This is a genomic window from Streptomyces sp. AC555_RSS877, assembly GCF_019049245.1.
Lineage (GTDB): Bacteria > Actinomycetota > Actinomycetes > Streptomycetales > Streptomycetaceae > Streptomyces.
In genome coordinates this window covers 132,790-190,460 of the sequence record NZ_JAGMUK010000077.1, presented here as the reverse complement: position 1 = coordinate 190,460, position 57,671 = coordinate 132,790, and the positions used below count along the sequence as shown (strand labels likewise).

The window sequence follows — 57,671 nt, the reverse complement described above, 5'->3', positions numbered from 1 at the left end:
GTTCACCACCGCCGGCGTCGTGGCGGTCGACCACGTCTCCGCGTGCCTGGCCAACGCCGACTTCCCCGTCGAGGAGGAACAGTTGGCGGCCGCGCTGCACGCGCGCGCGTGGGGAGCGAGTACGGAGGTCCGCAACGACACGTTCGCCGTGCTGCGGGCGGGCGTCACCGAGCCGCGCGGGGTCGCCGTCGTCTGCGGCGCCGGCATCAACTGCGTCGGCATGCGCCCCGACGGCCGCACCGCCCGCTTCCCCGCGCTGGGCCGCGTCTCCGGCGACTGGGGCGGCGGCTGGGGCCTCGCCGAGGAGGCCCTGTGGCACGCCTCCCGCGCGGAGGACGGCCGGGGGCCCGCCACGGCCCTCGCGCACACCCTCCCGGCCCACTTCGGCCTGCCCTGCGTGTACGCCCTCGTCGAGGCGCTCCACCTGGAGCACATCGCCCCGGCCCGCCGCCACGAACTGACACCGGTCCTGTTCGCCACGGCCGCCTCCGGCGACGCCGCGGCCCGAGGCCTCGTCGACCGCCTGGCCGACGAGGTGGTGACCATGGCCACGGTGGCGCTGACCCGGCTCGACCTGCTGGAGGAGGAGACACCGGTGCTGCTCGGCGGCGGTGTCCTGGCCGCCCGCCATCCCCAACTGGACGACGGCGTACGTGACCTGCTGGCGGCCCGCGCCCCCAAGGCCGTACCCCAGGTGGTGACCGCGAGTCCGGTACTGGGCGCGGCCCTGCTGGGCCTGGACCGGGTGGGGGCGCCCCCGGAGGTGCCGGCCCGGGTGCGGGCCTACTTCGAGGCCTGAGCCCGGACGGCCGCGAGCAGGGCGCCGACCAGGTCGGCGACGGGCGTGCCGTCGCCGACGTCGAGGCGCGTCAGGCCCAGGTCGTCGACCGCCTCCACCATGAGCGTCTGATAGCGGACGGTCCGCGCCAGGAACGTGTCCATGAGCAGGCGTTCGCACTCGCTCGCCCGGTCGTGGTCACCGGACGCGTGCACGCGCGTGCGGAGGACGGCTTCGTCCGCGGTGAGCCACACGGCAGCCGTGTACGGGGCCTCCAGCCGCGCGACAAGGGCGGGCCAGAGGGCAGAGCCTTCCAGCACGAGGCCCGCGCCGGGGGTGCTGTCGGCGGCGCTGGTGCGGATCAGCTCCTCCACCCGCGGCCACAGCCGCTCGTAGTGGCCGAGAACCGACGCGATCAGCTCGTCGACCGTGAGGGAGGAGTAGTGGTCGGCGACGTGGGCCGGGACCTCCCTCTCCGGTGTCCGCCAGGGCCGTCCCGGATGCCGTGCCAGGCCGTCCGTCGGGACGTGCTCGAACCCGAGCCGGGCCGCCAGTGCCCGGGCGACGGTGGACTTGCCGACGTGCGACGTCCCGCCGACCAGTACCACCCGCGCACCACCCATGCCGCCGGCAGTACGCGGGCGCCCCACGAGGGAACCGAACCGATTCTGCCGGCGTATTCATGGGCAGGGGGTGGTGCGGCACGCGGCTGCACCGCCGGAGGCCCACGCTGCGATCCGATCAAGATCCAGCCAAGGCCGGTGCGGATGTCGGTCGCGGCAGCGATACTTGCCGCGACGGATGACCATGGGGGAGGTCAACAGTGACACACCCGCCGAAAAGCAGCACGGCGCCACCACCGGGTTCCGGTGTGCCCACACTGCCGGTGGTTCCGCCGCAGCCGGGCGGGCCGGTGCCGTCCGCGCAGCACGGCGTTCCCGCCCTGTACGGAAACACGGGCCGGCCCGTTCCTCCCTCCCCGCCCGAGCAGCCCCGGCGTACCGCCTTCGCGGAGGGCGTCGACCGGCTGCGGGCCGCCGCCACCACCGAGCCCGGCCGGCTGCGCATCATCGGCGCCGTCCTGGCCCTGCTCGTCGTCGCGTTCGGTGCCGTCACCGCAGGCCAGATGGCCGACCGGTCGACCGCCGCCGACGACGTGCTGAACAAGAGCCAGCCGCTGAGCTCGGCCGCGGCCGACATCTACCGCTCGCTCGCCGACGCCAACACCGCCGCCTCCAGCGGCTTCCTGGCCGGCGGCCAGGAGACGGCCGCCACCCGCGACACGTACGAGAAGGACATCGACGCCGCCGCCGAGGGCCTGGTGCAGGCCGCCGCGAACTCCGACCCCGACTCACCGGCCGCGGCGACCGTGACCAAGCTCAACCGGCTGCTGCCGGAGTACAAGGGCCTGGTCGAGCGGGCGCGGACGTACAACCGCCAGGGCTTCCCGGTCGGCGGCGCCTATCTGCGGTACGCCAACGAGAAGATGCAGCAGCAGATGCTCCCGGCGGCCGAGGATCTCTACAAGAAGGAGAACCAGCGGCTGCGCGCCGACTACGCGGACGCCACTCCCTACCCCTGGGCGGCGATCGGCCTCGGCGTCCTCGCGCTGGCCGCGCTCGCCTGGGCCCAGCACCGCAGCTACCGGCGTACGAACCGCGTCCTGAACCACGGCCTGGTCGCCGCCACCGCCACCGCCACCGTGGTCCTGCTCTGGCTGGTCGTCGGCCACAGCGTCGCCCGCGCGGCCCTCCACGACTCCTACGACCACGGCGTGCGCTCGCTGAACGTCCTGCACGACGCCCGCATCGCCTCCCTGAAGGCCCGCGGCAGCGAGAACCTGACCCTGGTGGCCCGCGGCGCCGAGACCGTCGAGGTCGGCGGCAAGACGTACGACGCCTACGACCACAACTTCGGCGAGGAGATGAACACCCTCGCTGAGCGCCTCACCGAGGCCGGGAAGCTCGCCGACGACAAGACGGGCGAGCAGCCGGTCACCACGGCCGTCGGCAACATGACCGAGTGGAAGAAGCGCCACACCGCGGCCCGCGCCCAGGACGAGAACGGCAACTACCAGGCGGCGCTGGAGCGGGTGATCGGCGCCAAGGGCGCGACCGGCGAGTGCTTCGACAGCGTCGACGCGAACCTGGCCAAGGCGATCGCCCACGAGAACGCCGAGTTCGAGCAGGCGGCCGGTGACGGCGTGGACGCGATGACCGGACTGACGGTGGGCGCGGCCGTCCTCGCGGTCCTGGGCGCGGCCGGCGCGGTGCTCGGCATCGGCCGCAGGCTGTCGGAGTACCGGTGAAAGGGGGCGTGACGATGCGGCGGTGGACGCGAGGGCGACGACTGAGGACCGGCCTGAAGGGCTGGGGCGGTGTGGGCGCGATGGCGGTCGTCTGCGCCCTGGCGGTGACGTTCGTGATGCTGCTGCCGCTGATCCGGTCGGACGGCGACGGCAGCACGGGCACGAGCGGCAGCCGCCTGACGTACGGCAGCCAGGTCCGTGCCGAGGAGGGCTGCCCCACGGCCGAGGTGGCGAAGGCCCCCGAGAAGCAGACGCTGTCCCCGTCGAACGCGGACGGCAGCACCATAGAGGAGATCAAGAACCGCACGGGCGAGAAGCGCAAGCTGATCGTCGGCGTCGACCAGAACAGCTACCGCTGGGGTTACCGCGACCCCAACAGCGGCCAGGACGCGGCCCTGGAGGGCTTCGACATCGACCTGGTCCACCGCATCGCCGCGGACATACTCGGCGACCCGAACGCGGTCCAGTTCAAGGCGATCCCCACCGACCAGCGCATCCCGGCGATCAAGGACGGCCGGGTCGACATGATCGTCCGTACGATGACGATCAACTGCAAACGCCTGTCCGACGTCGCCTTCTCCGCGCCCTACTTCAAGACCGGCCAGCAGGTGCTGGCCTCCAAGTCCTCGAAGATCACCGGGTACGACGGTTCGCTCGCCGGGCAGCGGATCTGCACGGCGAAGGGCTCCACGGCCAACACCAAGCTGGTCAACGACAAGCAGGCGGGCGACCTCGTCTCCTCCGCCGACCTGAGGACCACCGTTCCCAACCAGCTCGACTGCCTGGTGCGGCTCCAACTCGGCGAGGTGGACGCCGTGGTGACCGACGGCGCGCTCGCCGCGAGCCAGGCCGCCCAGGACCCGACGGTCATGCTGAAGGGCGAACCCTTCACCACCGAGTACTACGGCGTGGCGATGAAGAAGGACGCCGACGATCTGGTACGCCGGGTCAACCAGGTGCTGGTGGACTACCGCAAGGACACCGCGAACGGCTGGCAGGCGTCGTACGACAGGTGGCTTTCGGCGACACTGGGGGAGGACCCCTCGACGTCGGAACCGCCCGCACCGCAGTACCTGCGCACGAGCTGACGCACCATCGACCGCGGTCGTCAACAGCCCACCCCTACGGACCCTTTCAGACGATTGACACGAAACACGACGCAGCGAGAGGTGATCGATGGGCGTCACGGACCCCGCCGGGCCGGTGATGGACCGGGACGAGGTGGACCGTGCGCTGGTGCGGCTCGGCGCGGAGCACGAGGCCATCGAGACCTCGCTCCTCGCCCTGCAGGACCACGCGGGCCGCAGACTCCTCGAAGGTGCCGAGCTCACCGGTCTGACCAAGGAGCGCTGGCAGACCGCGGAGGCGTCGATCAGCCTTCTGTGGGCGTATTTCGACGCCTACAGCGACGCGTTGCGCTCCGCCCGTGACATCCGCGCCCGGCGCCGCTGGTCCAGCCGCGAGGACCTGCTGGAGCTGACCGAGCTGCTGCGCGGCGAGTCCGTCACGGTCGCCGGATCCGCCACGGCGACCGCCAACGCGCCGACCCTGCACGGCGGTCCGAGCAAGCTCAGCGAACGGTTCTCGCTGGTCACGCTCGTGGACCGGATGAACGAGCTGTACGCGAACTCGCTGGACATGGTCGTCGCCGCCGACGCCGTCTGGTCGGCGCTGCCCGCCCGTATCGATCTCCTGGCCGCGGAACTCCAGCGCACCCGGCGGCTCGCGCACTCCGTCGGGGTCCGCCCCGGCGAGCATCACGCGGGCGACGACCTGGAGCGCATCACGCGCACGCTGACGACGCTGCGCGAGCAGGTCGTCTCCGACCCGCTGGCGTTCTGGGTCCCGACGCCGGGCAGTTCGGCACCCGGCGGCGGCAAGCCCGACACCACGGTGTACGACCGTGAGGCGCGCGCCCTGGAGGACGTGCGCCGGGAGATCGACGCCGTGCTGACGGTCCGGCAGGACGCGGAGGCCCGGCTGGTCAGGCTGCGGGACGTCCTCTCGCGCGCGGACCGCACCCTCGCCGAGGCCCGCATCGCGCGCGGCGAGGTCCTCGCGAAGATCGCCGCGACGGAGGTGCCGGTGGTCGGCGGCCCGCCGACCGTGCTGCAGGAGCAGCTGGCGACGGCCGCCGAGTACCGCAGACATGCCCAGTGGCACCGCCTGTCCCCGCTCCTGGAGTCCCTGGAGCAGAAGGCGGAGGACGAACTGCTGCGGGCCCGGGAGTCGTTGAGCGCGGTCACCGCGCCCCTGGCGGTCCGCGCGGAGCTGCGCGGGCGCCTCGACGCGTACAAGGCGAAGGTCGCCCGGCACGGCCTCGCGGAGGACTCGCTCCTGGTGGAGCGGTACGACGCGGCCCGCCGCATGCTGTGGAGCGCACCCTGCGACCTGCGGGTCGCCGAACAGGCCGTCCTGCGCTACCAGCACGCGGCCGCCGAACTGCTCGCCGCCCCACGGGTTCCGGAGACGGGCGGGCCACAGGATCGTAGAGGGCCCGGAGCGTGAGCGACAGAAGGGGGACAGCGTCGTCATGAGTCAGGCACAACAGCCCTGCCAGCGGCCCGACTGCGAGGGGGCGTACGAGGACGTCGGCGGCGGCGAGCTGTACTGCGACACGTGCGGTCTCGCCCCGGTCGTCTCCAGGACCGGCATGGTCGGCTCGCCGCCCACCGGGATCACCGCCGGCGGCCGGGGCTCCAGGGGCTCCTCCGGCAGCGGCAGTTCCCGCTCCGGCACCCGCGGCAGTACGCGTACGTCGTCGCAGTCGGCGAAGTCACGGCGCTCGGTGTCGGGCCGGCTGTCGCGCTCGGTGTCCGGCCCGTCCACGGGCCGCTCGGTGTCGGTGCGCAGCTCCGGCTCCGGCACCGCGTCCTCCTCCCGGGGCCGGCTCGGCGCGGGCCTGGTCGAGGTGCCGGGCGTGCCCCGGCCCGACCTGCGCGCGATGGTCCTGGACAACCCCGAGGTGCCCGAGCGCAAGCGGTTCTGCTCGCGTTCCGACTGCGGGGCGCCGGTGGGGCGCTCGCGCGGCGAGACGCCGGGGCGCACGGAGGGGTTCTGCACGAAGTGCGGCCACCCGTACTCCTTCGTCCCGAAGCTGAAGGCCGCCGACGTCGTGCACGGCCAGTACGAGGTCGCGGGCTGTCTGGCGCACGGCGGGCTCGGCTGGGTCTACCTCGCCGTGGACCGCGCGGTCTCCGACCGCTGGGTCGTCCTCAAGGGCCTGCTCGACACCGGCGACCAGGACGCGATGGAGGCCGCGATCTCCGAGCGGCGCTTCCTCGCGGAGATCGAGCACGCCAACATCGTGCGGATCTACAACTTCGTCGAACACCTCGACCAGCGGACGGGTTCGCTGGACGGGTACATCGTCATGGAGTACGTCGGCGGCAAGTCCCTCAAGGAGATCGCCAACGCCCGCCGCACGCCCCAGGGCAAGCGGGACCCGCTGCCGGTGGAGCAGGCGTGCGCGTACGGCATCGAGGCCCTCGAGGCGCTCGGGCACCTGCACAGCCGCAACCTGCTGTACTGCGACTTCAAGGTCGACAACGCGATCCAGACCGAGGACCAGCTCAAGCTGATCGACATGGGCGCGGTGCGCAGGATGGACGACGACGAGTCGGCCATCTACGGCACGGTGGGCTACCAGGCGCCCGAGGTCGCGGAGGTCGGCCCGTCCGTGGCGTCCGACCTGTACACGGTCGCCCGCACCCTCGCCGTCCTCACCTTCGACTTCCAGGGCTACACGAACGTCTTCGTGGACTCCCTGCCCGACCCCGACAACATCGAGGTCTTCCGCCAGTACGAGTCCTTCTACCGGCTGCTGGTCCGCGCCACCGACCCGGATCCGGCCCGCCGGTTCGCCTCCGCGCAGGAGATGGCGGAACAGCTGACGGGCGTCCTGCGCGAGGTCGTCTCGCTGCAGTCGGGGCGGGCCCGGCCGGCCCTGTCGACGCTGTTCGGGCCCGAAGTGCGGGTCACCGACGCGGAGTTGTTCCCGAAGCTGGACGGCGAGGTGTCGCGGTTGGGGGCACGGCCCGTGCCCACCCGGCGGCGGCGTTCCTCCGCCACCGCCCTGCTGCCCGCCGCCGCCCCTCCCCTCCCCGCCGGCAACGGGGCGGCCGTCGCTCCCGGCCTGGTCAAGCCGGTCGACGCCGCCGTCGGCGCGCTCGCTCTGCCGGTGCCGCACGTCGATCCGTCCGACCCCAACGCCGGGTTCCTCGCCGGTCTGATGACCACCGCGCCGGCCGAGCTGCTGGGGGCGGTCGCCGCCGCTCCGGCCCGGTCGACCGAGACCCGGCTGCGGCAGATCCGGGCCTGGCTGGAGAACGGCGACGCGCACACCGCGCACCAGGCCCTGCTGGAACTGGAGACGGAGCGGCCCGACGACTGGCGGGTCGTCTGGTACCGGAGTGTCGCGGCGCTCGTCGCCGGCGACCGCGAGGCCGCCGCGCTGGGCTTCGACGCGATCTACGACGCCTTCCCCGGCGAGATCGCCCCCAAGCTGGCCCTCGGCCTGTGCGCGGAGGTGCTCGGGCAGCTCGACAACGCCGCCGAGTACTACCGCCTCGTCTGGTCGACCGACCCCAGCTATGTGAGCGCCGCCTTCGGCCTGGCCCGCGTCCAGCTCGCCACCGGCGACCGGCAGGGTGCCGTCAGGACGCTGGAGTCGGTGCCGGAGTCGTCCATCCACTACACGGCCGCGCGCGTGGCGGCCGTACGGGCACGGCTGCGGCAGCGCACCGCGGTCGCATCCGACGTACTCTTCCTGGACGATCTGACGGCTGCGGCCGGACAGGTCGAGGCCCTGGAGGCGTACGGCCTGGACCCCGCGCGGCGTGAGCAGTTGTCCGCGGAGGTCTTCGGCAGTGCGCTGGACTGGATACTCTCCGGTGGCCAGGGTTCCGCCCCTCCCCCTGCCGCCGGGGGGCGGGTACTGCTCGGCAGTGGCCTGGACGAACGGGGTCTGCGCTTCGGCCTGGAGCGTTCGTACCGCACGCTGGCCCGGCTGGCGTCGGGCGGCGAGGAGAGGATCGACCTGGTGGAACGTGCCAACCGTTACCGCCCCCGGACATGGGTGTAGTTGATGTCGCAGATGCCCCAGCAGACCGCCCTGTCGAGGTGTCCGAGCTGCGAGGAGCCCCTCGAGTCGGGTGACCGCTTCTGCGGTGCGTGCGGATACGACCTGTCCGCCGTGCCGGCGCCGCCGGGCGACCACCCGACCATCGCCATGAACGGTGGCACGCCGCCCCCGCCGGACGGCGCGCCCGCCGTGCCACCGCGGCCGCCGCTCGCGGGCTCACCGCAGCCGCCCTTCGCCGGTTCCCCCATGTCCCCCGCCTCGGGGGTACGGTTCGACCGGGCGCCGGAGCCCGACGAGTATCCGTTGCAGGCGCCGGACCCGCGCGTGACCGCCGACGTGCCCACCCCGCCCGAGGGCGTCAAGGTGTGCGTGGCGTGCCGGGCGGGCCGGGTCGACAGCGACGGCTACTGCGAGAACTGCGGGCATGCCCAGCCACGGGAGCGCGACCACATGGAACAGGACATCGGCCCGGTGGCCGCCGTGAGTGACCGCGGTCTGCGGCACCACCGCAACGAGGACGCGTTCGGCCTCGGCTGTGCCGCGCTGCCCGACGGCTCGGCCGCGGTCGTCGCGATCGTCTGCGACGGCGTGTCCTCGGCGACCCGCCCCGACGACGCCTCACTGGCCGCGTCCCGCGCTGCGACCGAGACCCTGCTGGCCGCACTGCCCCACGGCACGCACCCGCAGCAGGCCATGCACGACGCGATCATCGCCGCCTCGCAGGCGGTCAACGCGCTGGCCGAGGAGCCCGCCACGGCCCGCGAGCACGCCCCGCACCAGAACGCCCCCGCCTGCACCCTCGTCGGCGCGGTGGTGACGTCCGGGCTGCTGGTCGTCGGCTGGATCGGCGACAGCCGCGCCTACTGGGTGCCGGTGGACCGCAGCGCTCCCCCGGCCCGGCTCACCGAGGACGACTCGTGGGCCGCGCAGATGGTCGCCGCGGGCCTGATGAACGAGGCGGAGGCGTACGCCGACGAACGCGCCCACGCGATCACCGGCTGGCTCGGCGCGGACGCCTACGAACTGGAGCCGCACACCGCTTCCTTCAAGCCGGACCGGCCTGGGGTGGTGCTTGTGTGCACCGACGGTCTGTGGAACTACGCGGAGGCCGCCGAGGAGATGGCCGAGGTCCTGCCGCTGGACGCCGCCGTGCGGCCCCTGCACAGCGCCCGCGTGCTGGTCGGCCACGCCCTGGACGGCGGGGGCCACGACAACGTAACAGTGGCCGTCGTGCCGTTCCCGGCCCCGCCGCAGGGGGCAGGATCGGCCTGAGGGCCGCAGACGGGGAAGTTTCGGGCGGGCCGGAGGGGACCGGTCCCGTCCACGTCATCGCCCCGCCTCGGCGGGATTCGAGGGGGATGAGAGTAGGCATGGCCAATTTCTCGAAGTCGAACGTGCCGCAGTTCTCGGTGGACGTGTACCAGAACGAGTACCTGGCGGAGGGTGCCCGCGAGGTCAACGCGATCGTCACGGTGACCGCGAGCGGCGGCGGCACGATCGGAAGCGCCGTCGGGGCGCCCCACCTGTACTCGCCCGGCGAGGGCCCGTCCGCGGCCGTGGCGATCATGGTCGACTGTTCGGGCTCGATGGACTACCCGCCGACCAAGATGCGCAACGCCCGGGACGCCACGGCCGCCGCCATCGACACCCTGCGCGACGGCGTGCACTTCGCGGTGATCGGCGGCACGCACGTGGCCAAGGAGGTCTATCCCGGCGCCGGCCGGCTCGCGGTCGCCGACGCCACCACCCGCGACCAGGCCAAACAGGCGCTGCGCAGGCTCAGCGCCGGCGGCGGTACGGCCATCGGCACCTGGCTGCGTCTCGCGGACCGGCTGCTGTCCTCCGAGGACGTCGTCATCCGCCACGGGATCGTGCTCACCGACGGCCGCAACGAACACGAGTCGCACGAGGACCTGCAGGCCTCCCTGGACGCCTGCGCCGGCCGCTTCACCTGTGACGCGCGCGGAGTGGGCACCGACTGGGAAGTGAAAGAAGTCACAGCAATCGCCTCCGCGCTGCTCGGCACCGCCGACATCGTCGCCGACCCGGCGGGTCTGGCCGCCGACTTCACGCGGATGATGGAGACGGCGATGGGCAAGGAGGTCGCGGACGTCGCCCTGCGCCTGTGGACGCCGGTCGGCACCACCGTGAAGTTCGTCAAGCAGGTCGCCCCCACCGTCGAGCAACTGACCGACCGCCGCACCGAGTCCGGCCCCCGCGCCGGGGACTACCCCACCGGTTCCTGGGGGGACGAGTCCCGTGACTACCACGTGTGTGTCGAGGTCCCGGCCGCGAACATCGGCCAGGAAATGCTGGCCGCCCGCGTCTCCCTGGTCGTCCCGCAGCCCGACGGCAGCACCCAGGCGCTGGTGGGCGCGCAGGGTCTGGTGCGGGCCGTCTGGACCGACGACATGGTCGCGTCCACGTCGATCAACCCCCAGGTCGCCCACTACACCGGCCAGGCCGAACTGGCACAGGTCATCCAACAAGGCCTCGATCTGCGCAAATCGGGAGACTTCGACGGAGCAACGGCCAAACTGGGCCGGGCCGTTCAGCTCGCGAGTGCCTCCGGCAACGCCGATACTGCGAAACTGCTTGCGAAGGTGGTGGACGTCGTCGATGCCGCGACAGGTACTGTGCGACTGAAGACGAAGGTCGCCGAGGCCGACGAGATGACTCTCGAAACCCGGTCGACAAAGACCGTTCGTGTAAAGAAGTGACCCAGTACGACCCAGTACGACCCTAGTAGGACACAGAAGGAGAGGGGGACGCGCCGACATGCCGACCTGCCCGAACGGACACCAGTCGGGTTCCGACGACTGGTGCGAGGTCTGCGGTCACCGCATGGCGGGTGCCGTGCCTCCGCCCCCTCCGCCGCCGCCCCCGGGCGGGGGCTACGGCTTCCCACCGCCGCAGGGCCCGGGCACGCAGCCGGGTCCGCCCGGCGGCCGTGCGCCCGAGCCGGAGCTGTGCCCGCAGTGCCGCACGCCCCGTGAGGGCGGTGCGCCGTTCTGCGAGGAGTGCCGGTGGAACTTCCTGACCAACACCGCGACGTCGTACACCCCGGCCGCGCCGCAGTCGCCCGGCCCCAACCCGGCCGCGCGTTTCCAGCAGCCTCCGGGACCCTCGTACGGCGGCGGTGACGCGTACGACTACCAGGGCTCACGCCCCTCGCAGGTGAACCGGCCGGCCGAACCGATCCCGCCGGGCCCGCAGTACGGCCACGGTCAGCCGGGCCCGGGTGGCCCCGGTCAGGGCCCCGGTCCTGGTCAGGGTCAGGGTCAGGGCCCCGGCGGTCCGGGTGGTCCCGGCGGCTACGGCGGTCCTGGTGGCCCTGGCGGTCCCGGTGGCCCCGGTGGACAAGGCGGCTACGGCTATCCGCAGCACGGCGGACCCGATGGTCAGGGCGGCCCCGGCGGTCCCGGGCCTTTCGGTGCCGACCCGTCGCGGCCGGTTCCGCCGCCGCCCGGGCCGACCCGGCACGGCGGACCCCAGGCTCCCCAGGCGTTCCAGCAGCCCGGTCAGCAGGGCCGTCCCGGTCCCGGCTACCCGCAGGATCCGAACCGGCAGCAGCAGGGCGGCCCGCCCTTCGGCGGCGGTGGCGACGACTGGGTCCTCCCCCCGCCGGGCGGCCCCGGTCAGGGCGGTCCCGGTCAGGGCGGTGGCTACGGCTATCCGCAGCCCGGCGCGACCCAGGCGCCGCCCGCTCCCGGCCCCGGCTACCCGCAGCAGCCGTCGTCCTGGACGGCGACCGTCGGCCCGGACCGCGACTACTTCATGGCGATGATGCAGCGCTCGGGGCCCGAGGCCGCGGGCCTCAACCTGCCCGCGTACTCGCCCGAGCAGCAGCGCGCCCTGACCGGCAACCAGATCACCATCGGCCGTCGCCGGCACTCCACCGGCGACACCCCCGACATCGACCTGGCGGTGCCGCCGGAGGACCCCGGTGTCTCGCACCAGCACGCGGTGCTGGTCCAGCAGCCGGACGGCTCCTGGGCGGTCGTCGACCAGAACTCGACGAACGGCACGACGGTCAACGGCTCGGAGGAGCCGATCCAGCCCTTCGTGCCGGTGCCGTTGCAGGACGGGGACCGGGTGCACGTCGGCGCGTGGACGACGATCACGATCCGGCGCGGATAGGTTCCTGCACGTTCTCAGGACCGGAGGGGCCATGCGTAGGGCCCCTCCGGATCGTCCAGCCACGCCCACTCGCGGTCGCTGCTGACCGTGATGCCGTACCGCTCGCGGTGCGGCTGTCCCTCGCGCTCCCACAGCGCGTACGCCTCCTGCGGGTCGAGGCTGCCGCGGGTCAGGGCGAGCAGGAACCTGAACAGCTCGTGGTCCCTGGCCGGGCGCGGCACCCCGCCCAGCGGAGCCTGCTCCGGCTCGGGCCCGCCGCCGCGCAGCGGCACGAAGTAGGCGGGCGTGTGCAGGAAGCGCCCCTCTGCCTGCCCGGCGTCCGTCACCGTCAGCGCGACCAGGCCGGTCGCGAGCGGGGTGAGGATGCGGGCGCCGGGGCGACACTGGGGGAGCCAGGCGGGCGGGATCGACGGCAGTGTGCAGGTCGCGATGATCCGGTCGAAGGGGGCGCGTTCGGGCACCCCGCGCGCTCCGTCGCCGGTGACGACGACGGGGCGGTAGCCGGCGACGGCCAGGTGCTGCCGGGCCGCCTCGGTGATCTCCGGTTCCAGGTCGACGGTGGTGACGAGGTTGTCGTCGCCGAGGCGATGGGCGAGCAGGGCGGCGTTGTACCCCGTGCCCGCGCCGATCTCCAGGACCCGGTCGCCGTCCGCCACCCGCAGGTCGGCCAGCATCATCGCCATCAGCGAGGGCTGACTGCTGGAGGAGACCAGTTCGCCGTCGCGCAAGCGGGTGGCCAGCGGGGTGTCGGTGTAGACGCCGCGCAGCCAGCGTTCGCGAGTGCGCGGGTCGGGGCTCTCACCCCAGAGCCGCTCGTAGCCGCCCACGACGCCGACGTAGTAGTACGGCACGAACAGGTGCCGCGGCACCGCCTGGAACGCCTCTCTCCACACCGGGTCGGCGTCCCACGCCCCGCTCTCGTCGATCTCACGCACCAGCGCCGCTCGCGCGGCGGCGGCGAGGTCGTCCAGCTTCTTGTCCAGAGCGTGCGCTCCCATACGTCCACTGTGCACCCTCGGCCGGGGTGGACCTAAGCCTTGAGTCCTCGGTCCACCCGTCTGAGACCATGGACGGCGTGACAGAGATTCGGCGCGGCACACTGCAGGAGCAGACCTTCTACGAGCAGGTCGGCGGGGAGGAGACCTTCCGCCGCCTCGTCCACCGTTTCTACGAGGGAGTCGCCGAGGACCCGATCCTGCGGCCCATGTACCCCGAGGAGGACCTGGGCCCGGCCGAGGAGCGCCTGGTGCTGTTCCTGATGCAGTACTGGGGCGGCCCGACGACGTACAGCGACAACCGCGGCCATCCGCGGCTGCGGATGCGCCACGCCCCCTTCACCGTCGACCGGGCGGCGCACGACGCCTGGCTGAAGCACATGCGGGACGCCGTAGACGACCTCGGCCTGTCCGAGGAACACGAGCACACGCTGTGGAACTACCTGACGTACGCGGCGGCCTCGATGGTGAACACCGCCGACTGAACAAGGGCTACAAGGGCTACAAGGGCTACAACGACGGTTGAGGCCCGGATTCCGGTCGTACGGCCCCGGATTCCGGTCACGATCCGGTCAAGCCCGCCCCACAAGCGCTTACCCGCGGCCGGTCCCCTCTGACAGCATCGCCCGGAGATCGGGACAACGGGGGAACGACGGAACACGGCGGGGGGCCGGGTGACGGGGTGGGGCGGGGCCGCGAGATTCGTCCTCCTGCGCGCCCGGGCGCACCGGCTGCTGCTCGCCGCCGCGCTGCTGACCGTCCTGCTGACCACGGCCGTCCTGGCGACCCTGGCCGCCTACTCGGGCGCGATCGGTGACGCGGCCCTGCGCCATTCCTTACGGGACCCCCGCAGCGCCGTCGACACCGCGTTGATCGTCAAGGCCGACGTGCCGGCCGACCAGCGCACGGCCGCCGACGCCGCCGTACGGGACGCGGCCCGCAGGACCTTCGACGGACTGCCTGTGACGGTACGGACGCTGCAGCGGTCGGGACCGTACGCCCTGCCCCGTTCCCTGCGGCCGCCCGCCGAACGGTCCGGGGACCCGGATCTGACCTTCTTCGCCTCCCTGGACCCCACGCAGGTACGGCTCGTGGCCGGACGGCTGCCCGGCCCGCGTGCCGGTGCCGTCGAGGTGGCCCTCCCCCAGGCCGCGGCCCGGCGCCTCGGCCTCGGACCCGGCGCCCGCCTCACCGTCGCCGACCGGCTCGACGGCCCGGACGTACGTGTCACGGTCACCGGTCTCTACCGGCCCGCCCGGACGGACGCGCCGTACTGGAAACTGGACGACCTCGGCGGGCGCGGGATCAAGCAGGTCGACTTCACGACGTACGGTCCGCTGCTCGCCGATCCCGGTGTGCTGACCGGGGGGACGGTGAGCGCCGGGCCGTCGGCCTGGATGGCGTCGGCCGACTTCTCGACGCTGACGACCGGCCGGATCGACGCCCTGCGCGAGGCGGCCCGCGCCGAGAGCGCGGCGATGCGCAGGCAGCCGGTGCTCAGCGGCAGCACCGCCGCGTCCACCGGCCTGCCCGACGTCCTGGACCGCGTCGACCGCTCGCTGCTCGTGTCCCGCTCGACGCTCCTGATCGTGGCCCTTCAGCTGGTGCTGCTCGCGGCCTGCGCCCTGCTGCTGGTGGCCCGGCTGCTGAGCACCGAACGCGCGGGCGAGACCCGGCTGTTGCTGGCCCGCGGCGCCTCCCGCCGCCGGATCGCGGGCCTCACCGCCCTGGAGGCGCTGCTGCTGGCCGTCCCCGCGGTGGTCTGCGCGCCGCTGCTCGCCGGGCCGCTGACCCGGTTGCTGGCCGGGCGGGGGCCGCTGGCCCGGATCGGGCTGCACCTGGACGTGCCGGCCGGCGGGCGCGCCGGGGTGTGGCTGGTGGCGGCGGGCGTGGCGCTGGGCTGCGCGCTCGCGGTGACGCTGCCCGCGCTGACCTCGTCCCTCGCCGTCGGGCGGGCGCGCGCTCTGCCCCCCGCGATCCGCGCGGGCGCCGACCTCGGGCTGCTGGCGGTGGCCGCGGTCGCGTACTGGCAGCTGAGCCGCCAGACCACCGGGGCCGTTACCGGCGACGCCACCGGCACGCTCGGCATCGACCCCCTGCTGGTGGCGGCTCCCGCGCTCGCGCTGCTGGCCGGGACGGTCGTGACGCTGCGGCTGCTGCCTCCGGTGGCACGGCTCGCCGAACGCCGGGCGGCCGGCGGGCGCGGGCTGACAGCGGCGCTGGCGGGCTGGCAGATCGCCCGCCGCCCGATGCGCGGGGCGGGCCCGGTGCTGCTGCTCGTCCTCGCCGTCGCGCTGGGCATGCTGGCGATCGGGCAGGGCGCCTCCTGGGACCGCTCGCAGAACGACCAGGCCGACTTCCGCGCCGGAACGTCGGTGCGGATCCTCGCCGCCGGGGAGGGCGGCCTCGGCCGCACCGACGAGTACGCGGCCGTCCCCCGCGTACGTCAGGCCGCCCCCGCCGTACGCACCGAGCTGTCGCTGTCGGGCAACCGGACCGCGACCGTGCTGGCGCTCGACACCGCGCACGCGAAGAGCGCCCTGCTGCTGCGCCCCGACCTGGCGTCCGAGCCGGTGCGGCCGCTGCTGGCCGGGCTGGGCCCGAAGGGCACGTCGGCGGGCGCGAAGGTGCCCGCGGACACCGACCGGCTGCGGCTGACCGCGACCCTGCGCAGCTCGGCCGGCCCGGGCACGACGGCCGACGTCACCGTCACCCTCCAGGACCGCTACGGCACCCCGTACCAGCTCCCGGCCGGCGAACTCCCCTCCGACGGCCGCGGGCACACCCTCGAGCTGGACGTCCCCTCGGGTCCGCTCACGCTCACCGGCGTGGAACTGGTCATGCCCCAGCCGGTCGACCACGCCGAGCGGCACCGCTTCGCGCTGGACGAGCTGACCGCCGTCGACCCCGAGGGGGCGGTACGGCGGCTGCCGCTGCCCACCGCCTGGAAGGCCGGGGCGCTCAGCGACGCGGAGGCGGCCGGTCCGGACGAGCGCACGAAGCCGACCGAGCCGCGCCTGAGCACGCCGTCGGGACGGCCGACGGTCGACTACGGCACGGGGTACGTCCCCCGCGAATACACCTGGGTGCTCTCGTCGTTGACGCTGCGACTCCGGGTCGCACAGCCCCCGCCGCCCGCCGTCACGGCCGTCGCGACCGACCGCTTCCTCGCCTCCGCGGGCGCCCGCACCGGGCAGCGCGTGGACCTGGCGTTCGGCGGCGGGACCGTGCCGGTGCGGATCGTGCGCGCGGTGCGGGCGCTGCCGACCACCGAGGAGTCGACCGGCGGGGCGCTGCTGGTCGATCTCCGCTCGGTGAACCGGGTGCTGGAGGCGCGGTACGCGCAGAGCGTCACGCCCACCGAGTGGTGGCTGCGGACCGCGCCGGGCGAGGCCGGTGAGGTCGCGGCGGCGCTGCGGGCGCGGCCCGACACGGATCCGGCGCAGGTGGTGGTGCGGGACGAGATCGCCGAGCAGCTGCGCGACGACCCGTTCGGCGCGGGCCCCGAGGCGGCGTTCGCCGCGGCGGCCGGGGTGGCGGCGGCGCTCGCCGCGGTCGGGTTCGCGGTGAGCGCGACGGGTTCCCTGCGGGAGCGGGGCGCCGAGTTCGCCGTACTGCGCGCGCTGGGCGCCCCACGCCGGCGGCTGGCCCGCGCGGTCGCCGTCGAGCAGGGGGTGCTGGTGGCGCTGGCGCTGCTGGTGGGCACCGCCCTGGGCACGGTTCTGACCCGGGCCGTGGTCCCCCTGATCGTGCTGACCTCCGAGGCCGCCCGGCCGGTGCCCGAGGTGCTCGTCGAACTGCCGGTCACCGGGGTCGCCGTACTGCTGACCGCGGTGGCGCTGCCTCCGGCCCTGGTCACGGGGGTGCTGGCGCTTCGGCGGGCGAATCCGGTCACGTCGTTGCGGGAACAGGGGGGTGAGTGACGTGAGGTCGGCGATGACGCCCTGGGTGCGCACCAGGTTGCGGACCGCCCCCGGCGCCGCCTGGGCGCTCGCGCTGCTGGTGGCGCTGACCGCGGCTCTGGCCGCCGCGTTCCCCCGGGCCGTCGACCGGTACGCGGACGCCGGTCTGCACCGGGCCGTCGAGCAGGCCGGGCCCGAGCGGAGCGGCGTGCAGGTCGCCGCCCCGCCCCCCGGCCTGCTGCTGCCGCAGACGCAGCGGGAGGACGCCCTGCGCCCCGACACCCTGGCCCGGCAGTACGACGAGATCGGCGCCCTCGCCCCCGCGCCGCTCACCGTCGACCGCGGCCGGTCGACGTACGGCGTGCGGACGAAGACGGACCTGGTGACGTCGGACCCGTGGCTGCCGAGGCCGACCGGGCTGCCCGCGCAGGTGTCCCTCGTCGCCCAGGCCGGACTCGCCGACCACGCGGACCTGCGGACCGGACGCCTCCCGAGCGCGGCCGGCCAGGTGACCGCCGCGACGGCCGAGGTGGAGGCCGCGGTCACCGTCGAGACCGCCAGGAGCCTGCGCATCAAGGCCGGTTCGGTGATCCACGTGCCCGGCGTGGAACGCGATCCCCTCGCCGTCCGCGTCACCGCGATCGTCGCCCCGCGCGACCCGTCCGGCAGCTACTGGTCGGCCCAGCCCCTCCTGCGCACCCCCACCCTCGTCCGCCTGCCGGGCCCGTCCTCGGACGCGGACACCTATTGGCTCGGCGCCCTCCTGCTCGCCCCCGAGGCGGCCCCCGCGATCCTCGGCACCCCCGGAAACCCCTGGCGTTACTGGCAGTTGACCCCCGCCGCCGACGCCCTGCACGCGTACGACGTGGACCGGCTGCGGCCCGCGGTCGCCTCCCTGGAGTCCGGCCCGGCACTGCAGAAGGTGCGCACGGCGATCGGCGACCTCGCGGACGAGTACACGTCCGGCGTCACCGAGGTGAGCACCGACCTCGACGACGTGCTCGCCTCCTACGCCCGGCTGCGCGAGGGCGTCGACCCGCTCGTCGCCGTCGCCGCGTTCGGCACCGGCACGGTCGCCGCCGTCGTCCTGCTGATGGCGGGCGGCCTCGCCGCCGACCGCCGCCGCACCGAACTCGCCCTCCTGCGCGCCCGCGGCGCCTCCCTGCGGGGTGTGACCGGGCGACTGCTCGCCGAGACCACGGTGACCGCCCTCCCCGCGGGCGCCCTCGGCCTCACGGCCGCGCTGCTCGCGCTCCCCGCGCCCCGCTCCCTGTCCGCGTTGCTGGCAGCGGCGGCGGTCACGGCCGTCGCCTGCGCCGCCCTGCCCCTGCGCGCCGCCGCCGCACACCGGACGGTACGGGTGCACGGCGGCCGCGAGGACGTGACGTCCGTACGCCCGTCCCGACGCCGTACGGTCGCGGAACTCACGCTGGTGGTCCTCGCGGCCGGCGCGGTCGAGAGCCTGCGCCGACGCGGCACGTCGGGTTCCGCCGGAGACCAGCTCGTGTCGCTGGCCCCGGTGCTGATCGGCGTGATCGCGGCGCTGGTCCTGGTCCGGCTCTACCCGCTCCCCCTGCGGGCGCTGGCCCGCCCGGCCGGCCGGCTGCGGGGCGCGGTGGGCCACCTCTCGCTGGCCCGTGCCGGGCGCACCTCCGTCTCCGCGGCACTGCCCCTCCTCGCCCTGCTCACCGCGCTGACCAGCGCGGCCTTCGGCGGTTCGGTCCTCGCCGGGGTGCGCGAGACCCGCGACCACGCGGCCCTGCTCGCCGTCGGCGCCGACGCCCGCATCGAGACGACCGGCCCCCTCCCGGCCCCCCTGCCCGACCGGCTCCGCCGCGTGCCGGGCGTGGACGGCCTGGCGGAGGCAAGCATCACGTACCAGGCGAAGCCGGACGACGGTCGGGTGACGGTTCCGGTGGTGGGAATGGACCCCGGTGACTACGCGTCACTGGCGGGACGGACGGAAAACTGGGCTTTTGGGGAGGTGGAGTTGACCGCCGGGGGCGGAGGCGGAGGCGGGGAGGCGGGGGCGGCTGCCACCGGCAACGCCGTACCCCTGCCCGCGTTGGCCTCCCCCGCCACCGCCGCCCTGTACGGCACGCGCCCCTTCCCGGTCCGTCTGGAGGACGGCAGCACGGTCACCGTCCGGATCGTCCTCGTCCGGGACGGCACCCCGGCGGTCTCCGGTGCCCACTTCCTGGTCGTCGACCGCGCCGGACTCAGTGGCGCAGCCGCCCGCCCGACGGCCCTGCTGCTGAGCGGGAACCACCTGGACGCCGGGGCGCTGCGCCGGGCGGCGGGCGAGTCGACGACCGTCCGGCTACGGTCCGAGGAACGCGCCCGGTTCGTCGACTCCCCCCTCCAGTCCGGCGCCGAACGCGTCTACACCGCCGCGGTGGCAGCCGGCGCCGGCTACGCCGTCCTGGCCCTCCTCCTCGCCCTGCTGCGTTCCGCCCCCGAACGCACCGCCCTGCTGGCCCGCCTCCGCACCATGGGCCTCACCCGCGCCCAGGGCCGCCGCCTCCTCGTCCTGGAGTCCCTCCCCCAGGCCGTACTGGCGGCCGTCGGCGGCACTCTCACCGGGTGGGCCGCCATCCGCCTCCTCTCCCCGGGCATCGACCTGACGACCATCGCCCTCGCCTCGGCACCGTCCTCTCCGGGCAAGGCCGAACTCCACACGGACGCCCTGTCGTTGACCGTGCCGGCGCTTTCGGTGCTGCTGCTGGCGGTGGGGGTGGCGGTGGGGCAGGCGTGGTGGTCGGGGCGGCGCGGGTCGGTGCGGGAGCTGAGGGCGGGGGACGCCCGTTGACCACATACCTGCGCTGCTCCGGCTGCGGGCAGTCGTGCTGCTAGGGGGTGTTTTGGAAGTCCCGCACAGCACCCACGGCGCCCGGCACGCACCCTCGCCGCACCGGCCAAAGACCCAAGTACGTCCAGTACGAGGGCCTTCGTCCGGCACGCCGAGGGCACGCACCGAACACCGCGGGCACCGCACAGGACTTCCAAAACACCCCCTAGGAGACCCAGGATGACGACGAACCCGACACTCAACGACCTGACCCACCGCGCCGCACAGGACCGCGACCGCCCCGCCTACGGCCACGACGCCCTCATCACCTGCGACCGTCTCGTCCGCATCTTCACCACGGACGGCGTCGAAGTCCAAGCCCTCCAGGGCCTCGACCTCCTGGTCCGGGAGGGCGAGCTCATGGCCTTGGTGGGCGCGTCCGGCAGCGGCAAGTCCACCCTCATGAACATCCTCGCCGGCCTGGACACCCCCACCGCCGGCGCCGCCCGCGTGGCCGGCCGCGACCTCCTCACGATGGCCGCGAAGGACCGCCTCGCCTACCGCAGGGAAGTCGTCGGCTTCGTCTGGCAGCAGACCTCCCGCAACCTCCTCCCCTACCTGACCGCCGCCCAGAACGCCGCCCTCCCGATGCAACTGGCCGGACGCACCCGCACCCCCAGGTCCCGCCGCGCCCACACCGGACGCGTCCTGGAACTCCTCGACCTGCTCGAGATCGCGGACTGCCGCGACCGCCGCCCGCACCAGATGTCCGGCGGCCAGCAACAACGCGCCGCCATCGCCGTCGCCCTCGCCAACAACCCGGCGATCCTGCTCGCCGACGAACCCACCGGCGAACTCGACTCCCACACCGCGGAACAGGTCTTCGCCGCCTTCCGCACCGCCAACGATCAGCTCGGCACCACCATCGTGATCGTCACCCACGACCAGGCGGTCGCCGGCGAGGTCCGCCGCACGGTCGCCATCCGTGACGGCCGTACCTCCACCGAGGTCCTGCGCCGCAGCGAGGTCGACGCGGCGACCGGTCACGAGACGGTGGTCGCCCGCGAATACGCCATGCTCGACCGCGCCGGCCGCCTCCAGCTCCCCGCCGACTACACCCGTGCCCTCGGCATGCGTGACCGCGTGGCCCTGCAACTGGAGGCGGACCACATCGGCGTGTGGCCGGACGACAGCGAGCGCGGCTGACCACGACCGTCACGCATCGTAACCAAACGAAAATGCGTACGGGTATTGACGCAGTGCTCGACCACGGTGGCCCTGATCACCACGGCCGGCATCCTCGCCCCGCTCCTGCAGCGCAGAGGGCTGCCGGTACAGCGGGGCGTTGACGCAGCGGAGCCGCCGGCGCCGCGGCGGTTCAGCGGACGCTGACGTCCAGTGCCCCGAGCCCCGCCCTGCGTACGGCGATCGACCCGTACGGCGTGCGCAGCCTGAGCCATGCACCCGACGAGAACAGCCCCAGCGGCGCCTCGTCGGGCGCACGCGTGTCCGCTGCGGGCACGGCCGGGCGCAGGAACCCCAGCGACTGGGCCGCGTGCACGGCCCGTACCGGCAGCCCGGTGTCCCCGACGGTCCGGGACCAGACCTCCCGCCCGATCCGGTCGAGTTCGGCCCTGGTACGCGCCTCAGGTCCCAACTCCTGGGTACGGGAGCGGAATTCGGCGATCACAGCGGCGACCAGCGCCCGCAGGGCGTCCGGCTCCGGCAGCCCGGCCTGGACCCGCCACCCGCCGCGCGGCGGCAGCACCCCGGCCCACGGCGGCCCGGTCACCGCCCCCGGAACGCCCACGGTGACCGCGGCCTCGTCGAGGGACTCCAGGAACTCGCCCGCGGACACGGTCACGTCCAGCGTGACGTCGAGCCCGTCCTCGTACGGCTTGGCGAGCCGCACCGTACGGATCGCCAGTACGTCGAAGGACGGCGGCCGTCCGAAGACGGCGAGCGCGGTGCCGGCCGCCTGGAGGCGCACCGCTGCTCCACGGTCGTAGTGGAGCAGCCGGGAGAGGAAGGCCGCGAGGTCCGCCGCCTCCCCCTCGTCGGCGAGGTGGAGCACCGTCATGCGGCGACGGCCTCCCCCTCGGCGGAGTCGTCACCCCGGTCGTCGCGGTACTCCTCCAGGAACTCGCGTTCCTGCGCGGTGAGCCGACGCGGCCGCTGCGCCTCGAAGTCGAACGGCACGATCACCGTCGAGGCCTGGACGTAGACCTGGTCCGGGTCCTTGACCTCGTACACGATCGTGAAGGACGCCGCCCTTATCTCCGTGATCCACAGCTCGATGTCCACCGGCGTGTGCCGGTGGACCAGCTGCCGCTTGTAGTCGATCTCGTGGCGCGCCACCACGGACCCCTGCTTGAAGTCCTTCTCCGGACGGAACAGGAAGTCGATACGGGCTTCCTCCAGGTAGCGGAGGAAGACCACGTTGTTGACGTGGCCGTACGCGTCCATGTCCGCCCAGCGCAGCGGGCAGCGGTAGATGTGCCGCAAGATCAGCCCCGGGTCAGCTTCTTGTAGGTGGCGCGGTGCGGACGCGCGGCGTCCGCACCCAGCCGCTCGATCTTGTTCTTCTCGTACGACTCGAAGTTGCCCTCGAACCAGAACCACTTGGAGTCACCCTCGTAGGCGAGGATGTGCGTGGCCACCCGGTCCAGGAACCACCGGTCGTGGGAGACGACCACGGCCGCGCCCGGGAACTCGAGCAGCGCGTTCTCGAGGGAGCCCAGCGTCTCCACGTCGAGGTCGTTCGTCGGTTCGTCGAGGAGCAGCAGGTTGCCGCCCTGCTTGAGGGTGAGCGCGAGGTTGAGGCGGTTGCGCTCACCACCGGAGAGGACACCGGCCGGCTTCTGCTGGTCCGGACCCTTGAAGCCGAACGCGGAGACGTAGGCCCTCGACGGCATCTCGACCTGGCCGACGTTGATGTAGTCGAGCTCGTCCGAGACCACGGCCCACAGCGACTTCTTCGGGTCGATGTTCTCGCGGCCCTGGTCGACGTAGGCGATCTTGACGGTGTCGCCGACCTTGATCGTGCCGGAGTCCGGGGTCTCGAAGCCCTGGATCATCTTGAAGAGGGTGGTCTTGCCGGCGCCGTTCGGACCGATGACACCGACGATCCCGTTACGCGGCAGCGTGAAGGAGAGATCGTCGATGAGGACCTTGTCACCGAAGGCCTTGCTGAGGTTGGTGACCTCGACGACCACACTGCCCAGACGCGGGCCCGGCGGGATCTGGATCTCCTCGAAGTCCAGCTTCCGCATCTTGTCCGCCTCGGCGGCCATCTCCTCGTAGCGGGACAGACGCGCCTTGGACTTGGCCTGACGCCCCTTGGCGTTGGACCGCACCCACTCGAGCTCTTCCTTGAGCCGCTTCGCCCGCTTGACGTCCTTCTGGCCCTCGACCTTGAGCCGGGAGGCCTTCTTGTCGAGGTACGTGGAGTAGTTGCCCTCGTACGGGTGGGCGCGGCCGCGGTCCAGCTCGAGGATCCACTCGGCGACGTTGTCGAGGAAGTACCTGTCGTGGGTCACGGCGACGACGGTGCCCGCGTACTTCGCGAGGTGCTGCTCCAGCCACTGCACGGACTCGGCGTCCAGGTGGTTGGTGGGCTCGTCGAGCAGCAGCAGGTCGGGAGCTTCGAGCAGCAGCTTGCACAGCGCCACCCGTCGACGCTCACCACCGGAGAGGTTGGTGACGGGCCAGTCGCCGGGCGGGCAGCCCAGGGCGTCCATGGCCTGCTCCAGCTGCGTGTCCAGGTCCCACGCGTTGGCGTGGTCCAGGTCGTCCTGGAGCTTGCCCATCTCCTCCATGAGCGCGTCCGAGTAGTCGGTCGCCATGAGCTCGGCGACCTCGTTGAAGCGCTTGAGCTTGCCCATGATCTCGGCGGCGCCGTCCTGCACGTTCTCCAGGACCGTCTTGGACTCGTCGAGCGGCGGCTCCTGGAGGAGCATGCCGACTGAATAGCCGGGCGACAGGAAGGCGTCACCGTTGGACGGCTGCTCGAGCCCGGCCATGATCTTGAGAACGGTGGACTTACCGGCACCGTTAGGACCGACCACACCGATCTTCGCGCCGGGCAGGAAGCTCAGCGTCACGTCGTCAAGGATCACCTTGTCGCCGTGCGCCTTACGCGTCTTGCGCATGGTGTAGATGTACTCAGCCAAGAGAAACCGTCCGGCAGCTTGAATTCTGGCAGTGGGCAGATACACCCCATCTTGCCTGACGGCTACCCCTGGGGGGAAACCAGTAAGGCCGGGGGGCCGTGACCTGGACGGCCGGGGTCATGATGCGTGCATGACTGATCCCGCGCCTCCGCTCGTGGCCGATGTCCTCGACCGGCTGGAGGGACAAGCCGGGACAAGGACGTCCGTCCCGGGCAAGAACGTCTGGCTGTGCGCCGTCCGCCCTGACGGTTCGCCCCATGTGACGCCGGTCTGGTTCGTCTTTCTCAGGGACGGACGGTGAGTGCCGGCGCCCGCTAGTCCCGGGTCGGCGTCTTCTCCCTGCCCACCAGCAGCAGCGCCGCGCCGCCGATCACCACGAGGGCGATGGCTGTGCCGGCGATCATCGGAGTGGCGTTGGAGCCACCGGTTTCGGCGAGGTTCACGTCACTGGCGGTGCCGCCGACCGTCGCGGGGCTCGGCTCGCTCAGGGTCTGGGTCGCGTCGCCGCCGGTCTCGCTGCCCTGGGTCCGGCAGTCCAGGACGCCGGTGAAGCGCTGCTCGAGACCGCCCGGGGCCGTGATCGTGAAGTCGTACGCCTGGTCCTCCTGGAGCGGGATGGTCACCGTCTGGGACTCGCCCGCCGGGATGCTGTGCTCGAGCCCCATGAGTTCGAAGGTGAACGTCTCGTCGCCCACGTTGGTCGCGGTGATGTCCAGGCCGCCCTCGGCGCAGTTCTTCGCCGCGGACAGGGCCGGTATCGCGCCTTCCTTCGCCCAGGCCGCGCTTGCCGTCGCCGAGACCGTCGACTCGCTGGAGCCGGCCAGGATCTGCGTCTGGCTGCGACCCTCGGAGGAGAAGGCGCGGCCGACCGGCACGGTGGTCGAGGCCTGCACGGTCACCTCGGCCGAGCCGGCCGGCGCGTCCTCGGGCACGTCGACGAAGAGCTGGCTGCCGTCCGTCGCGGACGTGATCGCCTTGCCGTCCTTGCCGACGATCCGTACCCCGCTGGTGGCGGCGTCCGCCGGCGGTGTCACCGTCACGCCTGCCGCGTTGGTGTGCACCGTGACCGGGCCGAGCAGCTCGCCGGGGCGGCCGGAGACCGCGGGCGGGTCGAGCGTCAGGGACGCCTGGGGCTCCGCCACGTTCCGGGCGCTCTTGTGCAGGTGGTCCGCGAGCCTCTCGGCCTGCGGGTCGACGGCGTCGACGTTGGCGCCGTCCGAGTAGCGCCAGATGGCGACCTGGGTGCCGGCCGCCGCGTCCTCCTCGGTCAGGCCGCCGTTCACACCCGCCGCCGCGGCGAGCGCCGCGAGATCGTTGACCTGCGGATAGGAGTTCTGCAGGATCCAGCGGATCTTGCCGGCGTTCTTGTTGGCGCCGAGCGAGGTGCCGCTCCACGGGGTCTCGTGGTACTTGGCGTCCCGCTGCGTGGGGTTGTGCAGGTCGACGCAGTAGGTCTGCAGGGTGCCGCCGCCCTCGACGGACATCTCGAACAGGCCCGCCGACACCGTCAGGTCTCCGGTGTCGCCGTGTATGACGGCGTCGCCGTACGTCTTCAGTCCGCCTATCGTCGCGGTCGCGCCGCTCTGACTCTGCGCCGTCTCGTCGGCGGACGCCGTGCCCGCGCCGGACAGCACGCCGACGGCGACGAGTGCGGACATCAGCGCGGCGGCGGCGAGGCGGGCCGCGCCTCGCCTGCGCACCGACGGCGCGGAGGACGAAGAAAACACAGAATTCCCCTTCGAGCAGGACCCGTTGACGTGGGGGGTGCGGTCCCACCAGCAGAAACAGAAACCCCGAGAGCCTACGTCCGGCATCCTAGGTACCTCGCGCACCGCGCTTCCCGGGGATGCCGTCGGGCAACCGATCCGACTCGGAATCGTTATCGCCACGACCGCATCCGAACAGGGCTTATCGACAAATCCACCTCAGTTGTTCGGCGCGCATTCGCCGATAAGCCGCAGTTCGGTCAGCTCCGGAGGTGGTTGACGTCACGTCATCGCGGCCGGGTTGCGGCAGAGGCTGACGTCACGTCACGTCACGTCACCGCGGCCGGGGGCTTGGTTCGTCTCTCCGGCGAACGGCTGACGTCACGTCACCGCAGCAGGTTCCGGTTGCCGTTGGGCGTCCGGCTCGGCGGGCGGTGTCTCCCAGTTGGGCTCGGGTTGCGCCGGGGCGCCGCCGGCCGCCGTCTCCGGCCTGGGAGTGCGCCGGAAGGCCGAGGTGCCGCGAGCCAGATCGTGGCCGATGGCCAGCGCGTCGATGTCGGCCGACGTCCAGCTCTGCCCCTCGCGTACGTCCGAGCGCACCTTCAACCTGCCCTGCACGACGACGGGGTCGCCGACGTCGAGCGACGCCGTCACGTTGGTGGCGAGCTGCCGGTTGGCCCACACCGTGAAGAAGTTGGTGTGACCGTCGGTCCACGTGTTCTTCTCGCGGTCCCAGTACCGCGAGGTCACCGCCAGCCGGAAGCGCGCCGACGCGCCCGACGCCAGCTCCCGGAACACCGGTCGCGTCGCCACGTTGCCCACCGCGCAGATGACCGTCTCGTTCATCTCGATCCCCACCCTCTCCCGGCCACTCACGCCGGACGGATACGCCGACGGGCCCGTCCCGTACGGCTGCGTCTGCCGCGACGACCGCGTCCGCCGCGATCGCCGCGAGGCCAGACTGCTTCCATCGGGCCGAGCCCGCTGAGCGCTGTGGACCACCGCCCGGCTGTGGACAACTCCGCCACCCGAACGAGTGACGCCACCCCGAGTCACCGGTGTCTCGGGCCGCCCCGCGGCCGGATCACCGTGCCGCCACCCCCATGACCCGCCCGTACTGCTCCCGCACCTCCCGGTACCGCAACAGTTCCGCCGCCACCGGATCCAGCACCCGTGCCCGCCCGCACCCGGCGGACGCCTCCCTGAGCCGCCGCTCCGCCTCCAGGCCGTACCGCCGCGCCGGTCCCCGCGCCGCCATCCGGCAGCTCCATTCGACCAGCGGGCCGCCGATGATGCCGGCCACCATCAGCAGCACCGGCACGCCCAGGTTCGGCGACGTGACCCCGATGATCTGCCCCAGCAGCCACAGGCCGCCGATGACCTGGAGGATCGTCATGGAGGCCTGGGCGAACACGGCGGCAGGCCACCAGCCCGGCCGCGGCGGACGTCCCGGCGGCAGTCCCGCCCGCGCCGCCAGTTCGTCCAGCGCCTCGGGCAGCCCCTGCGCGCCGCGTACGGCGGCCTCGCGCACTGCCTGCCCCCAGGGTGCGGGCAGCCCGGCCGACGCCCGGTCGGCCAGCGTCCGCACGGCCTGTTCGACCCGCTGGCGGGCCGTGACCTCCTCGTCGACCGGGGAACGCGACGGCAGCCGCCCGGTGGAAGGTTCGAACCGGTCCTCGTACCACCGCCACAGCCGCAGCCAGGGCGTCCCGCAGGCGCGGTTGGCGTTGCGCAGCCACGCGCGTTCGGCCGCCTCGCCCGCCGCGGTGGCGCCCACCGCCTCGGCGAGCCGGGCGGCGAACTCGTCCCGCGCCTGCTCACTGAGCCCGGTTCGCCGGCCCGTGGCGTAGACGGACCGCAGCCGCCACCCGGCGGCGTCCACGTCGGCCGCGATACGCCGTGCCGGGGCCCCGCGCTCCCCCACGAACTGGCCGAGCGCCTCCCGCAGTTCCCCGAGACCGTCCCCGGTGAGCGCCGACAGGGCGAGCACGGTGGCGCCCGGCTCGCCGTACTCGCCGAGCACGATCCCGTCCTCGTCGAGCAGCCGCCGCAGATCGTCGAGGACCTGCTCGGTGGCTTCTCCGGGCAGCCGGTCGATCTGGTTGAGGACGACGAACATGACCTCCGCGTGGCCCGCCATCGGCCGCAGATAGCGCTCATGGAGGACGGCGTCGGCGTACTTCTCCGGGTCGACGACCCAGATGACCGCGTCGACGAGGGCCAGGACGCGGTCCACCTGCTCGCGGTGCTGCACGGCGGCCGAGTCGTGGTCGGGCAGGTCCACCAGGACGAGCCCGCGCAGCTGCGCCTCGGCCTCGACGCTCTGCACAGGGCGCCGCCGCAGCCGCCCCGGGATGCCGAGCCGGTCGATGAGGCTGGCCGCCCCGTCGCTCCAACTGCACGCGATGGGCGCGGCGGTGGTGGGCCGTCGTACGCCCGTCTCCGAGATGTTCACTCCGGCGAGCGCGTTGAACAGCTGCGACTTGCCGCTGCCGGTCGCGCCCGCGATGGCGACGACGGTGTGCTGCCCGGACAGCCGCCGGCGCGCCGTCGCCTCGTCGAGGACCCGGCCCGCCTCGGCAAGGGTCCTGCTGTCCAGCCGCGTACGGGAGAGCCCCACCAGCTCGCGCAGCGCTTCGAGGCGGGACCGCAGCGCTCCGTCGTACGCCAGCTCGGGCACGGCCTGCGGATGCGACGGCCGGGCCTCCACGACGGTGGCGTGCTGCGCGACGGTCTCCTCGGTGACCCTTCGCGCGATCAGCCCGTCGTCCCAGGCGCTGTCTGAGTCCGTACGAGCGGAGGCGCCCGTACGGCTTGCGGAGTGGTCGTCACTCACGCGCGCGTGCCGGTCGTGGGAACACACGCGCCCCTCCGGCCCCTCGGGTTCCCCGGGGCGCTGCTCTGGCTCTTGAGCCTCGCCGGATGCTTCGGGAGTCGCTTCACCGGCGAGCTCGACTTCCGTGCTCCCCTCGCCCGAATCGGCCTCTCCAGCACGGTCAGGACCGTCAGGACGGCCGTCATCGAGCGTGCCTTCCTCGGAGCCGGCATTCCCGGTTCGCTCGTCGTCCTGACGACCCGCGTCAGCCGCGTCAGCCGCGTCAGCCGCATCGTCCGAGTGCTCCGTGTGGTCGTGGTCTGTGACGGCGGTCACCGGTCACCTCTCCTTCTGCAGTACGGACAGCGCGGCGATGAGTTCCGCCTGCGGTTCGGGGTGGACGTCGAGGGCGTCGAGCGGGGCGAGGCGGCGCTCGCGTTCGGTGCGGATGATCCGGTCCAGGTGGTCGGTGAGCAGCCGTCCGCCGCGGTCACGCAGCCGCAGAGCGCCGTGCGCGCCGATCCGCTCGGCGAGTCCCTCGCCGGCCGACCGCGCCCGGCGGCCGCCCAGCAGGGCGGCGGCGACGAGGGCGGCGACGAGTTCCGGGGAGGGTGCGACGCTCCGGTCGAGGCCGCTCACCTCCTCCTCGGCGTACTCCTCCAGCTCCCGCCGCCACCGCCGTACGGCCAGCCCGATGCGGTGCTCGGCGCTCTCCGCGGACGTGCCACGGTCGGTCAGTTCGGGAGCCCCGGCGGCCGGTTCGCGTCGCCAGGCCTCCTCGACGCGTTCGTCGGCCGCGGTGACGGCGCACAGCAGGAGCGCGCCGAGACTCTCCACGAGGGCGTCGAGGAGTTCGTCGGCGGTGCAGTCGAGCGGGAAGGCCCGCCAGCGCTTCAGGGCGTCGCCGGCGAGCACGGCACCCGCCTGCAGTCGGCCCCGTACGCGCGCGTGCTCGCTGTCGTACGCCCCCTCGACGGCTGCGGTGAGCCGCAGCGCGGCCGCGTACTGTGCGGCGGCCGCGCTCGCCAGCTCGGGCATCCGGGCCTTGAGCGAGTCGAGGACGCCGTACGCGGTACGGGCCATCGCGTACTGCCGGGCCACCTGATCCTGGGCCTGATGGATGAGCCAGGTCCGCAGCGGCGCGACGGCGGTGGCCGGCAGGAGCCCGCCGCCCCACGCCGACTCGGGCAGTTCCGGCACGGTGAAGCGGGGCACGTCGCCGAGCCCGGCCTTGGTGAGCAGCGCGCCGTACTGCCGTGAGACCTCGGAGACGACCTGGTGGGGCACCCGGTCGAGCACGGTGACGAGCGTGGCCTTGTACTCCTTGGCCGTGCGCAGCAGATGCCAGGGCACGGCGTCGGCGTACCGGGCCGCCGTCGTGACCATGATCCAGATGTCGGCCGCGCAGATCAGTTCGGCGGCGAGGACGCGGTTGTCGGCGACGAGGGAATCGATGTCGGGGGCGTCGAGGAGGGCGACGCCGGGCGGGAGGGTGTCGGCGGTCTCGATGCGCAGGACGCGCGTGGGGTCCTCGCCGGGCAGCAGGAGTTCGTCCGTCTGTTCCCGATGGGGCACCCACACGCGCGTGAGGTCGGGCAGCACCCGCATCCCGCTGAACCAGTGATGGTCCTCCGGATGGCACACCAGAACCGGAGTCCGGGTGGTCGGCCGGAGCACCCCCGCCTCGCTGACCCGCCGCCCCACCAGGGAGTTGACCAGCGTCGACTTGCCGGCCCCGGTGGATCCCCCCACCACCGCCAGCAGCGGCGCTTCGGGTTCTCTCAAGCGGGGCACCAGATAGTCGTCGAGCTGGGACAGCAGTTCGTCGCGGTTGGCACGCGCGCGTGGAGCCCCCGGCAGGGGCAGCGGGAAGCGTGCGGCGGCGACACGGTCGCGCAGGGCGGAGAGTGCGTCGAGCAGCTGAGGCCGTACGTCCAAGGTCACCACATGTGAAGAATGCCCAATTTTAGGGGAATTCTGAAGCATATGAGCATGTCTGCGCGCCGACAGGACACAACGGACGGAAGGGGCGACTGGGGCGCGGCCACAGTCCAGGCATAACGAGTGCACAACACCCGAGGCGCAAGACGCCAAAAGCGGTGCACGATTCGTACCTGCCTGCGATTATCAGGACCGCTTCACCGAACCTCCACATCGAGCCACGGAGGGGAAGCAACAGGGACAAGGACGCGGGAGCCCTATCCTTGTCCCCGGCAGCGTCACGGACCGGCCCACACCCGGGCACCCAGGACAGAGGCCACCACACCCGGCCCCCGTAGCTCAGTGGATAGAGCAGGCGCCTTCTAAGCGCTTGGCCGCAGGTTCGAGTCCTGCCGGGGGCGCCTATCCTCGCCCTTCCTCCGGGAGGGCGTTTTTGCTGGTCAGGTGTACCGCTCGATACGACGAAGTCCCGGGCGCTCCCCTTGACGATCAAGAGAGTGTCCGGAGCTCTCCCGGCTGTCACCGGGTTTCGGTGGCTGTGGGCGCGACACTCCGACCGCCCACCTTTCGGTGGGCTTCGCCATGGCCCGCCGGGAAGTTCCCGCCCAAAGCCTCTGCACGCCGCCCGGGTGAGCGTCCCATCCGCCGACTGTCGCCTGCCGCTCATAGCCCCGGCCGTTCGGGGGATACCCGGGCCGCCGCCGACGCGTTTGCCGCCCCTCAGGGCATCCCTTGATGGAACGAAAGGGAGAAATGATGCCGCTCTACCTATCGAGGTTCAGTTACACGCCGGAGACTTGGGCGAGGCTGATCGGCCACCCGGAGGACCGCGCACAGGCCGCTAAGTCGTACATCGAGTCCGTGGGCGGGAAGCTCCATGGCTTCTGGTACGCCTTCGGCACACACGACGGCTACAACCTGTGGGAGGCCCCGGACAACGTGTCCATGGCTGCGGTTGCGCTGGCGATCAGCGGAGGCGGCGCACTCAGCTCGTTTGAGACGACTGTTCTCCTGACCGTAGATGAAACGCTGGCGGCCCTGCGCACAGCGGAGCAGGTCCAGTACCGGGCTCCTGGCGCGTAGCGGTCCGGATCAGTTACAGCACGCCATGAACCACGCCCGCCCCACGGTGTGTGGGTCGACTGGCGGACGGGACGGGAGCCGGGGTGAGTGGTGGTGTGGCTTGGGCTACACGGTCGGCGGACCTCAAGGCAGCACGACCGGAGTTCCCCTCGAAGGTGGGAATCGCAGCCTGAGTCACCCCTGCGAACTGGGGGAGAGACGCTATGGGACGCGGGTTACCACAGCGGACGGCTCTACCCCTCCCCTGCTCGGGACGCGGCGGAGTTCCTGGAACTACCGACCGCTCTGACACCGACCTCTCAGGGCAGCTGTGACACCGAGCTGCCGACGTTCCGGGCTTTCCTGCGTGACGCGGGTGTCGGCAATCTCCGGAACCGCGGAACCGCGGAACCGCCGGGCCGCCGCAACCGCCCGTGTACCGTCGCGTCACCGACGAGACGGGAGAGACGACGTGCGACTTCGCTGTGCGGTGCTGGACGACTTCCAGGAGATGGCTACCCGGTTCGCCGACTGGTCGGTGATCGAGGGGGAGGTGGAGGTGGTGGCACTGCGCGAGCACCTCGCCGACGAGGACGCCCTCGCCGCGGCCCTCGCGGACGTCGACATCGTGGTCACCCTGCGAGAACGGGTGCCCTTCCCGGCCTCACTGTTCGCCCGACTGCCCAGGTTGCGGCTGCTCGTCGCCTCCGGAATGCGCAACACCGTCATCGACTACGTCGCCGCCGAGGCGAACGGCGTCACCGTCTGCGGCACGGCCAGCTCCTCCACCCCGCCCGTCGAACTGACCTGGGCCCTGCTGCTCGGCCTCGCCCGCCAGATCGTCGAGGAGAGCAACGCCCTGCGCTCCGGCGGCCCCTGGCAGCAGACGGTCGGCGCCGACCTGCACGGCCGCCGCCTCGGACTGCTCGGGCTGGGCAAGATCGGCAGCCGGGTGGCGCAGGTGGGGCTCGCCTTCGGCATGCACGTCAGCGCCTGGAGCCAGAACCTCACCCGGGAGCGCGCCGACGAGGTGGGCGTCGGCCTCGCCCCCTCAAAGGAGGCGCTGCTGGAGTCCAGCGATTTCGTCTCCGTCCACCTGGCCCTCGGTGACCGCACCCGCGGCCTTCTGGGCCCCGCCGAACTCGCCCTGATGAGACCGACCGCGTACCTGGTCAACACCTCCCGCGCGGCCATCGTCGACCAGGACGCCCTGCTGTCCGCGCTGCACGAGGGCCGCATCGCGGGCGCCGCAGTCGATGTCTTCGACACCGAGCCCCTCCCGGCCGACCACCCCCTGCGCACCGCCCCTCGCCTGCTGGCCACTCCCCATCTCGGCTACGTCTCCCGGGACAACTACACGACGTACTACGGCCAGGCCGTGGAGAACATCCGGGCCTACCTGTCGGGCCACCCGGTACGACGGCTGCCCTGACGGCCGACCGGCCGGTCACACGGCGGTCGCTACGCGTACCGGTAGATCCCGCTGTGGTCCTGCAGTTTCTCCGGTGTCACGTCCCACGGCGGCAACTTCTCCCGCCGTGCGACGACCCGGCCGTGCTGGGCGTCGCCCGCGGCGAGCGGTCTCGCGGGGAGGTAGCGGGCGTTCGGGTGCCGCTGCTGCCAGCGGGACCACAGGAGGTCGACGAAGGCGTGGTGCATCCAGAAGACGGGGTCGTTGGCGGAGGCGCCACCCACCATCTGGCCGCCGACCCAGCGGTGAACCCGGTTGTGGTTGCGCCACGAGGCGGCGCCCCTCCCCGGTCCCCACCCCTCCAGTTTGTTGCGAAACCCCTTGGCGGACGTGGAGTTCCACGGCGCCGTGTCGTAGACGGGATCGGCGAGGGCCCCCGCCACGTCCCTGGCCGTCGGCAGTGCGATGGGATTCTGGGAGCGGCCCAGGTCACGCTGGAGGAACGGGGTGTCGGTGAATCCCACCCTGATGGTCCACTTGCCGTTGCGGTGAGCGAAGGGGCCGGTCATGACCTGGCGGTCGGACCTCCGCCCGGTGCCGCCGAGCAGGTCATCGGTCCACGGTGCGGCCTTCGGAGTGCGATCACGCGTCCAGTCCCAGTACGGGATGGTCACCGCATCGTCCACGCGGCGCAGTGCCCGCTCCAGGTCCAGCAGGAACCTGCGGTGCCAGGGCAGGAAGGAGGGCGCCATGTGCGCGGTGCGCAGGCCTCGTTCCCCGTCGGGCTTGTAGTACTCGATGTGCGTGCGTACGAACTCGTCGTACTCGCCGCGGCGTTTGACCTCGAGCAATGCGTTGATGAGCCGGCGCCGCTCGGAACGGGTGAGCGTACTGACGTCCTTACGCGTGTACACCACTGCGATGATCCCCCTCGACTCCTGTGCGGCCGCCCGCCGCACCGCTGCCGGTCGTGCGGCCGCCACTGTCGCCCGGCGTGCCGAGCCCTTCGGTGGGACCCAGTTCATCGACGGCCGCGCGCGCGGCGGCGAGCGGTGTCGGATAGGACTGGTAGTGGTCGACCATGGTCATCCAGCTGCCGTCCGCCCGACGCATCAGGTGCAGCGGCCGTCCGTCCACGGTGACCTGCCACCCGCCGGAGCCGTCGTCTTCGGACCCGCCGACGCGGTGTCTGACGCCGACCACACGACGGCGGCGATATGTCTCCTCGAACCCCTCCGCCGGCACGACCGACCCCGACGCCGTCAGGACCGGTGAGAGCGCCACCCCTGCCCCTGACGCCAGCAGTCCCAGCAGTACCCGCCTGCGGGCCGGAGAACACGTTTGGTTGGTGATTGAGGTCACCGCGGCACTGTACCGACGCGCCGGAACGCGTCCGTACCTTGCCTCACCCAAGCGGCCTAATCGTACACACATGACCACACGGATGAGGGATTCATTTTTCGCCGTCCCTTGATTTACCAGAGGGAATTGCGGCACCGTACCAGGCAAAATCAGGGAAGGGCATGCACACCCGCTTTTCACGTCCAGGACAACACCAAAGGCCGACTCCACCGGGCGCGGAACCGGCCTGTTCGGAGCGACACCCTGCAACGCCGGTAAAGGGCAGCCATCCCGCCCGGGAAAACCTCAGCTGTGCAGAGGAAGACCGCCCAGCGACTTGCCGCCGGCCAGTCCCTTGGCCGCGCCCCGCACCGTGTTCAGCGGCGAGTCCTTCTTCTTGATGTCGAGCCCGTCCAACTTCCGCACCGCCCCCACCTGGGCAGGGCCCCTGGTGAGGGCGCTCGCCACGGTGTCGACGGTGGTGCCTGTCACGTCAGCGGCGTTCTGGGCGAACGCTGGCGCGGCAGCACCGGCAATGACCGGGGATCCGCGACGACGGTGACAGACTGCAGAGACTCCATCGCTTTCCTTTCTTCGGCCGCGTACTCGGCCGGGGGAAAGTTCTGACGCCGGTGTCCACCCACCACCGGCCGGTCCGGTAACTCCGCACGCAGGGTTGCCGACTCCTCAACGAGATTTTCAAAGGGCCGGACTTCCCACCGAGATCCACCTCTCCTTCACCATTCCGACACGCTTGTCAGGTTTCGTCGGCCCATATCCCTGAGCGGCTAGAGTTACGCACCTCTCCACGCGCCCTCATGGCACCCACTTCGCCTTCGTGCGCCCCCCTGACACCGCAACCTTTTCCGAAAGGGAAACGCCGGTCATGCGCAATCCTCTTGTCCCACTAATGCACCGCGTGACGGCAGGCGCTCTCGTCCTCGTCGGGAGTTGGGCATCCGTCGGCGCCCCTGCGACCGCGGCCACCGCCCCGCCCTCACCGGAGGCGAGCCGCGTCGCGTTCGCCGAGCGGTACCGCGCACTGCAGCACGGCGGCATCGTGCGCGCGGCCAACACCTCCATCAGCTGCCGTACGGCAGGGGCGGTCCCAAGACCTCCGCAGTCGACGGAGCACGGCTGCCCGGCCGCCCGCGCGGGCGAGGCCGGTGTGAACGGCCACTTCGACACGGACTACATCGACATCGACCGCGACCCGAACACGTACAACTCCTCCCAGGCGGAGGTCCGGCTGCCCAAGGGCTCCCGGGTCAGTTACGCACGGCTGTACTGGGGCGGCAATCTGCGCGTCGGCGAGCAGAAGCCGCCGAAGGACAATGGGCGGGTGCTGATCGCCGAACCCGGCGGGGAGTACAAGGAGGTTCTCGCGGACACGGTCGTCGGCCACCGGGTGGCGAACGGCGCGGACGCCTTCCAGGCCTCGGCGAACGTGACGAAGCTGGTGCGGGACAGCAGGCCTGGTCTGTACACCGTGGCGCAGGTCAACGTGGCGGGAGGCAGGTCGGCGGCCGGCGCGTGGGGCGGCTGGACGCTGGTGGTGGCGTACCGGAACCCGGCGGCGCCCCTGCGGCACCTCGCCCTCTGGGACGGCTTCGACGCGCTGAAGCACGGCGCGGGACAGGAGATCCGGCTGTCGCGGCTGCGCTTCCCCGCCGGCGCGGGCGGCCGCGCCGGTCTGGTCACGTACGACGGAGACCGCGGCGTCACCGGCGACACGCTCACCCTCCGGACCACCCGGGCTGGTACGCACGGTCAGCGCCCTCACACCACGGTCACCCCCCTCACCAACTCCTCCAACCCCGTCGCCGACGTCCTGAACTCCACGATCAGCCAGCCCGGGACGGCCGCGCCCAAGCGTGTCCCGGCGTACGCCAACACCCTCGGCTACGACTCCGATGTCCTCGATCTCGGCCGCGGTCTGCGCAAGGGCGGCAACCAGCTGGCCTTCCGGCTGAAGTCGCAGCGGGACGTGGTGTGGACCGGCGCGCTCTTCATCGCCGTCGACGCCCAGCGGTGAGACGCGTTCCCCGCCGTCCCGAGCACCACCCCGAGCGAGGACATCGCGCATGCATCGGTCACCGACCCTCTCCCGGCCGCGGGTCCTCCACCTTGCCCAGCCCGTGGAAGGCGGCGTCGCCCGCGTCGTGACGAATCTGGCACGGGCGCAGCTCGCGGGCGGCCTGGCGGTGACGACGGCCTGCCCCGACGGCACCCTCAGCGTTGGACTCAGGTCGCTCGGGGCCGACGTACGGCACTGGCACGCCACGCGGTCGCCGGGTCCGTCGCTCGTCCGGGAGGTGCGGCACCTCGCCCGTGTGATCGACGAGGTGCGCCCCGATGTCGTGCACGCCCACAGCGCGAAGGCCGGGCTCGCCGGGCGGCTCGCCGTGCGGGGGCGGATCCCCACCGTGTTCCAGCCACACGCCTGGTCCTTCGAGGCGGTCGGCGGGGTCGCCTCGGCACTCGCGTTGACGTGGGAGCGGTGGGGGGCGCGTTGGGCCTCGCGGGTGGTGTGCGTGAGCGAGGCGGAGCGCGCCACCGGGGTGCGCGCCGGGATCGACGGACGGTGGAGTGTCATCCCCAACGGTGTGGACACCCAGCGCTTCCATCCCGCCCCGGCCGGCACCGTACGAACCGGCCTGGAGCCGTTGCGCGGGGTCGATCCCGCCGCACCGCTCGTCGTCTGCGTGGGGCGGCTGTGCCGCCAGAAGGGGCAGGACGTCCTCCTGACGGCGTGGAGGGCCGTCGCCCACAGGGTGCCCGGCGCGCGTCTCGTGCTGGTCGGAGATGGGCCGGACCGCGACCGGCTGCGGGCGCGGGCGCCGAAGTCCGTGCTGTTCGTGGGAGCCGTCGCCGAGACCTCCCCCTGGTACCAGGCCGCGGATCTGGTCGTTCTGCCGTCCCGCTGGGAGGGTATGGCGCTGGCCCCGCTGGAGGCGATGGCCTGCGGGCGGCCGGTGGTGGTCACGGACGTCGACGGTGCCCGCGAAAGCCTGCCGTTCTCCGTCACCGCGCGGTGCCTGGTCCCGCCCGAGAACCCGGTGGTGCTGGCCGGGGCTGTGGCAGAACTGCTGCTCGACCCGCCGCTGCGCGAGTCCCTCGGCCACCGGGGGCGCCGACACGTGCTGTCCACACATGACGTGCGGCACACCGCCGAGGCAGTCGCGGAGGTCTATCGCGACCTGATCGGCGCATGGCCCGCAGGGCGCGCCGCGCCCATCGAGCACAGGGAGTCCATCCACTCGTGACCGCGGAAAGCACCTTCCCCTCCCCCGGCGCACAGCCCCGGGAACACGGATTCTCGCCCGTATTGCTCCTGCCGCCGCAGGGCACCGACCCGGGCGGCCGGTTCCCCGTCCACAAGCCGCCCCCACGGCCCACCTCGCCGGTGCCGCTGCTCGTCGTGGACGGCGCCGCCGCCCTGCTGGGCGCCCTGACGCTGCCCGGAACACAGCTGCGCCCGCTCCCCGTCACGCTGTTGCTCGCCGCGTCACTGCTGCTGGGGGCGCCCCGCGCACACCCCCCGGTGCCAGGCGTCCTGCCCGAGCTGCCCACCGTCTGCGGCCGGACCGCGGTGGCCTGGCTCGCGCTCGCGGCACTGGTGGCGGCATACCGGCCGGACCACGCGCTGTCCGCCCGCACCCTGCTGGTGGGCTTCGCCGTGCAGGCGGCGGCGGGCTGCGCGCTGCGCGCCGCCGAGTACGCGAGGTGGCGCGCCGTACTCTTGCGCCACCCGTGCACCGCTCTCGTCATCGGCCCGGCTGAGGCCGCGCAGCGCGTGGCCGCCGCTGTGCTGCGGCATCCGTCGTGCGGGATGCGGCCCGTGGGAATCGTGGCGGGCCGCCCGGACGGCACGGAGGGCCTGCCGGTGCTGACGAGCGGGGAGGAAGTCGAGCGGGCGGTCATCCAGAACGGGGTACGGGCGGTGCTGACCGTCCACCCGTCCGTGCGGACCCGACAGGCACCACTGCTGCGCACGCTGGCCGAGGCGGGCTGCGAGGTGTGGGAGGTCGACGCGGGCGCTCCGTCGTACGCGAGACAGGAGCGGCTGGCCGGGTTCCCCTGCCGGCGTCTGGAGATGTCCGCCGCGCGCCGCGGCAGCGCGGGCAAGCGGACGCTGGACATCCTGGTGTCCGGAACCCTGTTGCTGCTGGCCGGCCCCCTGCTGCTGGCGTGCGCGGTGGCACTGCGGATCAGCGACGGGCCGGGCGTGGTGTTCCGGCAGCAGCGCATCGGCAAGGACGGGCGTCCGTTCACGCTGCTGAAGTTCCGCACGCACCGCCCGGTCGACGCGCACGAGGCGGCGACCCGGTGGAGCGTGGCGAACGAGAGCGAGATGCGTGGGCTGTGCCGCATGCTGCGGCGCACCTCGCTCGACGAACTGCTCCAGTTGTGGAACGTTCTCCGGGGCGACATGAGCCTGGTCGGCCCGCGCCCCGAACGGCCTTACTTCGTCGCGCAGTTCCGGCAGACCTACCCCGGTTACGCGGACCGCCACCGCGTGCGCACCGGCATCACCGGGCTCGCCCAGGTCCACGGACTGCGTGGCGACACCTCGATCGAGGACCGCTGCCGGTACGACAACGCCTACATCGACAACTGGTCGCTGTGGCAGGACGTCTGCATCCTGCTGCGTACCGCGGCCACGCTCGTGCGTCCGACGGGGAGCTGAGAACCGTGCGCCTCGCGCTGACGCCGCTCCCGCGCCGGGGCACCTCCCTGCCACCGGTCCTGCCCGTGATGGCCGTGCTCGCCCTGCTGGCACTGCCGCTCACCCCGGACGGCGCAGGTCCCGCCGACGCGATGTCCGGGCTGGCGGTGCTGTACTGCGCGATCCGTCTCGTACGGGACCGGCGGCGCCCCTTGTCGCGTACGGCCGCCATGGTGCTGGGTCTGCCGGTCGTCGGGCTGGCCGTCGCCGCCATGGGGGCACTCTCACCCTGGGCCGGTGTCACCGGAATGGGCCGCTGTCTGCAGGTCTTCGTGCTCGTTCCGGCGGCGGTCCTGCTGCTGATCCGCCACCTGGGTGACTTCCGCCTGCTCACCTGGTCGTTGGTGGGGCTCGCCCTGTGGCAGGGGGCCGTCGGAGTGCACCAGTACGTCACCCGGACCGGCGCCTCCTACCAGGGCGAGGACATCCGCGCCGTCGGCACCTTCGGGCCGCAGGACGTCATGGGCATGGCGACGGTGGCCGCCGTCGGCCTGGTGTGCGCGCTCGGTCTGGCGCTCGGCCGGACCTCCCCGCGACAGCGGTGGGTCGCCGTCGGTTGCGCGCTCGTCCTGCTGGTGCCGCTCGCGCTGTCCTTCAGCCGGGGCGCGTGGATCGCCACGGCCGTGACCTGTGCGGCGCAGCTGGTGCTGGCCGGGCTGCGGCGCGCGCTGAAGACGGCCGCGGCCGTGGCCGCCGTGGGCGTGATCCTGGTGGGCGGCCTCGGCGTCGGCACGGCGATGCTGCAGGAGCGGATCGACAGCATCACGCGGGTCGCCGACGCCCCCGACCAGTCCGTCGTCGACCGGTTCGCCCTGTGGGCGGCCGCGACCGGCATGTGGCGCGACCACCCGGTCACCGGCGTCGGCCTGAAGGGCTTCCCCGAGTACCGGGACGGGTACGCCTCGCCGGCGCTGTCGGCGGCCAGTGACACGGAGGGCGCGGGCTCGGCGTACCGCAGACAGCCGCTCCTGTCGCCGCACAACATGTATCTGCTGGTGCTCAGCGAGCAGGGCCTGATCGGCCTGTCGGCACTCGCCGGGAGCTGGCTGGCGTTGCTGGTGGGCGGGCTGCGGCGCCTGTCGCGGACGCGGGCGTCACAGGGGCCCGGCCTGGACTGCGCGCTCGTCGCCTGCGGACTGCTGGTCTGGCAGCTGACCGACTTCCTGTACGCCGACATCGGCGGCCCCTCCACCGTGCTGACCGGTGTGTGCTTCGGGCTGGCGGCCTGGTGGGCGCTGGCCGGGCACGGCGAGAGGGCGGGCTCGGCGTCTGTTCCGGCGCCGCGGAGCGTCGAGGAGGCCGTGGCGCGATGACGACGACGCCGCCGCGGAGCCCACGGACTGAGCGCGCTTCCGCTTCCGGGACCGAGCGTGCGGCCCTGCCCGCGGCGCGGGCCGCGGACAAAACCGACCTCACCGCGGTCTCCCGGAACTTCCTCGCCAAGGCCACCCTGATCACGGCGTCGCTGTCGATCGCCGGGGCACTGCTCGGCCTGGTGCGCGACCAGGCGCTGGCCCGGATGTTCGGGGCGGGCAGCGAGACGGACGCCTTCCTGATCGCGTGGACCGTGCCGGAGTTCGCCGCCACGCTGCTCATCGAGGACGGGCTGGCCTTCGTGCTGATCCCGGCGTTCAGCATGGCCCTGGCCCGACGCTCCCAGGGCGTCCCCGGAGATCCGGTCCGCTCCCTGGTGGTCGGTACTCTGCCCCGTCTGTCCCTCGGTTTCGTCGCCGTGTCCGCGCTGGTCACCGCCGGGGCCCCGTACCTGGTCGGGGTTCTGGCGCCCGGCCTGCCCGATCCCCGTCTCGCCGTCGACTGCACCCGGCTGACGGCGATCTGCGTGCTGACCTTCGGGCTCGCCGGGTACTGCAGCGCGGTCCTGCGGGCACATCGGCGCTTCCTGGCCGCCGCGACGATCTACGTCGCCTACAACACCGGCATCATCGCCACGATGTCCCTGCTCGGGAAGGACTGGGGCGTACGATCGGCCGCGGCGGGGGTCGCGGTCGGCGGCTGCCTGATGGTGGCGGTCCAACTCCCCTCGATGTGGCGGCAGTTGAAGAGTCGTACGCCCGCGTCCGGCGATGCCGTGGTCGAGGCAGGCCCGATGCGCCTCTCCCTGCTGGGCGCCGTTCTGGTCTTCGCCCTGTGCCGCCAGTCCCAGGTCCTGATCGAACGGTTCCTCGCCTCCACCCTTCCCGCCGGGGCCATCTCGCACCTCAACTACGCGCAGAAGGTGGCCCAGATCCCCATGACGCTGTCGCTGATGCTGTGCACCGTCACCTTCCCGGTGATCGCACGGGCGCTCGCGGACGGCGACACGGAACGGGCCCGGACCCGTGTGGAGCGGGACCTGGCCCTGGCTTCCTGGCTGCTGCTCCTCGGCGCGTCCGCGGTGATCGCCTGCTCCTCGCAGATCACCGAACTCCTCTTCCAGCGGGGCGCGTTCACGGCGCGGGACACGGCGGCGACGTCGGGCGTGCTGCGTGTGTACGCCCTCGGGCTGCTCGGCCAGACCCTGGTGGGCGTCCTGATCCGCTCCTACTTCTCGGCGGGGCGGCCCACCTGGTACCCGGTCGGCGCCATGGCGGCAGGCATCATCGCGACCTCATGGATCGGGGTGGTGACCGTGGGTCCGTGGGGTGTGCCCGGTATTGCCGCCGCCAACGCCGCCGGCATCACCGTCACGGCGGCACTGCTGCTCGCCGGCCTCGCCGGCAAGCCCGGGCGCCGCGGCCCGCGCGGGGTCCCGATCCGTGTCGGGCCGGTGCTGGCCGAGCTGAGCAGGCCGCTACCGGCCGCGGTGGTCGCGACGGTCACGGGGGCGTTGGCCGCGAGTGGGCCCCAGTCCCCGGTGGCGGGCCTCCTGACCGGATGCGTGACCGTGGCCGCGGTGTTCCTCCCGCTCAGCCGGGCCCTGGGCACCGAGGGCCGCGCATCCGCACTCCATTCCGTACGTACCGTCACACGGAGGCTGACGCATGGCCGTTCCCGTTGATTCCCCCGTCACCGGCACAGTCCTCGCGGCGCGCCCCCGGCGGGCCCCCTGGGTGGCGATGTACCACTCCGTGGGCGACTGCTCGGACGACCCGTACCGCATCACGGTCAGCCCTGAGCGGCTGGAACGGCAGCTGGCCTGGCTGAGCCGACGCGGGCTGCGCGGTGTGTCCCTGCGCGAACTGATCGCCGCCCGCGCCCGGGGGCGGCGAAGGGGCCTGGTCGGTCTCACCTTCGACGACGGATACGCCGACTTCCTCACCCACGCCCTTCCGGCGCTGCTGCGCTGGAACTGCGGCGCCACCCTCTTCGTCCTGCCCGGACGCCTCGGCGGCGTCAACTCCTGGGATCCTCTCGGCCCGCGCAAGCCGCTGCTGAGCGCCGACGGCATCCGGCGCGCGGCCGCCGAGGGCATGGAGATCGGCTCGCACGGGCTGACCCACGTCGATCTCACCCGGTCCGACGACGCCACCCTGAAGGCCGAGGTCGCCGACAGCAGGGCACTGCTGGCGGAGCTGACCGGCGCTCCGGTCGACGGCTTCTGCTATCCCTACGGCACGGTCGACCGGCGCGCCGTCGCCGCCGTACGGGAAGCCGGGTACACCTACGCCTGCGCCATCGCTCCCGGCCCGTTGACCGGCCCGCACGCCCTCCCGCGGCTGCACATCGGCGAGAACGACACGGCCTGGCGGCTCCACCTCAAGCACCGGCTGCACCGGCTGCGCCGGCGCCCCGTGGCGGGTGTGTGACATGAAGGCTCTGCACGTCATCACCGGTCTCGGCGTCGGCGGCGCCGAACAGCAACTGCGCCTGCTGCTGCGTCACCTCCCCGTGGACTGCGAGGTGGCCGCCCTCACCAACCCCGGTGCTGTCGCCGACGGGCTGGTCGCCGACGGCGTCCGCGTGCACCACCTCGGCATGGGCGGCAACCGCGACCTGTCCGCGCTCCCCCGCCTGGTCCGCCTGATCCGAGCGGGCGGCTACGACCTGGTGCACACCCACCTCTATCGCGCCTGCGTCTACGGGCGGCTCGCCGCCCGCCTCGCGGGCGTCAGGGCCGTGGTCGCCACCGAACACTCCCTCGGCGACTCACAGATGGAAGGCAGGAAACTGACGGCGGGCGTCCGCGCCCTCTACCTCGCCAGCGAGCGCCTCGGCTCTGCCACGGTCGCCGTCTCTCCCGTGGTCGCCGACCGTCTCAGACGCTGGGGTGTGCCCGCCCCGCGCATCGAGGTCGTCCCCAACGGCATCGACGTCACCCGTTTCCGCTTCGACCTGTCCCGGCGCCACCACACCCGCCGCCGCCTCGGCCTGCCGGAGCACGCCTACGTCGTCGGCGGGATCGGCCGGCTCACCCCGGGCAAGCGCTTCGACGTCCTGATCCGGGCGATCGCCCGGCTTCCCGACGACCACTGGCTGCTGCTGGTCGGCGCGGGCCCGGAGTCGAGCGTCCTGCGTCGCACGGCCCATGAGGCCGGCGTGGCCGAACGCGTCCTGTTCACCGGCGAACGCCCCAATCTCCCCGACGGCTCCCCCGGCCCCGACCTGCCCTCCCTCACCGCCGCCATGGACCTGCTCGTCTCACCGGCCCCGGAGGAGTCCTTCGGACTGGCAGTCGTGGAGGCCCTGGCTTCCGGGCTGCCCGTGCTCTACGCCTCGTGCCCGGCGATCGAGGACCTGCCCCCGCGGGCCGCCGCCGCGGCCCGGCGGGTGCGCGGCGGTCCGGAGGCGTACGCCCGCGCCGTCGCCGAGGTCCGCGCGGCCGGTGCACGGCCCCGTACGGTCCCGGCTGCCGCCCACCGCTACAGCATCACCCGCAGCGCCGCCCGGCTCATGGACGTGTACGCGGCGGCGGTGTCCAGTTCGTCGTCCCCCTCACCCCAGGGAGCCAATTCGTCATGACCGAAAACCCCATCGCCTGTTCCCGGCCGTCCGGGCGTCAGTTCCGCGCCGCGGCCTGGCTGCCCTGGGTGCTGCTCGTGGCCGGCACGCTCGTCGGCGGCCTGGCCGGCGGCGCCTACGGCCTGCTGAGAGCCCCGGTGTACACGGCCACCAGCTACGTCGTCGCGGTACCCACCGAGGAGTCCGACCCGGCCTCCGCGCTGGGCTTCGCGCAGGCATACGGCCGGGCCGCCACGCAACTCGCGGTGCTCGGGGACGCGCAGGTGTCGGCGGACGTGCCGGTACGGACGCTGCAGCGGAGCGTGCGGACGGCCACCTCGCCGGACGCCCCGATGGTCGCCGTCTCGGCCACCTCGCGACGCCCCGGTACCGCCGCCCGCATGGCCAACGCCGTCGCCCACGCCCTGACCCTGCACGCGAACGGCACCAAGAACAGCACCCACGTCCAACTCGTCCAGTTCTCGCAGGCGGTGCGGCCGACCGAGCCGTCGTCCGCGTCGCCGCAGTTGACCACCCTGGTCGGCACCAGCGCGGGCGGCCTGCTCGGCGGCCTGCTGCTGCTCGTCCGTCCGAGGCGCACCACAACCGGGGACGACGAACCCGTCCGACCCGCTCCGGTGCCCGTTCCGGCCCCAGCCGCCGACGTGCACGGACAACTGTGACAGCGGCGTACACCACGGAAATCGTCACCGACACGCACGCCTTCGCCGAGCTGGGCCCGCAGTGGGGGCGGCTGTACGAGCGGTGCGGCGCGGCGACCCCCTTCCAGAACCACGCCTGGCTGCACTCGTGGTGGCTGTCGTACGGCAGGCCCGGCCGGCTGCGGCTGGTGCTGGTGCGCGCGGGCGCCGAACTCGTCGCCGCCGCGCCCCTGATGTTCCGGCGCGGTCCGGTGCCCACACTGGTACCCCTCGGCGGGGTGATCTCCGACTACGGGGACGTGCTCATCGAAGACGAGCGGGCGGATCGGGCGGCCGTCGCGCTCACCGAGGTGCTCTCGACCGCCGCCCACACGGCGCTGATCGACTTCCGCGAGGTACGGCCGGGCGGTGCGGTCGAACGCGTCTACGACCGTTGGAGCGGCCCGCACCACCGGATGCAGGACTCGCTGTGCCTGGAACTGCCGGCCGCGCCCATGGACGCGCTGGTGTCCCGGCTGCCGTCCCACGGGGCCCAGCGGGTGCGCGCCAAGTTGCGCAGGCTGAGGTCGCTCGGTGTGGAACGGCATGTCGTACGGCCGGACCAGGTGAACGCGGCGCTGCGGCGGCTGCTGGAGCTGCACCGGCTGCAGTGGCAGGGACGGAAGGTGACGCCGGAGCATCTGCGCACCCGTTTCTGCGAGCATCTGGTCCGCTCCGTGGGACCGATGGTGCGCTCCGGCGACGCGGTGGTCACCGAGTTCCGGCTCGACGGCGACGTGGTGGCCGTGGACCTCACGCTGCTGTCGCGCCGGATCACAGGCGGATACCTGTACGGCGCCCATCCGCGTCTACGGGAAAGCAAGGCGGACGTGGCGGTGATGCTCCTCGACGCGTGCACCCAGCACATGAGCATCAGCGGACTCAGCGGACTGGGCACTCTGAGCCTGCTGCGCGGCGACGAACCCTACAAGCACCGCTGGCGCCCCGAACCCGTCGCCAACCAGCGGCTACTGCTGGCCCGGCGACGCACGGCCCCGCTGATGTCGGCGGTGGTCGGCGACGTGGCCGCGCGTCGCCGGTGCAAGGAGTTACTGAGTCGCTTCCGGTAGTGGTCGCCGGTGACGGCGAGCCCCTCTCGGGACCCGCCGTCACCGGCGACCGCTACCGGGTCCACGGCCACCTGTCGGGACGCGAGCACGCCTTCCGGCCGAGCCAGGACTCGACCCAGTCGCCAAGACGCAGCGGCGAGCAGCCCGTCGAGCGCCAGGGTGCGAGAAGTGCGGTGGGCAAAGGCAGCGTCGCGGGTTCGCCGGTGCGACCGGAGAGCACGGACCGGTAGACCCGGGACGAACCCGGGTTGGCCGGGCACTGCCAGACACCGTGCGGACAGTAGTCGGTCAACGTGTTGTACAGCGGCTTGTGCGCATCGATCCAGGCGAGCATCCGCCGCATGTATTCGTCGTTGTCACCGTTACGGAACAGTCCCCATTCTGGATAGGAAATAGGCTTGTTGTGCGATTTTGCGAAATCCACGTGCGCTTGAAGTCCGTAGGGCTCATTCACCTGTTCGTCGAAGGGCATTCCTTGCGGCTGGTCGTACGTGTCCATGCCGATGATGTCGACGCTGCCGTCCCCCGGAAAGCACTGCGTCCAGGGGATTGCGTCGCGACCGCGGCTCGGCGTGAAGTCGAACCGGAATCTCTGGCCCGGCACCGAACGCATAGTGGTGACGATGTTGTTCCAGTACGTCTTCCAGGCCTCCGGGTCGGGCCCGCAGCGATGGGTGTACGTCGTGCCGTTCATCTCCCAGCCCAGCACCAGGATCGTGTCCGGCATGCTCAACGCCACCAGCCGCTCGGCGAGGGTGCGGAAGTGGTGATCGAAGTGTCCGGCAGCACCCTGTCGCAGCAGCCGCCGGACCTCGGCGTCCGAGACACCCGCCTCGTTGCGCTCCAGCATGGGCACGTTGAGGACGAACAGCCGGTCGTCCTTGGCCCTGCGCCAGCGCGCCCACACGTCGAGGAAGCCCGGTGCGCCCTCGATGTTGCTCCAGCGGTCACCGGGCAGATAGCTGTGGCCGACGCGCAGCTCGGCACCCCCCAGCCAGTTGCTGAGTCCCTTCATGCGCACCACACCCTGGGTCCCGGAGTTGAGGAAAGCGCCGAAGGCGGGGCTCTCCTGGCCGGGCGCCGGTTTCGTCGGCCCCGTGGCGGAAGGGGTCGGCGGGGTCGGCTGCGGCAGCTCGGGGAGGGACGGGACCGGGTTGACCGCGGGCGCCTGCGGGGACGACGACGCGGCCGATGCGGTCACCCCGGGCCCGGTCTGCGCCGGGGCGGCCGTCGTCGGAGCGGAAGGATCGGCGGAGGGCGGTGTCCCCGCCGCGAAGCCGGCGCCGGACGCCAGCGCGGCCGAGAGGGCGACTGCCGCGGAGACGACCGTCAGCCGCCCGGTCCGGGCCCGGCGATTCTGCAGAACCATGCCTGCTCCTCTCCCCGCTCTCACTCTGTCCTCTGCCCTCGTTCATTCCATGTCGCACTACTGACACGCAGTCACATGAAGTCAGTCACACGAAATGGAATGGCGCCATCGCTCTTACGGCTTTCGAGTACCTCGCTCCCCTGTGCGGGTGAGCCGATCCGAAGGAATGAGATCCGTGCCGCTGCTCGACACCCGCGTCCCCGCCGTTCTGCTGCGGATCGACCGGAATCCCTTTCACCACGGAACGCTGGGCGCCGTGCGCTCGCTCGGCAGAGCGGGAGTCGAGGTGCATGTGGTCGCCGATTCCATGGGAAGTCCCGTCACCAGATCGCGCTTCGTCAGCGAAACGCATCCTCCGCCGCCGCCCGGGGCATCCCCCGGCGAGATCGCCGTCGTGCTGCGCCGGGTGGCCACCCGGGTCGCGCGTCCCGCCGTCCTGGTCCCGATGGACGACGCGAGCGCGGTCGCCGTGAGCCGCATGCGCGAGGAACTCACCCCCTCGTATCTGCTGCCCGCCACGCCCGGCGCACTGCTCGAACGCGTCGCCGACAAGGCCGGACTGGCCCTCGTATGCGCTTCTGTGGACATCCCGCACCCGGTCACGCTGATCCCGGACAGCTCGACGCAGGCCGCCGACGCAGCCCGGCGGCTGGGTCTGCCGATGGTGGCGAAGTGGAGCCGGCCCTGGCAGGTGCCGACGGGCAGCGGGCTGCACAGCACGGTGCTGGTGAGGTCCGCGCAGCAGGCGCGGGAGCTGTATCTGCGTACCGCGGAGGCCGGCAGCCCGCTGCTGCTGCAGGCGTATCTGCCGTCGGGCCCGGACCGCGACTGGTTCTTCCACGGATACTCCGACCGCTCCTGCGCCGTGCGCGCGGGCGGGCCAGGCCGCAAGCAGCGGGCGTGGCCGCGCGGAGCGGGCCTGACCGTGGTCGGCCGCTGGACGGACAACCCGCAGGTGCGGGCGCTCGCCGAGCGGCTCACCGGTGAGCTGGGCTATCGCGGAATCTTCGACCTCGACTTCCGTCGCTGCGACACGACGGGCCGCTACCACCTGCTCGACTTCAACCCCCGTCCCGGCGCCCAGTTCCGTCTCTTCTCCGACACCGCCGGGCTGGACGTCGTACGCGCCCTGCACCTCGACCTGACCTACCGCCAACTGCCGGCGGCCCAGCCGCTGGTGGGACGGTCTTTCGTGGTGGAGAACTACGCGCCGCTCGCCGCGCTGCGGCCGGCGCCCCGCGGGCGCGAACTTGCCTGGCACGCCTCGGACGACCCGGCTCCCGGCCGGGCGATGCGGGCCCTGTGGTGCCGCCATGTGTTCCGCGGGCTGCGGGAGCGGCTGCGCTCGGCCGCGACGGCTCCCGCACCGACGCGCGTGGTCCGCCAGGCGGCCACGCCGACCCCGACCGACGACGAGAAAGCGAGTAGCTGCTGATGTACGACCTGCTGGTGGTGGGCGCCGGACCGTACGGCCTGTCCATCGCGTCCCATGCCGCGGCAGCCGGGCTGAACCTGCGCGTCCTCGGGCGGCCCATGGCGTCCTGGCGGGACCACATGCCTCGCGGCATGTTCCTCAAGTCGGAGCCCTGGGCTTCCAACCTCGTTGACCCCGACGGCCGTTGGCGGCTGGACGCCTACTGCGCGACCCAGGGCCTGACGGCGCGGCACGCCGAACCGATCCCGGTGGCGACGTTCGCCGCGTACGGCCTGTGGTTCGCGCACCACGCCGTACCCCAGGTGGACGAGCGCATGGTGAGCCGGGTGACGGCCCGCGCGGCCGGATTCGAGGCGGTCACGGAGGATGGGGAGGTACTGCGCGCCCGGACGGTGGCACTGGCGGTAGGCGTCATGCCCTTCGTGGAGGTGCCGTCCCCGCTGCGTGGCCTGCACCCCGCGCTCGTCTCGCACAGCAGTCACCACAATGACCTCGGCCGCTTCCGGGGCAGGGACGTCACGGTGATCGGCGGCGGCCAGGCGGCCCTGGAGACCGCTGCGCTCCTCGCCGAACAGGGCACGCGCGTACGGGTACTGGCCCGAGCCGACGGGCTGGGCTGGAACGATGTGCCACCGCCGTGGCAGCGCCCCTGGTGGCAGTCGGCCCGCGCCCCGCACAGCGGGCTCGGCTGCGGCTGGCGCAACTGGTTCTACGCCGAGCGCCCGGGGCTCTTCCGCCGCCTTCCCGAGCCGACCCGGGCCCGCATCACGGCCACCGCGCTGGGACCGGCGGGCGCCTGGTGGGTACGGGACCGGGTCGAGCAGGCGGTGGAGATGCTGCTCGGCCGCGAGGTCGCAGCGGCCCGTGTGGTGCCGGGCGGCGTACGGCTGGAGACGGTGAGCCGGACCGGCAAGCGGTGCTTCCTGGAGACAGAGCACGTGATCGCGGCCACGGGGTTCCGGCCGACCCTGGACCGGCTCGGCCTGCTCTCCGAAGAACTACGCGGGAGCCTGGCGACGGCTGTCGACGGCTCCCCCGCGGTCGAGCGGGACTTCGAGTCCTCACACCCGGGACTGTTCATGGGGGGACTGGTGACCGCCTCCACGTTCGGGCCGGCCATGCGCTTCGTCCACGGCGCCATGTTCACGGCCACGACGCTCGTACGAGGGGTGTGCCACCGACTGCGCACCACGCCGCCCGTCGGAACGATCCCTGCGGCGGTGGGTCGGGGGCGCCCGGAAGCGGTGCAGGCACACCCCTGACAGACGGAGTGGCCCCGGGTGCCGGACACGGTCCGTGTCCGGCACCCGGAAGGGGACAGACGCTACCGACGGGACGCGGCCCGGCCTCGGCGGTACAGGATGGCGCCACCCGACATCAGCAGCACGGCGGCACCCGCGGCCATGAACGCCCCCTCCCCGGCGCCGGTGTTCGGAAGGGAGGGTGGCTCCGCCGGAGGTGAGGCAGGCGGGGTGACGGGCGGCGTGCCCGATGGCACCGACTGGGGCGGCGTGGTGGAGGGAGTCGCAGGCGGCGTGTCCGAGTCGTCGCCGTAACCGGCCTCGTCGCCGTAACCGCCGTCTTCGCCGTAACCGGCCTCGCCGCCGCCGTAACCGCCGTCTTCGCCGTAACCGGCCTCGCCGCCGCCGTAACCGGCCTCGTCGTCGCCGTAACCGCCGTCTTCGCCGTAACCGGCCTCGTCGTCGCCGTAACCGCTGTCGTCGACCTTGCTGCTGTCACTGACCTTGGCGACGACGTCCTTGCCGCTGTCATCGACCTTGCCGACGACGTCCTTACCGCTGTCATCGACCTTGCCGACGACGTCCTTACCGCTGTCATCGACCTTGCCGACGACGTCCTTGCCGCTGTCATCGACCTTGCCGACGACGTCCTTGCCATAAGCGCCGTCGTCGCTGTCGTCGCCGTAACTGTCGCCGTCGGTGTGCCCTCTGACGGAGTTGTGATCGGCGTGCTCGCGAGGGGCGCTGTCATCGGACTGGGCGCCGAGCGATCCCCCCGCGGGCCCTTCGGACTGTGCGTCCGCGAATGCCGGGATGCCGCACAGGGACAGGATGCCGGTCGCGGCTGCGGCCACGACCATTCCCTTACGCAGGTTCTGTCGCAATCTCTTCGTCTTCCTATTCGAAGAAGTGGGAAAATCCGACCTGGAACCGAGGGACTGGTCGAAGGTCAGCCTGGCCACAGCCGGTCGGCTGGTGCTCACACGCCTAACCATTCGCCAGACTGGCAGGTTCTGTGCGGAAACTTGTACGTGTTGTACGCGGAAATCCGTGGGATTATCTGCCACAGGAGCGGGGGCCCAGGGCGGTCGGGAGTATGTTCGGTTCCGTGCAGCGGGAAGCGAACCGGAAAGGCTTTCTCGTCAGTTCCTCCCTCTCTTCCTGCGGCTGCGCCGGGGAGCGGCTTCACGCCTGCCGTGGTTTCGTCGCCACTGGATTTTCTGACTGGTCAGATGATGGGACCCCGTGAAATGCCAGTGCCGGCATCCGGGGCACCTATAGATCCGGTCCGGAATCTTCTCGATCAGTGGCTGCCTGATGAGCCAGGCACGAGCTTCACTCTCGGTCCGGAATGACGCCTTCCCCGTTTCCGGGCAACGCGGCAGGATGACCGTGTCACTCATGTCCCCTCCGAAGTGCGCTACACGATGCGGTCGCCTACGGCGTGGTGATTTCTTGCTGAAGGACCGCCTCGGGAAACGGAAAGCGCCTCTCCCTTGGGCGGATGAGGACGTCACCTCATCCGCCCGTCAGGGAAAGACGCTTTCAGGTCAGGCCACGGCCCCCAAGGGGATCAAGAAAGGATGCCCCGAACCGCTGAACTGGACTCGAGCGATCAGCCCGCCACCGGCACGGCGACCTCGTCGTCGCCCAGCAGGTCGAGGACCAGGTCAAGGGTGTTCGTCGAGTCGACAGCGGCCGTGGCCGTCGCGGTGTTCTCGTTCTCGTTGTCGTTCTCGTTCGCGTTGACGTTGGTGTTCTCGTTCGTGATGGTGATGGGCTGGTCGCCGCCACCAGTGGGGGTGCTGTCGCAGGCGCTGGCAGCCGAGGCGGAACCCGCGAGGAGGGCAACCGCCGCGAGGGTCGAGGCGGCGCCCAGCTTCATGCTCTTGCGCATTCGAAATCTCCGTTCTGTTTCTTCCTCTCTGGAAGAACGGAACCGATATTGCCTCGGCGTGGAAGGCCGCACAACTTGAAAGGGCCCAGGGCCCGGAAGTTCATCCACATGGCCCTGTACTGCAGATGGCACGGGCTGCCGAACCCCCAGGCCACATCAAGGTCGGTCACCGAATGGAGCAATGACACAAAAGATGAGAAGCGGATTTGAATGACAGTCATTTCGAACTTCAGCCCGAGACGCGAGGTCGGTAGTCAGTACTCCAGCAGCGGTTCTCCATTTCCACTGCCCCAGGCACTGCTTTTGACCAAGGGGACTTGTCGGCACGGAGCGGTGCCGGCGTTGCCACCGTCCGCTTCTCCGGCCGTTCATCGAACCCAAGCGGTAGCAGGTGACCGTCACAGTCCTGGAGGCCGAACTCTTCGGCATTCGCGTCGTGGCGGGGAAAGGATGTCCCGCGAGGTACCGGTGAGGTCGATCGAGTCGAAGACACCTCGAGGCCCGTCGCAGGGGCCGGAAGTCGTAGAGGGGCCGACTTGAAGACAGCCTCGAAGATCGGCTCCAGCACCAGCTTGAGGGCTGCCCGGACCACCCGGTCCGACGGCCGGGATGCCGAGCTCGCGCACCGTCCCTCTGCCGTACGGAGCGAAGAGCCTCCAGGACGTACCGCATCCAGCCCATATCCGTCAGGTGCGCCGCCGTCGCAGCCGGAGCGGGGGTGATGTGCGCCTGTAGCCAAACGGCAGATCACCTGAGTGGAGCAGCACATGTTGCAAGCTACTTGCGACATGTGGTCACATCTTCCCGAAAACGGCGTGTAAGGGGTATTTGGACGCCGTATATCGAGGGCAACCGCCTGTGGCGGCCTGCTTCCAGTGACACTTTGAGAGGAATCCATGCCTCACCGCATGATCCGTTCGGCGGCCACCGTGCTGCTGGCTTCCGCGCCGCTCTTCGCCGCCGTGCCCGCGCAGGCAGCCGCGCAGCAGGACTTCCCCTGTGACGTCGACGTCCAGAAGGTCGACGATGAACTGACCAGCAAGGTCACCTTCACCATTGCATGCGACGAGGCACGGACCGTCGTTGCGAAAATCGCAGTCGGCGGCGCCATCGTGAACCAGCGCCATACCATTCAGGCCGGTACCGCACAGTCCTTCACCGTCACCGTGAACAAGGTCCCGCAACTCTGCGCCACGCTGGAGACCGACGGTAAGACAACCACGGCCTGCAGCGCCTGACGGTGTTCCGTTAGCCTGCCCGTTTCGATTCCGGCGGTGTCCGGATCGCGACGGAATAGCGAAAGTGCCTTCTGAGCTGGGGCGATGAGGGGCCTGTTCCAAGGTCTCCGCAGTCCCAGCAGGAAGGCACTTTTTGCGCGCGTACCACCGGGTCTCACCTCGAGCTCGTCGTCCCGTCCAACGGTCCCGGGGTGCTCAACTGCCGGACCCCGCCCTCCGACCGATCCAGCCGATGCCACCGGCCTGGCCCCCAGCCTTCCCCGAACGGCGTCGGCGGCGTCCGAGCGGCACCGGACGCGCCCCGGACGGACCGCGGTCGATCTGGTGGTGATGCCCGCCGACGGCGGGGAGGCCATCGTGGACCTGTCCCTGCCACGCGACCGGTCCGAGCTGTTCGGGCCATCGGCTCCCACTTCAACTGCCTGGCGTCTGCCGGTCGGCACCGACGTCGCCTCATGGCACTGCGGCCGGCCCGCGCCGCCGCACGCAACCTCCTCGTCGGGGATGTCGGGGCCCTACGTGTTCAGTTGGGGAATGTCCTTCTCGTCCAACCTGAGATGTCCCAAGCGACCAACCCCGCGGTTGTGGCGGTGACATCGCGGGCCATGCCGACGCGGTCCGCCGGGTCGAGCCGTGCGGACGTACGGCAGGTACGCCGGCCGGGCCGAGAGGAAGCCGAGAGGAAGCTGTGCGGATGAGCCCGCGGCTACCTGAGGTCGCCGGCCCGGTGGATCGCTTCGGCGAGTTGGCGTATCGCCTTGGTGTCGGTGATGAAGGCCAGTTTGTCGGCCCGTTCGGCGAGTTCCAGCAGGGACGGGGCGGCGGGGAGCGGGCTCCAGCGGGTGTCGGTACGGCTGCGGGTATCGCCGTAACCGGAGCGTAGGGCGTCTGCGAAGTACGCGGCCAGGGCAGCGACTTGGAGGCCACTGTTCGCGCTCCACAGGGATTGGTCGAGGGAGGCGGTCTCCACTTGGCCCGACTCCTCGTGCGGGGTGCGGGTGCTGGGGTCCTGCCAGCGGACGGTCGCGGTGGCGAGGTGGCCGTCGGCGCCGGACTTGGTGCGGACGGCGTAGAGGGCGGTCACGGTGTGGCCGGGGCCGACCTCGCCGCCGTCGACGCGGTCGTCGCGGAAGTCGTCGTCGGCGACGCGGCGGTTGTCGTAGCCGACCAGGCGGAACTCGGCGACCGTCTCCGGGTCGAAGGCGACCTGGGCCTTGGCGTCGCGGGCCGTGAGGTCGATGTTCTTCGGGAGCTGCTCACAGAAGACCGTACGGGCCTCGTCGGCGTCGGAGACGTACGTCGTGTTGCCGTCGCCCTTGTCGGCGAGGCGTTCCATCAGGGCGTCGCCGTATTCGCTGCCGACGCCGACGCCGAACAGGGTGATGCCGTGTTCGCGGCGGGCGCCGTCGATGCGTTCGAGGATGGAGTCGGGGTCGGTGTCGCCGTCGTTGGCGAGGGCGTCGGAGACGAGGACGACCCGGTTGGTGGCGCCCTTGCGCAGGCCCTCGACGGCCGTGGAGTAGCCGGTCTCGACGCCGGCGGCGAGGTTGGTGGAGAAGGTCGGCTCCAGGTTGTCGATCGCTTCGTGGATCTCGCCTCGGTTGCCGTCGAGGCGGGTCATCGGCAGGACGGTCTCGGCCTTGTCGCTGAAGGTGACGATGGCGACCGAGTCGTCGTCGCGCAGTCGGTCCGTCATCACGCCGAGGGACTTCTGGGCGAGGTCGAGGCGGCCCGGTTCGGCCATGGAGCCGGAGATGTCGATGACGAAGGTCAGGGCGGCGGGCGGGCGTTCGCCGCTCTGCTCGGCCGCACCCCGGGTGGCGAGGCCCACGCGGACCAGGGACCAGTCGTCCTCGTCGGTGCGGGCGCCGTCGACGGTCACCGTGAAGCCGTTGCCGTCGGGGCGCTCGTAGTCCTGGCGGAAGCTGTTGACGAACTCCTCGGGGCGGATCGTCGACGGGTCGGGCCGCTGCCCGTCGGCGAGCGTGCGGCGGGCGTAGCCGTAGGAGGCGGTGTCGACGTCGAGGGCGAAGGTGGAGAGGTAGTCGGGCGAGGGGGCGACCTCGCGGGACTCGTCGTCGGGGCGGTCGCCGTCGTTGTCGCTGTCCTGTTCGCCGGTGCCCCGGTTGTGGTCGGGGGCGGGAAAGCCGGTCGCCCCGTCCGCGCTGCCGTGGTCGCCGCTGTTGCCCGCGCCGCACCCGGTGAGCAGCAGGCCGCCCGCCGCGGTGATCGCGAGCAGGGCGGCGCGCAGCCGTCGTATTCGATACCGCTCCATCTTCCGTGCCCCCTTGGTCTATGACGCCTTGTCTGTGACTGTGACGGCGCGGGGGGACGGAACGTGCGCTACGGAGCGTTGCGGATGGATCTCGAAGAGGGCACGGAAGGCGGCCGTCGAGACCGGTAGGTGATCCTCCGGTGACCTAGGACACCACGTCCTTGCGGGCGAAACCCCGGAAGGCCAGCGCGAACAGCACCACGGCGTACGTTATGGAAACGGCCGTGCCCTGGATCATGCCGGACCACTCGGGATTGGGCTGGACGGCGTCGGCCCAGGCGAACTGCCAGTGCGCGGGCAGGAAGTGACGCCAGTCGCCGAGGGCCGTCACGGCGTCGAGGACGTTGCCGACGATGGTGAGGCCGACCGCGCCGCCGACCGCGCCGAGCGGGGCGTCCGTCTTGGTCGACAGCCAGAACGCGAGCCCGGCGGTGACCAGTTGGGACACGAAGATGAACGCCACGACCACCACGAGCCGCTGGGCGGCCGTGCCCGGCGCGAGCGAGCCGCCGGTGGGGATCTCCAGGGAGCCCCAGCCGTAGGCGGCCGAGCCGACGGCCAGTGCCACCACCGGCAGCAGGATCATCGCGGCCAGGCTGAGGCCGAGCCCGACGACGAGCTTCGACCACAGCAGCCGGGCGCGCGGCACCGGAGCGGCCAGGAGATAGCGCAGGGAGGACCAGCTGGCCTCCGAGGCGACCGTGTCCCCGCAGAACAGGGCGACCGGGACGACCAGCAGGAAGCCCGCGGACACGAACAGGTTCACGGCGGCGAAGTTGGCGCCCGACGCCGTCGCCGTGTCCATCAGCGTGATCCGGTTGCCCTCCCCGTCCGGCTCGCCGCCGATGGCGAAGGCGATGAGCAGGACGAACGGCAGGGCGGCGAGGATCCCGCCCATGACCAGGGTGCGGCGCCGCTTCAGCTGGCGGACCAGCTCCACCCTCAGGGGGAGCGTGCGGCCCGCGCGGTAGCCGGAGGCGACCTCCGGGCGCTCGACGAGCGTGCTCATGCGGAGCCTCCGATCAGGGTGAGGAAGGCGTCTTCCAGACGGCGGTGCGGGCCCACCGACTCGACGGGCACTTCGAGGCGGACGAGTTCGACGACCAGGCGCCGGGCGCTGCCGTCGGCGTCGAGGCGGACCAGGAGCCCGTCGTCGGTGCGCACGGCCGAGACGACGCCCGGCAGCGCGGCGATCTTCTCGACGACCGCCTCCTCCAGGGGAGTTCCGGTGCCGACGAGCAGGGTGTCGCCGGAGCCGATGATCTCCGCGACCGGACCGGCCTGGACGAGCCTGCCCCGGTCCATGACGACGATGTGCGTGCAGGTCTGCTCGACCTCCGCCAGCAGGTGGCTGGAGACGATCACGGTGCGCCCGGCGGCCGCGTACCGGATCAGCACCTCGCGCATCTCACGGATCTGCGGCGGGTCCAGGCCGTTCGTCGGCTCGTCCAGTATCAGCAGGTCGGGCATGCCGAGCATGGCCTGGGCGATGGCGAGGCGCTGGCGCATGCCCTGCGAGTACGTGCGTACCGCGCGGGCCAGTGCGTCACCGAGGTCCGCGATCTCCAGGGCCTCGTCCAGGTGGGCGTCCTCGGCGGGGCGGCCTGTCGCCGCCCAGTACAGCTCCAGGTTCTCCCGGCCGGACAGGTGCGGCAGGAAGCCCGCGCCCTCGACGAAGGCGCCGACCCGGGACAGCACCGGGGCGCCCGGGCGGATCGCCCGGCCGAAGACGCGGATCTCCCCGTCGTCCGGCTTGATCAGGCCCATCAGCATGCGGAGGGTGGTCGTCTTGCCCGCGCCGTTCGGGCCGAGGAGGCCGAGGACCTGCCCCTTCTCCACGCGGAAGGACAGGTCCTTGACCGCGTACCGGTCCGCCGACTTGGCGTACCGCTTGCTCAGATCCGTTATCTGCAGGGGGACTTCGGCGAGGTCCGGGTCGGGGGCCGCCGCGGAGGTACGGCGGCGGCCGGTCAGCAGCAGGGCCAGGGCGACCACCGCGCCGGCGAGGGGCAGCCACCACACCCACGCGGGCAGCGGGGCGGCCGCGGTGGTCACGCCGGGGGCCGTCGGCACCGTGAGGTCGCCCTTCAGGGAGACGGTGTACGCCGCCGGAGCGGCCGGGGAGGCGTATCCGAGGTCGGTGGAGGCGAGGACCAGACGCAGCCGGTGGCCCTTCTCGACGTCGTGGTCGACGGCGGGAAGCGTGATCGTCACGTCCTTGCCGGCCTTGGCGCCCTCGACCCTGAGGGGGGTGACCAGCTGGGAGGGCAGCACCTGCTGGGTGCCGCCCGGGCCGACGTCGTACACCTTGGCGAAGAGGACGGCGTCGTCGCTCGTCGACTCGACGTGGACGGTGACCTTCGGCGATCCGGTGATCCGGACGTCGTCGGTGACCC

General features: G+C 72.2%; 45 protein-coding genes, 1 tRNA gene and 1 pseudogene (2 of these 47 only partly in view). 29 read left to right on the top strand and 18 right to left on the bottom strand.

Features of this window, described 5'->3' with window-relative positions:
* Positions 1-799, top strand: partial view of a BadF/BadG/BcrA/BcrD ATPase family protein gene (locus tag KUM49_RS31440; protein ID WP_217240356.1) — the 3' portion only. 173 nt of this gene lie to the left of the window's left edge; the window shows 799 of its 972 coding nt (coding positions 174-972); its start codon lies off the left edge, out of view; it ends in the stop codon at positions 797-799.
* Here KUM49_RS31440 and KUM49_RS31435 read toward each other — a convergent pair.
* Positions 784-1,401 carry an AAA family ATPase gene (locus KUM49_RS31435; RefSeq protein WP_217240355.1) on the bottom strand — a complete coding sequence of 206 codons (618 nt, stop codon included), beginning with the start codon at positions 1,399-1,401 and terminating at the stop codon, positions 784-786. The genes KUM49_RS31440 and KUM49_RS31435 overlap by 16 nt on opposite strands.
* Positions 1,402-1,601: 200 nt before the next feature.
* On the opposite strand from KUM49_RS31435, the gene KUM49_RS31430 reads away from it, so the two are divergent.
* The 7 genes from KUM49_RS31430 to KUM49_RS31400 all read left to right on the top strand — a co-directional run bounded on the left by KUM49_RS31430 (position 1,602) and on the right by KUM49_RS31400 (position 12,309).
* Positions 1,602-3,086 (top strand): hypothetical protein, encoded by a 1,485-nt coding sequence (locus KUM49_RS31430; RefSeq protein WP_217240354.1) that lies wholly within the window; start codon positions 1,602-1,604, stop codon positions 3,084-3,086.
* 14 nt (positions 3,087-3,100) lie between these two features.
* The gene (locus KUM49_RS31425) at positions 3,101-4,174 is read left to right on the top strand and encodes a glutamate ABC transporter substrate-binding protein (RefSeq protein ID WP_254402079.1); all 1,074 of its coding nucleotides are present in this window, start codon (positions 3,101-3,103) and stop codon (positions 4,172-4,174) included.
* Between the two features lie 88 nt (positions 4,175-4,262).
* Complete coding sequence (locus KUM49_RS31420) at positions 4,263-5,594, top strand: hypothetical protein (RefSeq protein WP_217240353.1); 1,332 nt, start codon at positions 4,263-4,265, stop codon at positions 5,592-5,594.
* A gap of 25 nt (positions 5,595-5,619) precedes the next feature.
* Positions 5,620-8,169 (top strand): serine/threonine-protein kinase, encoded by a 2,550-nt coding sequence (locus KUM49_RS31415; RefSeq protein WP_217240352.1) that lies wholly within the window; start codon positions 5,620-5,622, stop codon positions 8,167-8,169.
* Positions 8,170-9,441 (top strand): PP2C family serine/threonine-protein phosphatase, encoded by a 1,272-nt coding sequence (locus KUM49_RS31410; RefSeq protein ID WP_217240351.1) that lies wholly within the window; start codon positions 8,170-8,172, stop codon positions 9,439-9,441.
* Between the two features lie 98 nt (positions 9,442-9,539).
* Positions 9,540-10,889 (top strand): VWA domain-containing protein, encoded by a 1,350-nt coding sequence (locus KUM49_RS31405; RefSeq protein ID WP_217240350.1) that lies wholly within the window; start codon positions 9,540-9,542, stop codon positions 10,887-10,889.
* Between the two features lie 58 nt (positions 10,890-10,947).
* Positions 10,948-12,309, top strand: coding sequence for an FHA domain-containing protein (locus KUM49_RS31400; protein ID WP_217240349.1), 1,362 nt, complete (start codon positions 10,948-10,950; stop codon positions 12,307-12,309).
* A gap of 14 nt (positions 12,310-12,323) precedes the next feature.
* On the opposite strand, the gene KUM49_RS31395 is transcribed toward KUM49_RS31400, so the two are convergent.
* On the bottom strand, positions 12,324-13,307 hold the full coding sequence (locus KUM49_RS31395) for a methyltransferase domain-containing protein (RefSeq protein WP_217240348.1): 984 nt from the start codon (positions 13,305-13,307) through the stop codon (positions 12,324-12,326).
* A 68-nt stretch (positions 13,308-13,375) separates the two neighbouring features.
* Here KUM49_RS31395 and KUM49_RS31390 point away from each other — a divergent pair, with 68 nt between their 5' ends.
* The 4 genes from KUM49_RS31390 (at position 13,376) to KUM49_RS31375 (ending at position 21,200) form a co-directional block, all read left to right on the top strand.
* On the top strand, positions 13,376-13,789 hold the full coding sequence (locus KUM49_RS31390) for a globin (RefSeq protein WP_217240347.1): 414 nt from the start codon (positions 13,376-13,378) through the stop codon (positions 13,787-13,789).
* Positions 13,790-13,978: 189 nt separating this feature from the next.
* Complete coding sequence (locus KUM49_RS31385; RefSeq protein ID WP_217240346.1) at positions 13,979-17,227, top strand: ABC transporter permease; 3,249 nt, start codon at positions 13,979-13,981, stop codon at positions 17,225-17,227.
* Positions 17,228-17,240: 13 nt separating this feature from the next.
* On the top strand, positions 17,241-20,015 hold the full coding sequence (locus KUM49_RS31380; RefSeq protein ID WP_217240395.1) for an ABC transporter permease: 2,775 nt from the start codon (positions 17,241-17,243) through the stop codon (positions 20,013-20,015).
* Positions 20,016-20,234: 219 nt separating this feature from the next.
* On the top strand, positions 20,235-21,200 hold the full coding sequence (locus tag KUM49_RS31375; protein ID WP_217240345.1) for an ABC transporter ATP-binding protein: 966 nt from the start codon (positions 20,235-20,237) through the stop codon (positions 21,198-21,200).
* Positions 21,201-21,372: 172 nt separating this feature from the next.
* On the opposite strand, the gene KUM49_RS31370 is transcribed toward KUM49_RS31375, so the two are convergent.
* Genes KUM49_RS31370 through ettA form a run of 3 tightly spaced genes read right to left on the bottom strand, consistent with a single transcriptional unit; the run spans position 21,373 to position 24,166 of the window.
* The gene (locus KUM49_RS31370) at positions 21,373-22,074 is read right to left on the bottom strand and encodes a hypothetical protein (protein ID WP_217240344.1); all 702 of its coding nucleotides are present in this window, start codon (positions 22,072-22,074) and stop codon (positions 21,373-21,375) included.
* Positions 22,071-22,499, bottom strand: coding sequence for a thioesterase family protein (locus tag KUM49_RS31365; RefSeq protein ID WP_217240343.1), 429 nt, complete (start codon positions 22,497-22,499; stop codon positions 22,071-22,073). Before KUM49_RS31365 ends, KUM49_RS31370 begins: the two co-directional genes overlap by 4 nt.
* Positions 22,500-22,501: 2 nt before the next feature.
* Complete coding sequence (gene ettA, locus KUM49_RS31360) at positions 22,502-24,166, bottom strand: energy-dependent translational throttle protein EttA (RefSeq protein WP_217240342.1); 1,665 nt, start codon at positions 24,164-24,166, stop codon at positions 22,502-22,504.
* Between the two features lie 130 nt (positions 24,167-24,296).
* Between ettA and KUM49_RS31355 the strand changes: the two genes are divergently transcribed.
* The gene (locus KUM49_RS31355; RefSeq protein WP_217240341.1) at positions 24,297-24,467 is read left to right on the top strand and encodes a pyridoxamine 5'-phosphate oxidase family protein; all 171 of its coding nucleotides are present in this window, start codon (positions 24,297-24,299) and stop codon (positions 24,465-24,467) included.
* A 13-nt stretch (positions 24,468-24,480) separates the two neighbouring features.
* Here the strand turns inward: KUM49_RS31355 and KUM49_RS31350 are convergent, their stop codons facing one another.
* The 4 genes from KUM49_RS31350 to KUM49_RS31335 all read right to left on the bottom strand — a co-directional run bounded on the left by KUM49_RS31350 (position 24,481) and on the right by KUM49_RS31335 (position 30,634).
* Positions 24,481-25,893 (bottom strand): Cys-Gln thioester bond-forming surface protein, encoded by a 1,413-nt coding sequence (locus KUM49_RS31350; RefSeq protein ID WP_308406826.1) that lies wholly within the window; start codon positions 25,891-25,893, stop codon positions 24,481-24,483.
* 360 nt (positions 25,894-26,253) lie between these two features.
* Positions 26,254-26,718 carry a single-stranded DNA-binding protein gene (locus KUM49_RS31345; protein WP_217240339.1) on the bottom strand — a complete coding sequence of 155 codons (465 nt, stop codon included), beginning with the start codon at positions 26,716-26,718 and terminating at the stop codon, positions 26,254-26,256.
* Between the two features lie 238 nt (positions 26,719-26,956).
* A complete protein-coding gene (locus tag KUM49_RS31340) occupies positions 26,957-28,708 on the bottom strand; it encodes a YfjP family GTPase (RefSeq protein ID WP_308406825.1) in 1,752 nt (583 codons plus the stop codon).
* A 318-nt stretch (positions 28,709-29,026) separates the two neighbouring features.
* Positions 29,027-30,634: a dynamin family protein gene (locus KUM49_RS31335; protein WP_217240337.1), complete on the bottom strand. Its 1,608-nt coding sequence runs from the start codon at positions 30,632-30,634 to the stop codon at positions 29,027-29,029.
* 322 nt (positions 30,635-30,956) lie between these two features.
* Here KUM49_RS31335 and KUM49_RS31330 point away from each other — a divergent pair.
* From KUM49_RS31330 to KUM49_RS31320, 4 genes and pseudogenes are all read left to right on the top strand, one after another.
* Positions 30,957-31,029, top strand: a tRNA-Arg gene (locus tag KUM49_RS31330).
* Positions 31,030-31,384: 355 nt separating this feature from the next.
* The gene (locus KUM49_RS31325) at positions 31,385-31,711 is read left to right on the top strand and encodes a GYD domain-containing protein (protein WP_217240394.1); all 327 of its coding nucleotides are present in this window, start codon (positions 31,385-31,387) and stop codon (positions 31,709-31,711) included.
* A gap of 87 nt (positions 31,712-31,798) precedes the next feature.
* Positions 31,799-32,047, top strand: a pseudogene (locus KUM49_RS50825) (hypothetical protein); the annotation flags it as partial.
* 115 nt (positions 32,048-32,162) lie between these two features.
* On the top strand, positions 32,163-33,122 hold the full coding sequence (locus tag KUM49_RS31320) for a D-2-hydroxyacid dehydrogenase family protein (RefSeq protein ID WP_217240336.1): 960 nt from the start codon (positions 32,163-32,165) through the stop codon (positions 33,120-33,122).
* A 29-nt stretch (positions 33,123-33,151) separates the two neighbouring features.
* On the opposite strand, the gene KUM49_RS31315 is transcribed toward KUM49_RS31320, so the two are convergent.
* From KUM49_RS31315 to KUM49_RS31305, 3 genes are all read right to left on the bottom strand, one after another.
* Positions 33,152-34,018: a tyrosinase family protein gene (locus tag KUM49_RS31315; protein WP_217240335.1), complete on the bottom strand. Its 867-nt coding sequence runs from the start codon at positions 34,016-34,018 to the stop codon at positions 33,152-33,154.
* On the bottom strand, positions 34,002-34,463 hold the full coding sequence (locus KUM49_RS31310; RefSeq protein WP_308406824.1) for a tyrosinase family oxidase copper chaperone: 462 nt from the start codon (positions 34,461-34,463) through the stop codon (positions 34,002-34,004). The genes KUM49_RS31315 and KUM49_RS31310 overlap by 17 nt, the downstream gene beginning before the upstream one ends.
* A 285-nt stretch (positions 34,464-34,748) precedes the next feature.
* Positions 34,749-34,934: a hypothetical protein gene (locus KUM49_RS31305; protein WP_308406823.1), complete on the bottom strand. Its 186-nt coding sequence runs from the start codon at positions 34,932-34,934 to the stop codon at positions 34,749-34,751.
* A gap of 394 nt (positions 34,935-35,328) precedes the next feature.
* Here KUM49_RS31305 and KUM49_RS31300 point away from each other — a divergent pair, with 394 nt between their 5' ends.
* Genes KUM49_RS31300 through KUM49_RS31260 form a run of 9 tightly spaced genes read left to right on the top strand, consistent with a single transcriptional unit; the run spans position 35,329 to position 45,820 of the window.
* The gene (locus tag KUM49_RS31300; RefSeq protein ID WP_217240334.1) at positions 35,329-36,477 is read left to right on the top strand and encodes a DUF3344 domain-containing protein; all 1,149 of its coding nucleotides are present in this window, start codon (positions 35,329-35,331) and stop codon (positions 36,475-36,477) included.
* Between the two features lie 49 nt (positions 36,478-36,526).
* Entirely contained in the window at positions 36,527-37,708 is a 1,182-nt protein-coding gene (locus KUM49_RS31295; RefSeq protein ID WP_217240333.1) for a glycosyltransferase, read from the top strand.
* Complete coding sequence (locus KUM49_RS31290; RefSeq protein ID WP_217240332.1) at positions 37,705-39,132, top strand: exopolysaccharide biosynthesis polyprenyl glycosylphosphotransferase; 1,428 nt, start codon at positions 37,705-37,707, stop codon at positions 39,130-39,132. Before KUM49_RS31295 ends, KUM49_RS31290 begins: the two co-directional genes overlap by 4 nt.
* Positions 39,133-39,137: 5 nt before the next feature.
* The gene (locus KUM49_RS31285; RefSeq protein ID WP_308406822.1) at positions 39,138-40,484 is read left to right on the top strand and encodes an O-antigen ligase family protein; all 1,347 of its coding nucleotides are present in this window, start codon (positions 39,138-39,140) and stop codon (positions 40,482-40,484) included.
* The gene (gene murJ / locus KUM49_RS31280) at positions 40,481-42,169 is read left to right on the top strand and encodes a murein biosynthesis integral membrane protein MurJ (protein ID WP_217240331.1); all 1,689 of its coding nucleotides are present in this window, start codon (positions 40,481-40,483) and stop codon (positions 42,167-42,169) included. The genes KUM49_RS31285 and murJ overlap by 4 nt, the downstream gene beginning before the upstream one ends.
* Positions 42,153-42,917: a polysaccharide deacetylase family protein gene (locus tag KUM49_RS31275; RefSeq protein ID WP_217240330.1), complete on the top strand. Its 765-nt coding sequence runs from the start codon at positions 42,153-42,155 to the stop codon at positions 42,915-42,917. Before murJ ends, KUM49_RS31275 begins: the two co-directional genes overlap by 17 nt.
* 1 nt (position 42,918) lies before the next feature.
* On the top strand, positions 42,919-44,070 hold the full coding sequence (locus tag KUM49_RS31270; RefSeq protein ID WP_217240329.1) for a glycosyltransferase: 1,152 nt from the start codon (positions 42,919-42,921) through the stop codon (positions 44,068-44,070).
* Positions 44,067-44,732: a lipopolysaccharide biosynthesis protein gene (locus KUM49_RS31265; RefSeq protein WP_217240328.1), complete on the top strand. Its 666-nt coding sequence runs from the start codon at positions 44,067-44,069 to the stop codon at positions 44,730-44,732. The genes KUM49_RS31270 and KUM49_RS31265 overlap by 4 nt, the downstream gene beginning before the upstream one ends.
* Positions 44,729-45,820: a GNAT family N-acetyltransferase gene (locus tag KUM49_RS31260; RefSeq protein ID WP_217240327.1), complete on the top strand. Its 1,092-nt coding sequence runs from the start codon at positions 44,729-44,731 to the stop codon at positions 45,818-45,820. The genes KUM49_RS31265 and KUM49_RS31260 overlap by 4 nt, the downstream gene beginning before the upstream one ends.
* A 52-nt stretch (positions 45,821-45,872) precedes the next feature.
* Here the strand turns inward: KUM49_RS31260 and KUM49_RS31255 are convergent, their stop codons facing one another.
* Entirely contained in the window at positions 45,873-47,189 is a 1,317-nt protein-coding gene (locus KUM49_RS31255) for a glycoside hydrolase family 26 protein (RefSeq protein ID WP_217240326.1), read from the bottom strand.
* A 175-nt stretch (positions 47,190-47,364) separates the two neighbouring features.
* On the opposite strand from KUM49_RS31255, the gene KUM49_RS31250 reads away from it, so the two are divergent.
* Positions 47,365-48,624, top strand: a complete 1,260-nt coding sequence (locus tag KUM49_RS31250) for an ATP-grasp domain-containing protein (RefSeq protein WP_217240325.1) — start codon at positions 47,365-47,367, stop codon at positions 48,622-48,624.
* A complete protein-coding gene (locus KUM49_RS31245) occupies positions 48,624-49,886 on the top strand; it encodes an NAD(P)-binding domain-containing protein (RefSeq protein WP_217240324.1) in 1,263 nt (420 codons plus the stop codon). The genes KUM49_RS31250 and KUM49_RS31245 overlap by 1 nt, the downstream gene beginning before the upstream one ends.
* A 62-nt stretch (positions 49,887-49,948) precedes the next feature.
* Here KUM49_RS31245 and KUM49_RS49925 read toward each other — a convergent pair whose 3' ends face one another.
* Positions 49,949-50,719: an LPXTG cell wall anchor domain-containing protein gene (locus KUM49_RS49925; protein WP_217240323.1), complete on the bottom strand. Its 771-nt coding sequence runs from the start codon at positions 50,717-50,719 to the stop codon at positions 49,949-49,951.
* A 761-nt stretch (positions 50,720-51,480) separates the two neighbouring features.
* On the bottom strand, positions 51,481-51,762 hold the full coding sequence (locus KUM49_RS31235; RefSeq protein ID WP_217240322.1) for a hypothetical protein: 282 nt from the start codon (positions 51,760-51,762) through the stop codon (positions 51,481-51,483).
* An 896-nt stretch (positions 51,763-52,658) separates the two neighbouring features.
* On the opposite strand from KUM49_RS31235, the gene KUM49_RS31230 reads away from it, so the two are divergent.
* Complete coding sequence (locus KUM49_RS31230; protein ID WP_217240321.1) at positions 52,659-53,000, top strand: hypothetical protein; 342 nt, start codon at positions 52,659-52,661, stop codon at positions 52,998-53,000.
* Positions 53,001-53,706: 706 nt separating this feature from the next.
* Here the strand turns inward: KUM49_RS31230 and KUM49_RS31225 are convergent.
* The 3 genes from KUM49_RS31225 to KUM49_RS31215 all read right to left on the bottom strand — a co-directional run.
* On the bottom strand, positions 53,707-55,275 hold the full coding sequence (locus KUM49_RS31225; protein ID WP_217240320.1) for a VWA domain-containing protein: 1,569 nt from the start codon (positions 55,273-55,275) through the stop codon (positions 53,707-53,709).
* 145 nt (positions 55,276-55,420) lie between these two features.
* Complete coding sequence (locus KUM49_RS31220; protein ID WP_217240319.1) at positions 55,421-56,284, bottom strand: ABC transporter permease; 864 nt, start codon at positions 56,282-56,284, stop codon at positions 55,421-55,423.
* Positions 56,281-57,671, bottom strand: partial view of an alpha/beta fold hydrolase gene (locus KUM49_RS31215; RefSeq protein ID WP_217240318.1) — the 3' portion only. It continues 1,255 nt past the right edge of the window; only the last 1,391 of its 2,646 coding nucleotides appear in the window; its start codon lies off the right edge, out of view; it ends in the stop codon at positions 56,281-56,283. Before KUM49_RS31215 ends, KUM49_RS31220 begins: the two co-directional genes overlap by 4 nt.

What these genes read in the sequence shown, in the direction of transcription:
- KUM49_RS31390 (WP_217240347.1), top strand. Translation starts at nt 13,376, where the DNA reads ATGGACGGCGTGACAGAGATTCGGCGCGGCACACTGCAGGAGCAGACC.
- KUM49_RS31220 (WP_217240319.1), bottom strand. Translation starts at nt 56,284, where the DNA reads ATGAGCACGCTCGTCGAGCGCCCGGAGGTCGCCTCCGGCTACCGCGCG.
- KUM49_RS31270 (WP_217240329.1), top strand. Translation starts at nt 42,919, where the DNA reads ATGAAGGCTCTGCACGTCATCACCGGTCTCGGCGTCGGCGGCGCCGAA.
- KUM49_RS31230 (WP_217240321.1), top strand. Translation starts at nt 52,659, where the DNA reads ATGCCTCACCGCATGATCCGTTCGGCGGCCACCGTGCTGCTGGCTTCC.
- KUM49_RS31395 (WP_217240348.1), bottom strand. Translation starts at nt 13,307, where the DNA reads ATGGGAGCGCACGCTCTGGACAAGAAGCTGGACGACCTCGCCGCCGCC.
- KUM49_RS31425 (WP_254402079.1), top strand. Translation starts at nt 3,101, where the DNA reads ATGCGGCGGTGGACGCGAGGGCGACGACTGAGGACCGGCCTGAAGGGC.
- KUM49_RS31370 (WP_217240344.1), bottom strand. Translation starts at nt 22,074, where the DNA reads ATGACGGTGCTCCACCTCGCCGACGAGGGGGAGGCGGCGGACCTCGCG.
- KUM49_RS31435 (WP_217240355.1), bottom strand. Translation starts at nt 1,401, where the DNA reads ATGGGTGGTGCGCGGGTGGTACTGGTCGGCGGGACGTCGCACGTCGGC.
- KUM49_RS31355 (WP_217240341.1), top strand. Translation starts at nt 24,297, where the DNA reads ATGACTGATCCCGCGCCTCCGCTCGTGGCCGATGTCCTCGACCGGCTG.
- KUM49_RS31380 (WP_217240395.1), top strand. Translation starts at nt 17,241, where the DNA reads ATGACGCCCTGGGTGCGCACCAGGTTGCGGACCGCCCCCGGCGCCGCC.
- KUM49_RS31275 (WP_217240330.1), top strand. Translation starts at nt 42,153, where the DNA reads ATGGCCGTTCCCGTTGATTCCCCCGTCACCGGCACAGTCCTCGCGGCG.
- KUM49_RS31325 (WP_217240394.1), top strand. Translation starts at nt 31,385, where the DNA reads ATGCCGCTCTACCTATCGAGGTTCAGTTACACGCCGGAGACTTGGGCG.
- KUM49_RS31265 (WP_217240328.1), top strand. Translation starts at nt 44,067, where the DNA reads ATGACCGAAAACCCCATCGCCTGTTCCCGGCCGTCCGGGCGTCAGTTC.
- KUM49_RS31415 (WP_217240352.1), top strand. Translation starts at nt 5,620, where the DNA reads ATGAGTCAGGCACAACAGCCCTGCCAGCGGCCCGACTGCGAGGGGGCG.
- KUM49_RS31225 (WP_217240320.1), bottom strand. Translation starts at nt 55,275, where the DNA reads ATGGAGCGGTATCGAATACGACGGCTGCGCGCCGCCCTGCTCGCGATC.
- KUM49_RS31235 (WP_217240322.1), bottom strand. Translation starts at nt 51,762, where the DNA reads ATGCGCAAGAGCATGAAGCTGGGCGCCGCCTCGACCCTCGCGGCGGTT.
- KUM49_RS31245 (WP_217240324.1), top strand. Translation starts at nt 48,624, where the DNA reads ATGTACGACCTGCTGGTGGTGGGCGCCGGACCGTACGGCCTGTCCATC.
- KUM49_RS31420 (WP_217240353.1), top strand. Translation starts at nt 4,263, where the DNA reads ATGGGCGTCACGGACCCCGCCGGGCCGGTGATGGACCGGGACGAGGTG.
- KUM49_RS31405 (WP_217240350.1), top strand. Translation starts at nt 9,540, where the DNA reads ATGGCCAATTTCTCGAAGTCGAACGTGCCGCAGTTCTCGGTGGACGTG.
- KUM49_RS31375 (WP_217240345.1), top strand. Translation starts at nt 20,235, where the DNA reads ATGACGACGAACCCGACACTCAACGACCTGACCCACCGCGCCGCACAG.
- murJ (WP_217240331.1), top strand. Translation starts at nt 40,481, where the DNA reads ATGACGACGACGCCGCCGCGGAGCCCACGGACTGAGCGCGCTTCCGCT.
- KUM49_RS31255 (WP_217240326.1), bottom strand. Translation starts at nt 47,189, where the DNA reads ATGGTTCTGCAGAATCGCCGGGCCCGGACCGGGCGGCTGACGGTCGTC.
- KUM49_RS31300 (WP_217240334.1), top strand. Translation starts at nt 35,329, where the DNA reads ATGCGCAATCCTCTTGTCCCACTAATGCACCGCGTGACGGCAGGCGCT.
- KUM49_RS31295 (WP_217240333.1), top strand. Translation starts at nt 36,527, where the DNA reads ATGCATCGGTCACCGACCCTCTCCCGGCCGCGGGTCCTCCACCTTGCC.
- KUM49_RS31345 (WP_217240339.1), bottom strand. Translation starts at nt 26,718, where the DNA reads ATGAACGAGACGGTCATCTGCGCGGTGGGCAACGTGGCGACGCGACCG.
- KUM49_RS31400 (WP_217240349.1), top strand. Translation starts at nt 10,948, where the DNA reads ATGCCGACCTGCCCGAACGGACACCAGTCGGGTTCCGACGACTGGTGC.